Genomic DNA, 55,310 nt, shown 5'->3' on the forward strand with positions numbered 1-55,310 from the left:
CGGTGCGGTGAGAATCGCACGCCGGGTTCGGCGGGCGGCCCGGCGAAACGGACCCGGAGCAATCCGGGCACCGCGCCCCGGGCCGACCCAACTGGAGACATACGCGTCCGAAGCTTCATCCACCGCCACCCCGACCTGCATGGGGCCGTCCTGGCCGCAGCGGCTGTCCCGGCAGAGCCAGCAGCGAACAACGGCGCCATCAGCGTCGCATCTCTTCGCGCCGACCTGCTGAACGCTTGCGCACACAACGCCCCTCTGCAGCAACACATCCGGATCCTGGAGAAGCGGCTATCCGAGAAGCTCGGTGAGACCGTCTTACGCGACAGTGGCCTTCGAGCACCCGATGACATCCGCAGCCTTCAGCAAGCACTGACTGAGCGCGAACAACAACTTCTCGCGTTGCGCCGCCAACTCGAGGAACGCGGCGATGAACTCGCCGCGGCCCGGGCAGCGAACCGCGAACTGATGACTCAGCTCAACACCCAGTCCTGACAGGCATCATTCGAAACGGATGACAGCTCCAAAGTCTCGTTAGGTCGGCTCGATGACGCAGGCAGCTGCACCTGGAAGGCGACGAGCCGTGTGTTACCTGGAATCCAAGCCGCAGATAGAGGTCCTGGGCCTTGGTGGGATTCTCGCGGTCGACGGTGAGCGTAATTGGGCCTGATCGGATCTCTCGGCAGCGCATCAACACTGATGCCAACAGCGCGGAGGACACGCCGCGCCCACGCCAGGAGGGGGTGGATCAGAAGCCTCGAAGAGGCAGCGCGACGACTATGAGCCACTCCGGCCGGCGAGACCAGTCCTGACTTCAGAGAATTGCCAACTGGATCCGGCTATCGTGTCCCGTTGCGGGACGACGTTGCTCCCTACAACAGCAAAGGCGCTGGTGGTGCTCTTCTCCGCATTGGAGCGCGGGTGTTCTTCCGGTCTCCGCGGGGGACGAGCTGGCACGATCGAGGCAACTTCTCGAGACAGGAACCACCGTGGCTGACAACGGGAACTCCATGGCCCGTGCAAGCATGGGTCACGATGACCGGCCGTGAGGAGACGCCAGCCAGTCCGTCGACGTCCGACAGCACGAGCTCTCGCGCCGCCTTGCGTTTCGGGTCCTCGATCGCGTTTGGCACGGCCGGCGTTACGGTCGTCGCCTTCGCCTTGGCGTTGACGGCTCTTCCGAACGACGTCCCCTATCCGTTCGCGAGCGATGTCATCGCCGAGCAATGGCCGGGAGACTACCTCTGGATGTACCCGGCCATGCTGGTGATGCTCCTCTTCGTCGCGTTGCTCGCGTCGGTTCACGAGTACGCCGCTCCGAGGCGGAAGATCTTCAGCTTGCTCGGGGTGTGCCTCGCGATTGTCGCTGCCACGGTGCTTCTGATCGACTACTTCATCCAAGTCACGGTGATGCAACCGAGTCTCGAGAAGGGCCAGCTCGACGGCTGGGCGATCCTCACGCAGTACAACCCGAACGGCGTCTTTATCGCACTCGAGGAGCTCGGATACTTTCTGATGAGCCTCGCCCTCGCTTGTGTCGCTCCGGTATTCATGCAGGGGTGCAAGATCGAGCGCACGATCCGCTGGCTCTTCGTTGGGAGCTTCGCGGCCGTGGTCGCCGCGCTCGTCGCCGTCTCGGCAGCGCGCGGAATCGATCGCGGAGATCTCTTCGAGATCATCGTGATCTCCATCGTCTGGTTGACGCTCATCGTCGCCGGGCCGCTCGTCGCGGTCGTGCTCCGGCGTGCGGCTGCCTGCTCCCAAAGCGCGTGACGCGCGGGCTGGGACCGATGACAGGCCACGCCCGCGTGCTCCGCCGGCCTTTGCAGAGAGGGAGTGGCGGCTCTGGTTGCCGATCCGGCCAGGTGTTGTTGTCGTGGACCATCGTCCACAGAGGGTAGGCACGGTCGAACGGCAGGGCGCGGAGCTGCTCCACGTCGACTTCCCGATCGTCAGGCAGAGAGATCCGCAGCATGCTCAGGCCGGGCATCGACTCCGCCAACTGCACAAGCCGACCTCCTATCTCGCTGAACCGATCGAAGGTCGAGTCGTGGCGAGTCCACCATGCGCCGTATCCCCTACTGTGGTCACTTGCAGGCGGAAGGACTGCTTCGTCTTCTCGTTGGCACCCGACCATGCCGAACCCGTCAGGCCCGACACCGTGACCCAGCGGTACAGGCGGCTGGCGATTCGGAACAAGCTGCGCAGTACCAGGTTCCACGCGCTGAGGCACTACTCGGCAACCGAGCTCCTGACCGGTGGTGTCGACCTCAAGACGGTCTCGGGTCGCCTCGGGCATCAGAGCGGCGCGACAACTCTGCGGTTCTACGTGGCATGGCAAGAGGCCACCGACGGCGCCGCAGCCGACACCATCTCCAACCTCATCCCGCGACCAGAGCTGACACCACGCTGGCCTCACGAAATCATCGCCCACGATCTCCGCAAGGCAATTGCCGATGGCACCTACCCGGTCGGGTCGTCACTGCCGATGAACGAAGACATCCGGGTGAGGTACAAGGTGGCCACCGGCACGGTCAGCCGCGCAGTCCATCAACTGCGGGACGAGGGGCTTCTACGGGTCGTATCCGGCAAGCGACCCAAGGTGATCGCAGCTCCTACACCAGCGACCTGACGGTTGTTGCCCACAGCACCGGTATCCGCCGTCGCGCCGCGGCATGTCTGGACCCGAGCACTCCATCGAGGCACTGTGAGAGCGTGGATGTCGACGCGGTGGCTGTGGAGCTGTACGGGCTCGACCCGGACCAGTTCACAGCTGCCCGCAACGAGAGGGCAAAGGAAGCCAGAGCCGCCGGAGCGACCGGGGCCAGCACGCGGATCAAGACGCTGCGCAAGCCGACGCTGGCGGCGTGGCTGACCAATCAGCTGGTCCGCACCGACCCCGAGGGTGTCAACGACCTCACCCAACTCGGTGACGAGCTCCGCGCCGCCCACCTGGCTGCGGATGGCGCCCGGATGCGGGAGCTGACTCCTCGCCGACACAACCTGGTCCAGGAACTGGTGACGACTGCCCGCGGCCGCGCCAAGGATCGCGGGCGACCCGTGAGCCAAAGCGTCGCAGACCGCCTGACCGAGACCCTGGACGCCGCACTGATCGATCCCGGCGCGGCCCTACTGGTGCGCAGTGGCCAGCTGACCAGCGCGCTGCGCCACCTCGGGTTCGGCGTCGTGGACGAGACCGGCGAACCGGCCAAGTTCGCACCGATGAAGCCCAAAGCCGTCCGACGCACGCCCACGAAACGACCCGCCAGACAGGCCGCTCCCCCGCCGCCGCCGCCTGCTGTCGATCGGACCCTGGAACGCAGGCGCACGGAACTGAGAACCCGCGCCGAAGAGTCTGAGAGCGAGTACCGCGAAGCTGAGCGGGCCGAGGCCGAGTCGCTGCTTGACGCGAACCAGCACCAGCTGGCCGACCTGACCGCCACGATCGAGCGGCTCAATGAGGAGCTCGAACAGGCTCGGCAGCAACTGAGAACAGCACAGCGGCAGACCGCGCGCCTCGAGCGCAGCCTGGACCGCGCGACCCGCACCGCGGCGGCCGCACAGCGACGCAGAGACGCCAACCACGAGCGCCTCGCCAACCTCGATGGCTTAGGAGGCTAGGCCGTCAACGAGGCGAAGAACCAACGGTCCAAGTTGACGGCTACACGGGGACCTTCGAGGGCTGTCGGGGGCCTGCATCGCCATTTTGGAAGTGCAGCCGACCACTCACCCGGGGTTGCCCTCCACGCCTGAAATCCTTGCCCCCAGCACCCGCGAGTGACCGTGAGGGACAACCCGTGAGGGCACGTCGAGGCACGGCTGCGGTGGCCACACGCAGTACCTGGCGTGGTGATTGGGCCAATCGGTGCCGGCTGGTACAGCGAACGGAAGCGCCCGGACTCGGAAAGCGCGTTCAACGTCGCGAGCGCCTTCGAGGATGCGCCCGACTGGAAGGAATGGGCCGCGTCACCTCCCGACGATCTGGAGCCCTGGGTGTGGGTTGAGGACCGCGCACCGGAGGCGCGCCTTGATCTATGTGAGTTAGTTTCAGCAGCCCGCCTCACGAGAGGCAGCCAGGTTCCCGGGAAATCGAGGGCCGCCAGCTGGGGCCTGCCTTCTGAAGAGTGCCGCTGACCACGCTCCTCATGCCTGTCATTCAGCATCTTCGTGCTTTGCGTCCCTCGTCGCGGGGATGGTCTGTGCGGTCAACGCGCGGTTTTCCGCGGATGCACCCACGAGCCGCCAGCGCCGATATACGTCGACTGGACGGTGCTGCTCGACGTACCCGCCGTCCGTCCGCCGGACTATCTGGCCGGTCTCGACGCCGAGCACCGCGATCCGCGCATCCCGTTCCTGCAGCCCATTGCAGATGCGGCGGGTGATCACCAGTGCGGCGGGCGGGCCCAGGATCACGAGGACCTGGAAGACGTGCAGGAGTGAGTTGACCGAAAGGTGGAACAGCACGGCCATGGTGTCGGCGCCGGCTGCGGCCCAGAGGATGCCGTAGAAGGTGATACCGGCGACTCCGATGCCGGTTCGGGTCGGGTTGTTGCGCGGCCGCTCGAGGAGGTGGTGATGCCGCCGGTCGCCGGTCAGCCGCTCCTCGATGAACGGGTAGACGGCGACGAGCGCAAGGAACAGCGTGCAGACCGTGACCGGCAGCAGTATGGCCAAGCTGAACGTCTTGCCCCACCAGACGAATTCCCAGCCTGGCGCCAGCCGAAGCGAGCCGTCGAGGAAGGCGAGATACCACGCCGGGCCGACACCGGCCGAGGCGTTCGCCGGATCCGCAGGGCCGTACAGCCACACCGGGTTGATGGTCGCCGTCGCGGCCATGAAGATCGCAACCCCCGCGACGAAGCAGAGCAGGCCGACACTCTTAACCGCGGCCACAGTTGCCGGGCGCCCCACCACGTTGTCTTCCGTTCGCCCGGGTCCGGCCAACTGCGCGGGCTTGTGCCTGAGCGCCAGGACCGCGCCGACAGCGAAGAGGACGACAAGTACGGCGGGCAGGACGACGATGTGCAACGGGTAGAACCACGAGATCACATCGCCCGGGAACTGCCCCCCGAACAGCAGGGCCGAGAGGGCAGAGCCGACGAGCGGAGTCGCCTGCAGGACACCGTCGAGTACCGCCAGGCTCGTGCCGGACGCCATGTCGTCCGGGAGTGAGGTGCCGGTGAGGCATGCGGCCAGCATGACGATGAGCAGCCCGAAGACAACGAGCCAGTTCAGGCGCCGTGGCCGACGGAACCCGGCGGTGAAGAACAGCCGCAACAAGTGCAGCGTGATCGCCGCCACCATGATCAGCGTGGCCCAGTGATGGACCTGGCGCATCAGCAACCCACCGCGGACCTCGAAAGTGATCGCCATGGTGGAATCCAGTGCCCGTGACATCTCTACGCCGCGCAGCGGTGCGTACGGTCCGTCGTACACAACGTGATCGACCGACGGTTCGTAGTACACCGTCAGGACCACGCCGCTGAGCACGATCACGACGAAGCTGTAGAAGGCGATCTGGCCGAACAGCAGCGACCAATGGTCGGGGAATACTCTTGCTCGCAGGTTGCTCCATGGGCGGTGCATGGCTCGACCCTCCTTGGTCATCCTCCACGCCGGGCCGCAATCCGCGGTCATCCATACGACACCGCAGCCATCGCGAATGTGACGTCCCGTGTCGCACATCACGCTCACGTCAGCGCTGGATCGGACGCCCGGGCAGGCTGGGCGAGGAGAGTTCGCGCTGATGGACTTGATGGTCGTGGCGGCCCACTGCACCTCAGTCTCGACGGTTGCAGTTCCGGTTGCAGATCGGCCGCGTTCAGTCCCGTTCGGACAAGGCGGGGCGACGCGCGAGCGGCGACAACTGACGAGCCGGCCACAACCGAAGCGCCAGTGCTCTCGCAGACGACAGGTCAATGACGACCAGCCGTTCACGACGTACCAGGGTTCTGCGGTGGTAGGCGGCCACGAAGGTGGCGGTGTCGAGCACGAACGGCTTGGCGGCCCTGAGCACCGTCCGGACGGCTGAGCCGTAGGGCAGGTTGAGAGACTTCGACAGCGCCAGCAAGGTGAACCGGTAGTGGTGGGTCTGACCCGGCGGGGGGCACGGGCCGACGTAGGTGGCCTCGTGCAGGTCGTTGAGCCCCTCGCGGGCCTGATCCGGTTTGACGTGCTCGGTTAGCCCTGCCGAGGTCGGCGGAATCTTCCACTCGACCCAATGAATCAACGGGTCTCCCTGCGGGCTCGTCTTGTCTTCGTCCACCATCGACACCAGTAGTTCGGTTGTACCGGTAGGCACGTGCCGGAAGACGAGCGGCGGAGAGTAGTCCGCCGGGCTGTCGCAAGTCATCCGCGCATCGAAGCTGCCGTCACTACGGAAACCGGAGCCGGGCAGTACTGCGAATCTGCCGTCATCTGGAGGCGGCGCCGACTCTCCGCTGGTTCCTGCTGACGGCGAGTCGTTCGAGCAGCCGGCGACCGCGAAGGCCAGTAAAACAAGAGCGACCGGAAGCGTTGATCTAGTCACAGGTCCACGGTAAGTGCGAAGTTGATGGTTCGACCCCTTGCGAGTCCAGTACGGCGAACTACGCCGGACGGCCCGCCGACGTGGTCGCGTCGGCAACTGATCGACGGCCACCGGCCGTTGTCACGCGCGGTCACCGCTGGCGGGGGCGGCGGCGGTGCGCAGGGAGTGGATCAGCCTGGTCACGGAACCGTTCTCGACGGGCAGGGAGCGGACGGTGTCGCCGAGCGACGTGATCCACGGCGTGCTCGCGGCCGTCGCCGGCCAGGGTCTTTCGTCGGGGCTCTGTGGTATTCCGGTCCGCGCGAACTCCGTCCAGCCGTGCTGGACAGCGTCGGGGACCTGGGCGTCGATCTCGTCGTACTGTTCCGAGCGACCACCCCCCTGGCGCGAACGCATCATGGAGAGGATTCTTGGACTCATCGCCCGCTCGTTTCGTCACCACCCGGCGAAGGATCCGAGGCCAGGCCCACAGCTGGCCCGCCGTGCGCGGTCGAGGGGCCGTGGATAACCTCGCGTTCTGGCCGCACCTTCAGGAGACACGATGCCGGACCGGACGGATCTGCTGGTCGTCGGCGCCGGGCCTTATGCCTACTCTGCGGCCGCCTTTGCGCGTGACAACGGCATCGAGACCAGGATCGTCGGCCACCCGATGGATTTCTGGCGGAGACAGATGCCCGGTGACATGTTCCTGCGTTCAGGCTCCGACTGGCATCTCGACGCAAGCGGCGAGCACACGTTCGAGGCATTCTTCGAGGATCGGGGAATGCGACCCGAAGACTTCGACCCGATCCCGATCTCGGTCTTCCTCGACTACACGGAGTGGTTCCGCGAGTGCAAGTGGCTCGACCTCGACGAGCGCATCGTGACAGGCCTGACCACGTCGACCGCAGGCTTCGTGGCAACGATGGACGACGGTGCGAAGATCACCGCGGACAAGGTACTCGCCGCACCCGGCGTCGGCTATTTCCTCAACCTGCCGGAGTGGTACGCCGATGTCCCCCCGGCTCGCCGCTCGCATACGTGTGAACTGGTCTCGTTCGATTCGTTCGCCGGTGCCCGGGTCGTGATCATCGGCGGCCGGCAAAGCGCCTACGAATGGGCGGCGTTGCTGTGTGACCACGACGCCGAGCATGTGGACGTGGTGCATCGCCACAGCACGCCGAGGTTCGCGAAGGTGAGCTGGGGCTTCGTCGACCAGTACGTGGACCAGACGCTGACACACCGGGGATGGTGGCGAGGACTCTCGGTCGAGCGGCAGCGAGCAATCGCTGCCGAGTTCTGGCAGGTCGGGCGTCTCACCTTGGAACCCTGGCTTGTGCCGCGGATCCCTGACGCCGTCGTGACCAGTCATCCTGGGTGTGCGGTGGTCAACACGGCAGTCAGCGAACACGACGTGACGCTGACTCTGTCCGATGGCGCGGCGCTGACAGCCGATCATGTGGTTTTCGCTTCCGGTTACCGGGCTGACCTTGCTCGCGTGCCTTACTTGGGCGGTGTTGTGGATCGGGTCTCAATAACCGAGGGGTTCCCCGCCCTGACCGAGGGCCTCGAGACGTCCCTGGCCGGGCTCTACCTGACAGGGTTCGCGTCGATCCGCGACTTCGGCCCCTTTTACGGGTTCACCAAGGGGTGCCCGTCGGCCGCACGCATCGCCATCGCCGACATGATGCGATGACCGAACCCGGATTGTCGATGGCCTCTCGGCACCTCCTCGTGGAACGCACTCATCTGGCCGCGATCCGCGCGGTCTGCCGATGACAGCGTGTTCGGGTCCTCCGCTACGTCTAGGCTGGCGGTTGTGTTGACCAATCGCTCGGCGCCCCCGGCCACCGTGACACCAGTGCTCGTCTACCCCGACGTCCGCGCCGCGGTTGCCTGGCTGGCAACGGCGTTCGGCTTCGAGGAGCGAGTCCGCATCGGCGAGGCGCACCGGGCTCAACTGCGAGTTGGCGAGGACGGTGCCCTCGTCATCGCGGACGTCCACGGCCAGCAGGTCCCGCCCAGCGCGGGAAGTGTCACACACGTGATCAAGATCCGCGTGCCCGACGCGGACGCCGCCTTCGCTCGAGCCCGCGAGGCTGGGGCGCGAGTGATTGAGGAACCGACGAGCCATGAGTACGGCGAGCGCTCCTGCATGCTGGAGGACCTTGCCGGTCACCGCTGGGAGCTGACCCAGACCGTGCGCGATGTCGCGCCGGAGGCTTGGGGTGGCATCACCGTCGCTCCCTGGTGACACCCGCAAGAACCCTCACCCGCGATGTTCCGGCTTCTCACCTTCCAGCCGACGACACCAAATTCGCCTTGTCGAAGCCGCCGAAGTCGCCCGCCACGGATGCGAGAGTTCCGGCCGCAGAGATGCCCTTCCGGGTTGGGTACCGATCGAGATCGTCGCAAGTCCCAATCTCCCAGCCCGAAAGGGCATCCTCGCGCTACGGCACGCTCACCCGACCCCAGCTATCGGTGGATCCGCGCTTAGGGCTCGAGGTGCGCGCGGCCGGCTAGCGGCCGGTGCGGTAGGTCTCGTCGTAGTAACTGCCGAGCCGGGTGCGGTAGTCGTCATCGACTCCCGTGTTCGGGTCGAACTCGGGAGCGTCCTTGATCTGTTCCTTGGTCCGGTCGACATAGACCTTCTGGTCGTCGTGGTCGACCCTCTCGACGACGCCGGGCGGGAGCAGCACCTTGCGGCCGAAGATCCACGGCCCGGTGTCGACCACCAGGCCCGCAGCACCGGACTCGTTGGTGGCTTCGTCGACTTTGCCGATGTCGCCGTCGACGGCGGCGATCTTGTAGCCGGTGACGTCCTTGCCCTCGGCGAAGCCGGACTTGTCTCGGTAGTTCCAGGGGTCGAATGCGCTCATCGACATGGCGGTGTGCCTTTCGGACGGTGGGCCGTGGCCCAGCAGAGGACTCTCGACACCCGTGCCGGCTCGTAACCGCACTCGGTGTCTCGAGCGTTGGTGCGCACCCCTGTACCCGCCGCCTCGCGCGCCAACCGGACAGCATCAACCCGACGGCATCAACCCGACATCCGTGGTTTCGAGTCCTGCCTGCTCTTGTCCACCGTGAGGTCGCGTGGGTAGGCGGGCAAGGCGATCGAAGGCCCGTTTGGTGTTCGGTGGCCCGGGTACGGGATCGGTTTCCGGGATCCGACGGGCCTCGAACACCGCCCAGTGCACCGTGAGGAGTCGCTATGAGGCGTTTGATATTGGCCGCTGGAGTGGCGGTGGGCTTGTTGTTCGCCAGCGCGGCCGTCGCGGAACCGGCCGCCGCCGCGCAGGCCGCACCACCCGCGCCGAGCAAGATGGCCGCGATGGGGGACTCGATGACCGAGGCGGCCGACGTGTGCTGCTGGTACGGCGATCATCCGGCCAACTCGTGGAGCACCGGCGCTGCGGGCTGGGACGGCATCACCAGTCACTACGAGCGCCTGCGGGTCCTCAACCCCGGGATCACCGGTCGCAACTACAACGACGCGAAGTCGGGCGCGCGGATGAGCGACGCGCCGGGTCAGGCTCAGGCGGCTGTCTCGCAGCAGGCCGGATACGTGACGATCCTGATGGGGGCGAACGACGTGTGCACCTCGTCACCGTCGACGATGACCCTGGTCGACACCTTCCGCGACCAGTTCCGGCAGACCCTGCAGACGCTGGCCACCGGACAGACGCGGATCTTCGTGGCCAGCATCCCCGACGTGCACCACCTCTGGGAGATCTACCACACCGACTTATGGGCCAGCCTCGTCTGGGACGCCGCGAACATCTGCCAGTCGCTGCTGGCGCCGAACCGGACCGACACGGAGCGGCAGACGGTGCGCGCCCGCAATATCGCTTTCAACACGGTGCTTCGTGAGGAGTGCGCGGCGTACCCGCTGTGCCAATACGACGACGACGTGACCTTCAACTACCAGTTCAGCCGCAGCCAGGTCAGCAAGCTCGACTACTTCCACCCGAGCCTGTCCGGCCGGGCCGCTCTGGCGCAGGTGACCTGGACACACAGCTGGTGGAGTTGACCCAACGTCCTCACAGTTCCTCGACGACGAGTCGAGTGACGGCAGCTTCGACATCCACGACGAAGGCGAGCGGCGCTGCCGAGTCTCGACCCCTGTGAAACATCTGTGCTGCTACCGGCTGGGCAGTAGTTGGGTGATCAGTGCGTCAGCGGTCCACTGCTCCCATCGGCTGGGGCTCCAGCCGCGGCGTTTCGTGAGGTACTGGTACATCTCGGGGCTTTGCAGGGCGAGGGCGATGTCGATCGCCATGGCCGTGTCGAGGCCGTCTCGGAGCGGACCTTTGGCTACGAGAGCAGAGATGAGCCGTTCCATCACGTCGGCGCGCTGGGTGTTGTTGGTCTCCCAGAGTTCCGCGAGCTCGGGGTCGGCCGACGCGGCGTTCGCGACGACCTGGAGCACTGGTGCGACACGCTGATAGATCTCGCGGGCGATCCGCGCCTGCTCGCGAAGTTGCCGCTCCCGGTCGGGGTCGTCGATCGCGGCCAGCACTCTGGGGCGCTCCAGCGTCGGAACTGGCTCCTCGTCACCTGCGACCGCGATATCGAGGATCTCGCTGAGCAGGGCGCGTTTGGTGCCGAACGTGAAGTACAGCGTCTGCACGGCCACTCCGGCCTCGTCGGCGACGGCCTGCATCGAGGTCGAGGCATACCCCCGATCGGTGAACAAGGCCAGCGCCGCCGCGCGCATCCGGCGCCGATTGGCACGTGCCTTGTCCGCCCTGCTGGTGGCCTGGTCGGCTCTCGCGCTCATGGCCACAACCTATCAGTTGACTAGAGTCAGCCACTAGTGATCCACTAGAGCGATACTCCAGTGAGATGCTGGGCCACTGCGAACGGAGATCACGTCAGATGAGCGAGACGATCCCGCACTCCGGCGCCCTGCGCCGGCAACTCCGGACCACCGCACGCCTGACCGCGCTGATCGGCGGCCCGTTGTTCTGGCTGGGGACGCTGCTGCATCCCGCTCGTGACGGATGGAGCATCGCCGCCGTCGGCGAACGCTACGGCCTCACGCATGACGTCCAGGCAGCAGGCCTGCTCCTGCAGGTCATCTGCCTGGCCAGCGTGATTGCGCTCGGCACCCAAATCACCCGACGGCGAGACCTGCGCGCCTGGTACGCCGCCCTGACCGGCACCCTGCTGTGGTTCGCCCTGATCATCTTCGACGGCTCACACAACCCGGTCCGAGCCGAGTACGCGCCGAGCCTGGTGCACCAGCCGGCCGACCTCGACACACCCGCCGCGCTCATCGTGTTCCCAGCCCTGCTCGTGTTCCCACTCGGATACGTGTGGCTCGCCCGGACCCTCGGGCGTCATGGCCTGCGCTGGGCCGGAGTGCTGCTCGGCGTGGGTGCCACCGTCTACACGGTCGGCGGCCTGTTCATCTTCACGTCCGGGCCGCGCTTCGGTCTCATCCAACTGTTCGAAGTCACCGGCGCGACGTCATACGCGGTCGGCTTCGTCCTCCTCGGCCGCGCCGCCGCCAACGATCTCCACCAACCCCGCTGAGAGTTCCGGCCAGCCACACGACGGAGCCCACCGTGCCCAGACAACGTCTCCGCAACCGCCTGATCATCCTGCTGCACCGCATCGGCCTGCCCGTTGGACCGACCCAGTTGCTGACAGTCGCCGGCCGCACCACAGGCCGGTTACGAACCACCCCGGTCGCCCCGGTGATCGTCGACGGCGTGCCGTACATCGTGCAGGCCTACCCCGGCTCCGACTGGGTAAAGAACGCCCGCGCGGCGTCACCTGACGCCTTCGCGATCGCCGCCTCACTCTGTCCACTCTTCCGCGTGGCCCCCGGCGCCACGCACCACTGACGGCGAGACCCGACGATGCCTCCTTCCCCCCACGAAGACGCGGCGGCGATCATCCAGACCCTGACGTCACCAGCCGGGCGTGCCGATCCTTTCCCGCTGTACGCCGCTGCCCACCGGCTCGGCCCGGTCCTGGCTGTCACAGACAGTGTCTTCCTCGTGGTCGGCTACACGGCGGTCAACCAGGTGCTTCGGAACCCAGGCTTCGGCCTGCCGGACACGGCACCGAGCCGGACCGCAGCAGCGGACGACCATACCGCCGGTGCCGCACTGCGGTTGATGGAGCGATCAGTTCTGCGGACCAACCCACCGGATCACGGTCGCATGCGCTCGTTGATCTCCCAGGTGTTCACGCCACGCCGAGTCGCCGCGCTGCAGCCGTCGGTCGTGGCCGCCGTGGATACCCTGCTCGACCGGCTCGCCGAGTCCGGAGCAGACGGCCGCACGGTCGACTTCATGGATCGGTTCGCCTTCCAACTGCCGGTCACCGTCATCTGCGAACTTCTCGGGGTCCCCACGGCCGACCGCCACCAGTTCCGCCCGCTGGCATCCGCGCTGACCGCGGCATTGGAACTTGCCGGCGACACGGACGGTCCCGCCGACACGGCCGCACGCGAACTGGGAACGTACTTCACTCCCCTGATCAGCGAACGTCGTACGGCGCCGGGCGACGACCTCGTCAGCGCCTTGGTGGCCGCACGCGACGCGGATGACGGTCGCCTGTCCGACGATGAGCTGCTCGCCAATCTGATCCTGCTGCTGGTGGCCGGCTTCGAGACCACGACGGACCTCCTCGGCAACGGACTGGCGATCCTGCTGGACCAACCGGATCTCGCCCCGGCGCTGCGTTCCGGCCGGGTCACGACACCGGGCTTCATCGAAGAAGTCCTGCGGTACGAGTCTCCGGTGCAGGTCACGACGCGCGTGGCTCGCGCCGACGGCCTCGTTGCCGAAGGCGTCCCCGTCCCTTACGGCAGCGACGTGATCCTGTTGCTCGGAGCAGCCAACCGCGACCCTGCCCGGTACCCGCGCCCCGACCGCTTCGATCCGGCCCGCACCGGCAACAAACCTCTCAGCTTCGGCGCCGGCCCGCACATCTGCATCGGCAACAACCTGGCCCGGCTCGAAGCATCCGTGGCTTTCCCACGCCTCCTCGACCGCTTCCCGGGCATCTCGGCGGATCCCGATCGCAACCCCACCCGCCGCGACAGACTCGTGCTGCGCGGTTACCAGACCCTGTCGATTCGGGTCGAGGCACCTGCCCCGGGCCGTCCCGCAAGGCATGCCACCGGGGAGTCGTAGCAGGTCTCAAGGCAGCCTGGGGGTCCTGACGGTGCCTCAACAACCAGGGCTCTTGTCCATCAGGAGTGCCGCGGCTGCCAGAGTCATCCGTTCGGCGACTCGTCTTCGGTCGCGAGAAGCTTCGCCATCAGAGCGATGAACTGGCGCCGCTGCGCAGTTGTCAGAGGCTTCAGGACTTGCTCCTGAACACCGTCGATGACGTTGTCGAGCTCCAGGAGTTGTTCGACTCCGGCCTGGGTGATGGTGACGATGTTGCGCCGCCGGTGCGCGGGGTCGACGGACCGTTCGACGAGCCGACGTGACTCGAGCTCGGACAGCGCTGCCGTGACGTCACTGCGATCGATCCCGGTGCCACGGCCCAGGTCAGCCTGGCTCGCGGGCCCCCACTCGTCGAGCGCAGCCAAGAGGCGGTAGTGGTAACTGCGAAGGCCACGGCCGCGGGACTCGAACCCAGCGGCGAGGAGACCCGACGAGCGAGCGAAGGTCCGGCTGATGAGCCATGTCGGACGATCCTTGACACGGGCCGGAGTACGGCCAGGCGGGTGATCCATCGGCATGAGTCCACAGTACACGTTGTTGGCCTGACCAACATAGGCTATGTTGGTCGGGCCAACATAGACTCGCGCTAGGAGACCTACTCATGGACGAACCAACCACCGCTGGAACCGAACGGATTCTGGTCATCGGCAGAAGCCCGAGCGTGATCCTTGACGCTGCCGACATCCTGCGAAGTAAGGGCTTCCGCGCAGATGCAACAAACCAGTTCGACGAGGTGCTGACGGAGTACGACGCCACAGACCTCGATGTCGTCGTCTTCGGTGGCATGGTTCCGCCCAACACCAAGCGGTACCTCAGGGAAGAGATCTCCAAGGTCAACGGCCACGTCACCTATGTGCAGGGACTCGCCGGAATCGCGGGCCTCATCGCCGCCCAGGTCGAGGGCGTCACGTCGACTGCCGAAGACCGCAACGGCATCGCATATGACACGACGAAGAGATCGGTCCAGCTCACCCTGCAGGAACCCGCCCAGGTGGTCGTCGAGGCTTGGTGGGCGACCTCGTTCAGGCCGCCCGAGCCGACGAGCACCTCGCTGCGGGTGATCGACTCCCACTTCGATTCAGGGGAGTACTCTGTTCCGCTCCCCGCCGAAGTTCCGACGGTGGCGTCGTTCGTCACCGTGTCCGTCGGGCCGGCCGTCCGCGCCTTCACGGTTGGCGCGATGCCGGCGGAGGTTACGCGCATGGTTCCAACCGGCGATCCGACCCAGCGCCCCGCGCTCCCTTCCGTCCGAGCGGTGGTGACCCACAGCAATGACTGACAAGCCGAACACCCCAGCCGTACGGACCATGCGTGCGCAGGGACTGGCCAATCTCGTGGTGCGCGGCCTGCTGCGCACCCCGGGCCTAAGTCGGATCATCGGTGGCCGACTGGTCACGCTGTACATCGTGGGACGAAAGTCAGGCCGTAGATACACAGTGCCCGTCTCCTACCTGGCCCAAGGTCAGGACCTCCTCATCGGCACCAGTTTCGGTTGGGCCCGAAACCTTCGGACAGGCGAGCCCGTGGCCTTCAGGTTCAAGGGAAAGTCCAGGTTGGCAGACGTCCAGACTTTGACCGCTGAGCCCGACGTCGTCACGGCATACGCACACATGGCGGCCGCGAATCCGGCATTCGCCCGCTTCAGCGGAGTTCACGTGGATCAGGACGGCAACCCCAACCACCGGGACCTGCACTTGGCCTGGGTTGGAGGCGCGCGGGTCATCAAGCTCACACCTCGATGACCCGCGCTCTTGATGTGGGTCGTGGTGGCCTTTGCTCGCCACCGACCCCGATGCGGCAACGCCTTGGTGACAAGGAGCGATGCGTCAGTTCTGCTGCGGTGACCTCGGCCTATCCGAGGCGGACAAACGGCCGCACGTTCTTGCCACTCCGCAGTTCTGGGTGCAGCTTGAAAGAAACTACGGATCTCTGGGAGGGACTCCGATGAGTGAGAACGCGATGGGGCGCCGACAGGCGTTGAGGGGTGCAGGAATCGCCGCGGGTGGCGTAGCGATCGCCGGGCTGGCGACGACTCCCGCGTTGGCCGACGACGACAACGGGTTGCTCGGCAGTTGGATGAGCGTACGGCAGGACGACGGCTCGCCGGACAAGGTTCGGCTGGTCCTCAGCTTCACTGGGGGCGGCGTCTTCGTGTCACACGACATCAGCCCAGCCGGACCGCCGTTTACCGGCACCTGGGCGCGACACGGCAAGTCGTTCCGCGCGACCTTCTGGACCGGGTTCCCGGGCGAGACGGGACCGGAGTCGGTCGGGCCGACGGTGCGAGTGCGGCTCGTGGGCACGCTGAAGCACGGCAAGATCTCCGGGACCTACCGTGCCACCGTGTTTGCCCCGGGGAGCGCCACCGAAGTGTTGGAATCCAACACCGGGAAGTTCAGCGGCCGCCGCATCGACGCCTGACCCTTCAGACGTTGCACCGACCTGGTGGGGCACATCCTCCGTGCTCGGCCGGTCGTTGCCTTTGGCAAGCTCACCGAGCTGCTCGATCTCATCGGAATCCTAGGGATCGCCAGCGTTGCGGCGGATGACCGGTTTCAGACGCCCCAATGTCACCGCAGAGCGTTTGAGAGCGGGGCGCGGGCCTCATCGGAACCGCGCGTCGTTTCCAGGTTGGCTATGGCGGTCTAAGCCGACACCTTTTGTAGGTGAGAGCTGCTATCAGCTTTCCCGTGCGCCCCCCGATGTTCGTGACCGCCGTCACCACTTCGGCGCCGCCGTCGTTCGGGTTGTCAGGTTTTTCGGGCGACGCGTGTCTAACGGGTATGTACGTCATCTTCATGGTCACCACGTGTCTGGCGGCGTTCGTGAACGGCTACGCCGCGTTCTTGAACTTCAGCGGCGCCGAGTCGGTCAAGGTCGTCGCTGACCGGGTACGGATCCCTCGATGGTGGATGGCGCCGCTCGGCACATTGCTGGCCTGCGGCGCCGTTGGACTGCTCGCAGGCTTCGCGGTGCCGGTGCTCGGGGCGGCTGCCGCGAGCGGCCTCGTTCTGTACTTCAGCTGCGCGGTGACGGCGCATCTTCGAGTCGGTGACCGTCAGATCGGCGGAGCCGTACTCTTCCTGCTTCTGGCGGCGGCCGCCCTGTCCGCCAACGTCGCGTACCACGACCACTGGTGACCCATCCGATTGCCAAGCGAGGAGTTGTCGATGGAGCAACGTCAGTGGTTGACCGACCAATTCGAGCAGCACCGGCCGCATCTCCGGGCGGTCGCCTACCGGATGCTCGGGTCGGTCAGCGAAACCGACGACGCTGTTCAGGAGGCATGGCTGCGGGTTCGCGACCAGGACGGCGGGACCGTTGAGAACATGCGGGCCTGGCTGACTGCGGTCGTCGGCCGGGTGTGCCTGAACATGTTGCGATCGCGGAGAACGCGACGCGAGGAGCTTTCGGCGCACGTCCCGGATCCGGTAGTCAGCTGGGGAGAGGGAGACCCGGAACACCAAGGGCTCCTGGCCGACTCCGTCGGCCTGGCTCTGCTCGTGGTGCTCGAGGAGCTCACTCCCGCCGAGCGACTGGCGTTTGTGCTGCACGACGTGTTCGCCGTGCCGTTCGCCGACATCGCAGCCACGCTCGATCGCTCCGAGGCGGCCGCGCAACAGCTCGCCAGCCGCGCCCGTCGACGTCTGCGCAACTCCCCGGAGCCGGACGCTGACCTCGCGCGGCAACGGCGCGTGATTGACGCGTTCTTCGCCGCGTCCCGGGACGGCGATTTCGATGCCCTCCTGGAGGTGCTCGATCCCGACGTCCAACTGCGGATCGATGGTGGCACCCTCCGCGCGGATGCCTCCCTCGTACGACGCGGCGCGGAGGCCGTGGCCGCGCACACCGTCACCTACTCAAAGCTCTATCCGTTCATCAGACCCGCGCTCGTGAACGGCGCCGCCGGAGCCGTGGTGGCGCCGCACGGCCAGGTGTTCTCGGTGATGGCCTTCACTGTCACGAACGGCAAGATCGCCAACATTGATTCTCTCGTAGATCCGGAGCGCCTCGCGCGGCTCGATCTCAACCTCTCGCCGATTGCCGATGAGGACGCTGACGACGATCGATCGCTTGACCCTCGGCGCGCTTGAGCGTTGACAGCAACAGCCGGGTAGTGAGAGTTGTGACGCGTCAGGAATCACGGGTCGAGCTAAAACGCCGCGCCTCATTGCCAGGTTCGAGTCCTGCCGGGTGCGCCACCCACGACCAGGGCACACGCCTTCCGGGGATGTGCCCTGATCGTGGTGTGGAATTTGCGGCGGGCTCAGGAGTTCCGCAGCGCGCGGAACGCGGCTCGTACCTCGGTCGCGAACAGGTCGGGGTCCTCCCAGGCGGCGAAGTGGCCGCCGCTGTCGACCTCGTTGAAGTAGGCGAGTCCGGGGTAGACCGTCTCGACCCAGCTGCGCGGGGCAGCCCAGAGTTCGCCGGGGAATGTCGTGAAGCCGACGGGAACGGAAACTGGCGGAGGAGCCTGGCCGGACGCACCGGCTGCGGCCAGGAACCGTCCGAACTCCCAGTACCACCGGGCGGCCGAGGCGCCGGTGCCCGTCAGCCAGTACAGCATGATGTTGTCGACGATGTTGTCCCGAGTGAGGCCGCCCGTTGGCTGCTTGTCGACGAACGCCTGGGACATTTTGTAGTAGCTGTCCGTGTCGTGGTCGAGCATCCAGGCCGCCAGCCCGACGGGTGAATCCAGCAGGGAGTAGCCGATCGTCTGCGGCCGGGTGGACTGCTCCAGGAAGTAGGCGAAGCCGTCCGTCGTGAACGTCGCGAGCGCGGCGTGCGCCGCGCGTTCCTGCTCGGACTCCGCCGGCAGTTGATCGACGATGCCCAACGCCGTCGCGAGCAAGTTGACGTGGATCCCGACCAGGCCCTCGGGTCCTTGGCGGCCCATCGCGTCCGTGACGGCGGCGCCCACGTCGCCGCCCTGGGCGACGTAGCGCATGTAGCCGAGGCGGTCCATCAGCTGCGCCCACGCCTGTGCGATGCGGCCGGACTCCCAGCCGAGCTCGGTCGGCTCGCCGGAGAAGCCGTAGCCAGGCAAGGACGGCAGCACCAGGTGGAAGGCGTCCTCGGGGTTGCCGCCGTGAGCGGTCGGGTCGGTGAGCGGGCCGATGACCCCGAGCAGCTCGACGACCGAGCCCGGCCAGCCGTGCGACATGATCAGCGGCAGTGCGTTCTCGTGCTTCGACCGCACATGGATGAAGTGGATCTCGACGCCGTCGATCTCGGTCGTGTACTGCGGTAGCGCGTTCAGCTTCGCCTCGAACGCGCGCCAGTCGTGATCGGTCGTCCAGTAACGGGCCAACTCCTGGACCGTCGCCAGTTGCACGCCCTGGGAGCGATCGGTGACCAGCTCTCGGGTGGGCCAGCGCGTGGCCGCGATCCGGCGATGCAGGTCGGCGATCGCTTCTTCCGGCGTGTCGAGCCGGAAGGGACGGATTTCGTTTTCGTTGGACATGGTGCACCTGCCCGGTAGGTTCGACCGGCGCCGGGGCGCCGGCGGATGGATCGGTTGCCACTCAGCGTCGCGCTCGGCCCGGCGCTTCGCGCCCGTGAGACTCCCTTGCCCAATCCCGGGCCAGCGGTTCGGGCGCTGTTCCGGGTGGTCTGACTGGCCTGACCTACGGGGCGGGTTGTCCGACATCCTGCCGCAAGCGCTAGAGCGAGGCCAGGATGCTTCGAGCCTCGTCCAAACGGTCGCGCTCGCGCTGCAGGAGAGCGCGACGATCGGCGGCTGCCTCCGCCCGCTCGGTCAGTGTCCGCGCAGCGAGGACGTCCAACTCCAGCGTCACCCAGTCGGCGCAGGCGTCGAGCACTGCTTGGCCGTCTCGTCGCCACACGTCCGCTTCGGCCTCGAGCTCGGCAAGACGGGATCGGCTGCTCGCCAGGCCGTTCCGGTACTCCTCCAAGAGGATCGAGTAGACCCGGGCATCCACGTCACCGGCGTTGCGAGCGCCGTCGAGTCGATCGAGGTAGGCCTCGTGGTCCAGCGCGTACTGCTTGGCAACTGCGAGCCGCTCTCCAAGTTCGGGCAGGGTCACGCCGGCCGCCACCCTGATGCCGACGATCCTGGCCTCGGTGGGCGAGATCTCACCCAAGCAGGCGCGGATCTCGGCGACCTCGAGATCGAGCAGAACCTCCAGCAACGCGACCTGCTGGGACAGTTGCGCGGTCTGTGCGGGCAGCTGCTTGACCTTGTCCCGGACCTCGACAAAAGGCTGAAGCACCCATTCCCGCAGGTCACTCGACCTCTCAACGGTCCGGGTCTGCACTTCCTTGAACCGTTTCTGCAATGAACCGGAGAAACCAGACGACCTGTCCGAACCATCAGCCTCGGCCGGTCCTGGCTCGCCAGTGAGGTTCGCCCTCAGGATGGCGTCCACGAGCCGGCCCAACTGCGCCACACGGCTCAAGATCTGCTTCCAGGCCTGAGTTCGCCAGCGGATGTCCACGAGGAGTTCCTGGTCCTCCCGCGCTGCCTCCAGGTCCATCTTGCCGTCTGCCGGGACGTGGTACCGCTCGGCGAGCGCAGCAACGGTCTCCAGTTGGGACAGGTACGCCTCGAACTGGGCCGACGAACTGGCGACGAGATCCGTCCAGGTGTTGAGCGGGATCCCGGTTTGCTGCTTGACGTACTGGCTGGTCACGCCCTGCACGGCGCGCATGGCGCCCACGATCGGCAATCCGATCATGCCGAATCCGCCCCACTGCTGCCCCAGTCCTCCGCCGCTCTGCGTGATCATCAGGAGGGCTGCGCCGACGGCCTCCAGGGTCTCGGAGACGGCCCGGCACTCCGCACTGACCGTGTCGACCGTGCGGTCCAGAGCGGCAAAAGTCGTCCTGACGTTCTCGATCGAAGGTGCCGTGAAGGCCTCCACGCGCCCGATGCCCTCGGTGAGCCTGTATTCGCCCATCCTCGATCTCCCCCTCAGCGCCCTTACCACGTGCGGCTGCTCGTCTTCCGGAGGCGTCCGGGGGGCCCGCTGATACACCGAGCGACCACAGGCGGCCCGGTCTCGATCCGTGCACTTTCTCGTCCGCGCAGGGTGACGCACACCGACCGGGCTTGTACGACGCTGAGATCGTGCTCAAACGTACTGCGCTCGGGTGGCCGGCGACCGCGATGGCCGTGGCCGTCGTCGCCAGCGGTTGTACTACGTCCTCGGCTCCACCTGACGGGTCTGCAGCCGAGACCACCCGAACGGCGCAACCAACACAGACGGCCGAGGCCGCAGTCGATCGCGAGGCGATGCAGGACGACGAACAGACCGCCGTCAAAGCGGTGGATGGGTTCTGGCGTCGTCACTTCGCCCAGCAGTTCGGACAGCCGTACCGAAGTCCACGCGTCGCGGGGGCCTACACCGGCACAGACGGACCGTCCTGCGGGGGCGAGCCCTCCGTGCCGTTCAACGCTTTCTACTGCCGGCCGGGCGACTTCCTGGCGTGGGACGAAGACCTGATGGCAGCCGGCTACAGCCAGATCGGCGACGCGTGGGTCTACCTGATCATCGCGCACGAGTGGGGCCATGCGATCCAGGCGAGGCTGGACAACGACCTGGTCTCGGTCGCCGCGGAACTCCAAGCGGACTGCCTGGCAGGAGCCGCTCTGCAAGGGGCGGCCGATGAAGGCGTGATCGCGATCGAGCCCGGCGACGGCGAAGAACTCGCCAAAACGCTGGCCGCGGTCGCGGACGACTACCCCTGGACCAAGGAAAGTGACCACGGCAGCGCCGAAGAGAGGACCTCGTCCTTCAACACCGGCGTACAAGGTGGCGTCTCGGCCTGCATCTGAACACCTCTGCGGCGACCCTTGTCAATGTCGCTTGCGGCGGTCGGATCGCGATTGCGCGCGCCGCCGCTTCCGCTCTCGCCGCGCAGCACTGCCCGACGCGGTGCGGGACGCGTTGGCGGTGCCCGTCGGCTCCGCGGAAGGACCTCCACCGGCTTTGACGCGCGCGTTCCGGATCAGCACCACGACCACGAGAAGGATCGCCAACCCCGCGAACATTACGATGTACCACACGCTGATCCCCTCCGCTCTCCGTCGTCGATTCTCGTAGGAACCGCCAGCAGGCACCTCATCCACCGCAGACAATTCCCCCTGTGCCGGCCGGAAGGTCATCTGGATCAGCTTCAACGCGCCCGACGCGATGGACAGAAGGAGCGAACGAAGCCATCCGAGGCGTTCGTCGCGTCCGCATCATCTACGGCTAGGAACTGCTGCCTGAGTCTGCGCTCCGGGCTGGCGAGATGGCTGGATCAGGCAATTGCGGCGGCATGGGCAGGTGCGCACTCGGGTCGAACACCACTCGCGCTGGGGAAACCTCGTCGTACTTGATAGACATGCGCTGGCCGGCGCGCGGCATTGCACCTCCGAGCGGGTACGCAAGGTGGTTCTGGATCAGGGATGTGCCCACGGTGTAGCGGACCAGCACGAACATGCGGCTGTGCGTACGCAACACAGAGATGACCTCCCCCGTCGTCCGGCGCCAGATCTGGGACTCGACCTCTACATCCGGAGAGGAGTCATCTCCCCGGCCGACCATGGCCAGGACGAAAACGCCGACGGCCAGCCCAACGCTTAGTACCAGCACTATCGCCGACATCGGCCCATGCCCTTCGTGCGGAGAATCGCGATCGCGATTCCTCGGCGACCGCCAGATGGCAGCAGCCGTCGGACAATCTGCCGACTGCGACTGCGTCGAAGGCCTGCACCCATTGGGCAGCTCATGACATACGTCCTTCCGCCTGATCCGGGCGGTTGCGCAAGGGCTGGCATGGTCACTCCTTCAAGCCACGCTGCCAGCGGCCTCGGTCCGCTGGTTTCGAGTGTCCATCGGCACTAGCGTGGAGGGCGCGGACTAATTGCGTGATCTGGGCGGCAACGACGGGATTTCGTGGTCCTCGCAAGTTGGGATGCAAATTTCGGCATGCGGCCGTCGCTCTTCTGCAACCATTCGTGCGTGGACGAGCAACTACGCATCCTGATCGCCGCAGCGCTGGCACGGGTGATCGAGCCGGCACTGGTGCAGCACTTTCCCTCCGCAACGGTGGTCGTCGCGACAACCCGGGGCGAGGTCGAGCATGCGGTCCAGCGCCGACCACGCTTCGACGTCGTTATCTCCGACCTGCTCTGGAACTCGAGCGCCGAGTACACATTCGACGGGCTCGACGTGTTGGGCATCCTTCGAGCTGCTGATCGGGAGTCGCCGGTCATCATCGCTACGCAAGGCCACACCGCCGAGCAGGACCACCTCGACGAAGCGGTCGAGCGCGACATCGTCTGGGGCGTGTTCCGGAAGTCGGGTGGCCCGGCGCTGCTACTCGATGCCGTTGAGCGGGTTGGTCGCGGCGAGCGGCTCCCCACGGTGGCCTTCCCGACAGGTGCCAGCCGCACCAGCCTGCCCCGGATCCACACATACTTCGCCACAACGAGAGGTCGGACCGCCGCGCGAATGGCAGGTGCTATCGCGTCTGGCCGTGCCATCAGCCACAAGACGCTCGCTGAGGTCGCCAGGGTCGAATACGACACGGCGTCGAAGATAGGCCGAGAGTACCTAGGCGACCTGATTTGCCGCCGAGGCGAGCACATCTCGAATCAACTGCCGGCGCACGTGCCGGCACCCGTTGTGTACCGGTGGTGTGGTGAACACGCGCGCTACATCCTCAGCTGGTGTCGTCGCAACGGACAGACAGACGTTGCCACACGAGCGATCCCACTTCCGCACAACGACCAGTTTGGAAATGACGCATCCGGACTCGGACGGGCCGGGCGGGCGGACGATCGGTGATCCTCCAAATCGCCTGAATGTCGCTTCTGCGGATGGCGCCTTTGCAAGCGGGCGGCTCGGGCGTAGCGTCGTTGAGAGTTGTGACAGGCATTGCGTGGGCCTAGGTCCGGCGGGTTTCGCTTGGCGGAGCCCTTGGTCGGGTGACCGCGTCTGGCGTCTCCGCTGACAGAGGCACTCATGAAGCGAACAGAAACCTCGTGCGACCCTTCGGTACGACCTCGACGCCCGCTGGTCGGCCTCGTCGCGCTGCTAGCCGTACTCGTCCTGGCAGTCGGCTGCGGCCCCGGATCGGACAGTGGCGGATCGGCTTCGTCGGCACCTGCGACGCAACCGGCGTCGAGCGGTTCGGCCGCTCCCGCCGGTGGGTCGATGGTGGAGATCAAGGACTTCATGTTCACGCCGATGACCTTGACCGTCGCGGTCGGTAGCACGGTGACCTGGAAGTTCGACGACTCGACGCAGCACACCGTCACGGCCGATGACAACTCGTTCGCGTCAACGCCGATGTCGAACGGCCAGACCTTCACCCACACCTTCAGCGCCGCCGGCACGGTGGCCTACCACTGCTCCATCCACCCGGAAATGACCGGCACCATCACCGTGAAGTAGTCCGCTGGTCGAATACTCCATGGAGGTGGCGTACGCCGGGGAGCCAAGCCCCGGCGTAAGCCACCTCGTCACGTCAGCAGCTCAGCGGACTGTCGATGCCTGCGTGATGATCTGGCGCAGGTCGGCAGGCAGCCGGTCCTGCACTGTGGAGCCGCTCGCCCTCTTCGCCGCGGCACCGGCCGCCGGGGTCGGGTCTGGCTGCGGAACCGGATCGCACTGGACGTCGGAACGCTTACCGGGGAGCCGCGCCGGCAACGCGCCGGTCAGCAGGTACGTCGCGATCCGGTCGTCTGTGCACGACACGCCTGACAGCGAGCCGGCATGCGTCGTACCACCGACGCCCTCGATCAGCACCGACCGCGGGTAGCGCTTGCGTACCTCGATCGCACCCGCCCACGGCGTGGCCGCGTCGTTGGTCTCCTCGATGAGCAGCACGCCCGGAACCCGCGCGCCGTTGACCTTGGTCGGCTTGCCCACGCGCCCGGGCCAGTGGCGGCAGGGTGCGTTGTACCAGGCGTTGTTCCAGGTCAGGAACGGCGAGGTCCGGTGCAGCGCCCAGTTGTCCCTGGCCCACTTGCTCCAGGCCAGCGGCCACTGCACGTCGGTGCACTGGACGGCCAGGTAGTTGGCGTAGTTGTTGTCCGCGCCCGGACCGGTCGGATCGCCGTAGGCGTCGCGGGCCGGGCCCAGGTCGCCGGCCTTAGCGGCTGCGAACACCTGAGCGACGTCCTCCCATCCGAAGACGTAGTAGGCCGCCCCGATGAAGATGTCGTTCCACTCGTCCGGGCCGAGCGTGCCGAAGGGATGCCGACGCAACTGCTGCTGGATGGAGTAGTAGAGGTCCTCGATCGCTGCGCCGTCGGTACCGAGGTGGTAGACGTCGTCGTGCTTGGCGAGCCAGTCGAAGTAGATCTTGATGTTCTTGTCGAACTGGATGTCCTGGTTGAGGTTGGCCTCGTACCAGACGTCGGCCGGGTTGACGACACCGTCCCAGACCATCCGACGGACCCGGTCGGGGTGCAGCGTGCTGTAGACCTGGCCGAGGTAGGTGCCGTAGGAGAAGCCGTAGTAGTTGATCTTGTCGGCACCGAGCGCCTTGCGGATGCTCTCCATGTCGTTGACCCAGTCGGTCGTCTTCACATGGTCGAGCAGGGCGCCGCCGGCGGCACCGCAGTCGCGGGCGTACTGGCGGGTCTTGTTCCACCATGCCCGCAGCAGCGCAGTCGTCTGGGGGACGTAATAGGGCCGAGGGCCGCCGAAGTAGTCGCCGTCGCAGCTCAGCGAGGGTTGGCTGGAGCCGACGCCGCGGCCGTCGAAGCCGATCCAGTCGTACGGGTCGCCGGCATTGTTGGGCACGGACTCTCCGAGCCGCGCCAGGCCCAGCCCGGAAGCGCCCGGGCCACCCGGGTTGACCAGCATGACGCCCTGGGCGTTCGCGTCGGAGGTCTTGTGCAGGATCCGCGAGACCGCGATCTTGATCTTTGCCGCCCGCGGCTTGGCATAGTCCAGCGGCACGGTCAGCAGGCCGCACCGCGCGCCGGCGTTCTGCAGCGAGGCGCTGGCGCACTGGCCCCAGACGATCGGCGGCGGCGTGTACCCGGGTGCGTGGCTTTGCGTCGCGTCCCGCGCTGTGGTGCCGGCGGCTGCGGTACCGACGCCGGGCGAGGAGGCGAAGCCCCCCACCAGCATCCCGACAGCGGCTACCGTCGTGACCAGCTTCTTCATCGAGAGTCCTCCTCCGTGTCCCTGTCACCGATGAGGCGATCAGCCCTGAGGCCCACATTTGCCGATCGGGCCGGGCCGGGGAAGTCCTGGCGCGGAAAGATCTCCCGGTGGCACCGGGAGTTCAGCGGCAGCCGCATCAACACACGGGCTGAGAGGGGTGGTCAGGTCGTAGTGGCGGCATCTTCGGCTTGGCGGTCCCAGCCGTGGAAGTGGGAGTGGTCGCCGGCTGTCCAGGCTTCGCGGAGGCCGGGCGTGCCCAGGTCCCAGTCGGGGCGGATTTCGGCCGAGGCGGCGCGGAGGTCTCGCCAGAGGTCGTCGATGGAGGGACGGCCCCAGAACCAGTAGCCGTTGTAGATGCTGTGGATGACCAGGCCCGGCTTGAGGACGAAGGTGTACGGGATCATCGGGTCGTTGTCGGGATCGGTGTACTCCTGGATGTCGAGATCCTTCTGGATCGTTCGGCCGGGGTCGGACAGGAACGGCCAGAAGGCGCCGACCGACGCGCGGAACTCTTGCAGCGTGTGGTGCTCGTCCGTCGAGATCGTGACGATCTGGGTGTACGCCACCGCGAGCTTCGGCTGGATCGCCGCCAGGTCGAGGTGCTGCTGGTGCTCCTTGGGGCAGTAGTGCCCGCGCGCCAACGTGAGGATCATCGGATCGTCCCCCTGGAGCTCACTGAGCGTCCGGACGGTCTCCGTGTGGTCGGGCAGCGCGTAGTCGGGAAAGACTCCGCCGGGAGTGATATCTGAACGCATGGGATAGCCGCCTCTCACAGGACGTCGCAGGCGCGACGTCTGAACGTGTCATCGCCAACTGTCGTCGCGCTGAGCGGATTTCGCACCCGGGCATTCACTGGCCCCGGCCCTGGTCCGGGCGCGGCAGGTCAGGAGGCGTCGGGGTCAGGACGCGTCGCGCTTGGCCTGGCGGCGGGTGTTGGCGGCTCGGGTGGAGGCGTCTTTCTTCAGGCCGCCGGTGGTCTTGGTGGCGCGCGGTGGGCTGCTGGTCTTGGTGACAGAGCTGCGCGGTGGGCGGGTGGTGGCCTTGGGGGCGGCGGAGGTCGAGCGTGCGGCTTCGAGGCGTTCGGCCTTGAGTTCGGCGGCGGCTCGGTTGGCGGCTGCGGCTACCTCGCGGCTCACGCGGGCCAGGGACAGTTCGAAGAGTTCAGCCTTGTCGCGGTCTCGCTGGTTCTTCGGGTACGAGAAGCCGCGGCCGCCCCGGGGTGCGACTGCGGCGCTGGCACCTCGCCGGTAGTTCTTGACGTACTTCGTCCGCGCGCGCCGGATCCGTTGGTGCAGGTCCAGGAGTTCGTCTTCGTCGAGGCCCTTCAGGGCGTCGCGTTCGGTCTCCGCGACGAGCAGACGCTCAGCGTCTGTCAACGAGTTCAGCAGGCGCTGGTTCATGGATGCCTCCCGTGCAGCCGGATTTTCGAGCGTACTGGCTGTGACGATGCCCGTCGAGGGCAAGCCGGCGCGGGAGCATACTGGGACGACGGCCCGTCCTGGAGGTCATCGTGGTCCAGTCCTCAGTGCGAGCGCGGACCTGGGTGCGGGCTCAGCAACGGCCCAGGAGCGTGCTCTACCTCTCCTCCCCCATCGGGCTCGGGCATGCGCGCCGCGACCTGGCGATCGCGCGGGAGCTGCGCCGGCACCACCCCGACCTGCGGATCGACTGGCTCACCCAGCATCCGGTGACCAAGGTGCTCGAGGAAGCCGGCGAGAAGGTGCATCCGGCATCGACCTGGCTGGCCAACGAGTCGGCGCATGTCGAGGAGGAGTCCGGCGAGCACGATCTGCACGCCTTCCAGGCGATCCGGCGGATGGACGAGATCCTGGTCAACAACTTCATGGTCTTCAACGACGTCGTCGAGGACCGGTACTACGACCTGGTGGTCGCCGACGAGGCCTGGGACGTCGACTATTTCCTGCACGAGAACCCCGAGCTGAAGCGCTTCGGGTTCGCCTGGATGACGGACTTCGTCGGCTGGCTGCCGATGCCCGACGGCGGCGAGCCCGAGGAGCGGTTGGCCGCCGACTACAACGCGGAGATGCTCGAGCAGCGCAAGAGATACCGGCGGCTGCGCGACCGGTCGATCTTCGTCGGCAACCCGGACGACATCGTCGACGACGAGTTCGGTCCCGGCCTGCCGAAGATCCGCGACTGGACCGAGCAGAACTTCGACTTCGCCGGCTACGTCACCGGCTTCGAACCTCCCGATGAAGAAGAGTGCGCGCGCCTCAGGTCAAACCTTGGCTACCAGGAGGACGACCGACTCTGCCTCGTGACCGTTGGTGGTTCCGGAGTTGGAGCATCACTCCTGCGCCGCGTGCTGGACGCCGTACCGCGGGCTCGCCGGCTCGTCCCGGAACTCCAGTTCCTGGTCGTCTGTGGACCTCGGATCGACCCCAGGTCTCTGCCCAGCCGCCGTGGTGTGAAGGTTCGCGGCTACTTGCCCGAGCTCTACCGACACCTGGCCGCGTGCGACCTCGCGGTAGTACAAGGCGGTCTCACGACCTGCATGGAGCTCACGGCGAACCGCAGGCCGTTCCTCTACATCCCCCTTCAGAATCACTTCGAGCAGAACCTCCACGTTCGTCACAGGCTCGACCGGTACGGCGCCGGCCGCTGCCTGACGTATGCCGAAGCCCGTGACCCCGACGCGTTCGCCGAGGCAATCGCCAAGGAGGTATGTCGCGAGGTGGACTACCGCCCGGTCGAGACCGACGGCGCGGCGCGTGCTGCCGCGATGCTGGCGGAGCTGTTCTGATGCGCGCGCTGGCCCCGTCCACCAACGGGTACGTCGAGCGTGACGGCGTCCGCGTGTACTACGAGACGTACGGCGACGGGGATCCCACGGTGTTCCTGCTGATGCCGGACCTCATCGTGCAGTCGCAAGCCTGGAAGGCTCAGGTGCCCTTCCTCGCAAGGCACTACCGCGTCGTCGTGATCGATCCCCGTGGCAACGGCAAGTCCGACTCGCCGGGGAGTCCCGAGTTGTTCTCGACTCGCCAGTTCATCGATGACGCCTGGGCGGTGCTGGACAGGATCGAGGTGGAACAGGCCGTTCTGGTGGGCCTGTGCACCGGCGCCGGCCACGCGGTGATGATGGCCGCGGAGGCCCCGAGCCGAGTGCTCGGAGTGTGCGCGATCAACCCCGGCTTGGCCCTGTCGCCGCCGCATCCCTTCAAGGTCGCCCATGACTTCGACGCGGTACTGGACAGCGACGACGGGTGGAACAAGCTGAACCGTCACTACTGGCGGCGCGACTGGCCCGGGTTCGCCCGCTTCTTCTTCGGCGAGATGTTCCCCGAGCCGCACTCGACCAAGCAGTTGGAGGACTGCGTCACCTGGGCCTGCGGAACAACCGTGGACGCGATGCTGGCCGAGGCGGATGCCCCGGCCAGTACGCAGTACGACGCGGCTGACATCTGCGGGCAGGTGACTTGCCCGGTGCTCGTCATCACGGGATCCGAAGATCACTGCCAATCACCCGAGCGAGGCCGTAAGGTCACCGAACTGACCGGCGGCGACCTCGTCGTCATCGAAGGCGCCGGTCATCTCCCTCAGGCGCGCGACCCGGTCAAGGTCAATCTCCTGCTCCGCGACTTCGTCCGCCGAGTAGGTACTAGGCCCCGCACAACCTGAAACCCCGGAGAAATGAAGAAGCGCACCAGCAATTCGGCTGATGCGCGGAAAGTCGCTCGAAGATCTAGACCGGATGCAGCGGTCAGGTTTATCCTGACCAAATGCATAGAACAGACTTGAACACAGATCTCCCCTCAACCATAACATCAAACAATTCGGATCGCAAGTCCGCCGCTTCGGCCGGGACCTGGAGGCTCGGCGACCTGTCGGTGAACCGGCTCGGCTTCGGCGCCAAGCGCCTCGCCGGAAGCGGAAACGGCAGCGGCAGCGAGGGCACTGGAGCCGGCCGGGTGTCGGTCGCGGACCAGGAGCGGATGGTCGGGTTGTTGCGGCAGGCGGTGGAACTCGGGGTGAATCACCTCGACACGGCCGCGTTCTATCCGTCGTTCAAGCAGGATCGACCCGGCAATCACTTCAGCCCGCTGAATCCGAACGGGCCGAGCAATCAGTTCACCGGCCTGAACATGGCCAATGAGGTGATCCGAGAGGCGCTGGCGCCGTACCCGGACGACCTGGTGATCGCCACGAAGGTAGGGCCGCTCGAGGGTGGCCTCGCCCGGCCCGACCAACTCCGCGGACTCGTCGAGGAGAACCTCCGCCAACTCGAGCTCGACACCCTCGATGTGGTCTACCTGCGCCAGCACGGGCTCGACTCGATCGCCGAGCACTTCTTAGTACTGGCCGAGCTCCGCGAGCAGGGGATGATCCGGCACCTCGGGCTGTCGAACGTCCGGCTGCAGCACCTCGCGCAGGCTCAGGAGATCGCGCCGGTGGTCGCGGTACAGAACCGGTACGGCGTGGGGTTCGGGCGGGTCAACGACGAGATCCTCCGGGTCTGCGGTGAGCAGGGCATCGCGTTCGTGCCGTTCTTCGCCGTCACCGCCACCGGTCGCGAGGCCGGCGGTGTCGCCGCGTCCGACCCGGTGCTCGCCATCGCTCGCGAGCACGGAGCGACGCCTGCCCAGATCCGGATCGCGTGGACCCTCGCCCAGGGCCCGCACGTGCTGGCCATTCCCGGCACCGGCAACCCCGCCCACCTGACCGAGAACCTGGCCGCCGCCGACATCCACCTCTCCCCCGCCCAGCTAGCCACCCTCGACGCCAGCCCCAGCGAGTAGTCCGCAGGGTGATGCGGCCAGCCCGTTAGGCGCGCAGACTGAGCTGAGAACCCGCCTGTACTGCGGGTTGCATGCCAACTAGTTCGGGCAGTCGCCGCTGGGGAGGTAGCGACTGCCCGACAGGGCCCACTGAGGACGGGCCACTCACGGGGAGAGCGCTGACGGATCGGCAGTTTGCCGACCCGTTGGCGGAGCATCACCCAGAGGGAGGGCACAGCGATGACTGTGCGCACGAAGGGATCACCTCGCAGGCCGATGCTCGCCATCCTGGCTGCAGTCGCGGTGGTGGCGGTCGGCGGCTGCGACAGCGAGCCGTACTCAGCCGATCCGACCGCCCGCGGATCGGCGTCCTCATCGGCGTCGAGTACGCCGGGAGTGGCGCGGGATCTCGTCCGAATCCGCTACGAGGAGGTCACCGAGTCCGACGCCGGGGCGGTCGAGATCATTGCTGACGGCAACCGTAGGTACCGGATGACGGTCTACACCGGTCCGGAGGCCGGGTCATTCCAGGTGTGGGACGGAGGGACGATCCTGACCTACAACCCTCACGACGCCCCGAAGTACCAGCGACAGGAGCACCCCAGCCAGGACGAGTTCCCCAGGCCGACCTTCTTCTTCACCGAAGGGACGGAGGCGTTTCGCAAGACCTGCCCGAACGCCCGCCGGCTGGGCTCGAAGACGGTGCACGGCAGGAGCGCGGTGCGGTACGCCTGCGACAAGGTCGTGCCGGAACCAACGGCACCCGAAGAGCCCATGGACGCACGGGAGATCGCCTTGGACGAGCAGACCGGCCTGATGCTGGAGGACGGTCCGTACGTCCCGACCGAGGTGACCTTCGGCCCGCCGATCAAGGCCGACACCTTCTCCACCAGCCTGCCGCCAGGCGCCGCGGAGACGGAGACACCACCACCTGACGGTGAGGAGACGACAGAAGGCGCGCTCGGAGGTTTCCTGCTTCCGGCGGTCGGCGGCGGCCACCTCGACGCCGCGTCGTACCGGGGCAAGCCTGTTGTTGTGGTGACGGGACCTGCCGACGGGATCAGGACGGAGATCGCTCGGCTGTTGCCGATGACGGCCGGTGGCAGGAAGCCCGCGGTGATCGGACTGCTGATCGCGATCCCACCCAGCGACTGGAAGGGTTCGCTGCTGAATCCGGCCGATGTGACGGCCTTCGTGGACTCGGTCAACAAGACCTCAGGGCGGTTCGCGGTACCGGTCGGCATCGATGTCAAAGGGGCCGCCGGATATTCGATGACGGGCGGCATCCCGGAGATGCCGCCCACCGAGCCGGGCTACGAGACCTCGGTGGCGATCGCGATGGTGAACTCGATCGGCGACCTGGCCCGCGTCACGCTCGCCGACCAGGTCGACGACGCTCAGTTGCGCAACTGGCTGGCCGGACTCTCGTGATCAGGCGCCCCAGAAGTCGTCGTCGGCCTTCTGATCACCGGAGAAGAGCCATACCTCGACGATCTGACCGTCGGCCTCTGGGCGGCGCTCAACACCGGCCGCGGTCATCCGAACCCGTCACCCTAACTACCTGACCGGAAGAAGCCCTTCAAGGCATCGACCAGCACGTCCTGGGAGACCTGGTGGAACTGGCCGTCCAGCGCGGCCAGCCGGGCATTGGGGAGGGTGGCGGCAGTGGTTGCCACCGCGGACTGCATCCAGGCGGGGCTGCCGGTGCTGTGGATGGCGAGGGTTTCGGTGGAGATCTTGCTCAGCAGGTCCGTCGGGAGCGAACTGTCGCCCATCTGGAGGGCGTCGTAGACGAGGGTGGCCGCCATGGCTTCGAGGGCGGTCCACATGGGCGTGCCCTTGAAGCCGTCGACCATCTCCTGGGGCTGGCCGACTGCCTCGACCATGAAGAGTTCGGCGGCGCCGCCCGGGTTGCCGGTGGCGATGAACTCCCGGAGGCGCTCGAGGTAGCGATCCGGTGCCGGCGGCGCGCCCTCGACGCGGAACGGCGGCTCCATCACGGCCAGTTTGTCGAAGGGGACGCCTGCCGCGACCGCCCTGAAGAGCAGCATCACGCCCGACGAGTCGGCCGACGCGTAGATGGCGCCGGTCACTTCGCGGAGGGCCGCCAGGTCCTCGATCTCCCGCTCGACCGTGTACGGCGCGGTGTCGGTGCTGTCGCCGCGACCACGCCGGTCGTAGGTGACCACGGTGAAGTCCGGGGACAGCGCGGTCGCCAGCGGTTCGTAGTACGAGCGGTCGGTGAAGGCGCCGGCGATCAGGATCAGCCCGGGACCACTGCCGAAGGTGTCGGACGCGATCGAGGTGCCATCCCTGGAGCTGACCTTGTTCATGATGCTCGCCTTCCCATCAGTGCGGTGATCTTGCCAACGCGTCGAACGAGCACCTCCGACTTCGATCACCTTGCACTGTGACGTGGGTCACACCGAATCGCGACCCGCCCGGGATCTACCCCTACCTCGCCAAGCCACGTAGTGTTGGATTATGTATACAGACGAACGGTATGCCGTCGGCGCTCCTGTCGGCGTCCCGCCGCGGAAGCGAGGCTGATCCGCCATGCTGCTGCGTCAGCTCGAGTACCTCGTCTCGCTCGCCCGGGAGCGGCACTTCGCCCGCGCGGCCGACGCCTGCTACGTCTCCCAGCCGTCGTTGTCCGCCGCGATCCGCAAGCTCGAGCAGGAGCTCGACGTGCCGATCGTCCGGCGCGGCCGGCGGTTCGAGGGCCTCACCCCAGAAGGCGAACGAGTGCTCCTCTGGGCACAGCGGATCCTCGCCGAGCGGGACGCGCTCAGGCACGAGTTGTCGGTGATGCGAGGCGGTCTGACCGGCACCCTGCGACTCGGGGCGATCCCGACCGCGATGCCGGTCGTCTCCCTGCTGACCACGCCCTTCTGCGAGCGCCATACCCAGGCGCGCGTCACCCTGGAGTCGCTCTCGTCCCGCGACATCACCCAGAAGCTGGCCGAGTTCGAACTCGACGTGGCGATGACGTACCTCGACGACGACACCCTCGGCCAGGTCCGCAAGACCCCCTTGTACGAGGAGCGCTACCTGCTGCTGACTCCTGAGGACGGCGACCTCGCGGAGTTGCCGGTGGCAACGTGGGCGCAGGTGTCGGAACAACCCCTCTGCCTGCTGTCACCGCAGATGCGGAACCGCCGGATCATGAACGGCTACTTCACCGACGACGGCGTGACGGCCACGCCCGCGATCGAGAGTGACACCGTCAGCGGGCTGTACAGCCACCTCCGCGGCAACCACTGGTCGACGGTGATCTCGCACGCGTGGCTGCACATGTTCGGCGTACCGGCGGGCATGCGAGTGGTACCGCTGAAGAGCCCCGCGCACGGACCTCGCGTCGGCCTGGTGATCGCCGCGAGAAGCCCCGAGCCGGTCCTCGCCCGAGCGCTGCTGGACGTCGCCCGCCAGGCCGGGGTACACACCGCTCTGGACGAGTTGCTCGACGTCCATCTGATGAGTTCCGGCTGTTCCGCGCAGTTCAACTGATAGCGCGGCCCTATCCCGACATAGCCGGCAAGTCTTTGACCGCCATGAGCGGGGCGAGCACCGTTGACAGGGACGAAACCGCTTCAGACGAGGAGCTGCCCATCATGGCAAAGGTCCTGTGTGTGCTGTACGACGACCCCAGACACGGGTACCCCACCAGCTACGCGCGCGACGACATCGCCACCATCGAGTCCTACCTCGGCAGCCGTTCTGGCGCCTACATCACCGCCTGGCCGGCGCGGGCGCCCACTCGTAGTCCACCAGATAGCCCTGAGGAGCTCGCCCTGTAAGCGGGATCACGGTCGACGTAACCGGGATCACGTGAGACGCGGGCATAACCGGTGAGTACGGCTGGTTGAATGTATGCAGTAGCCAGTATTTCCAGAAAGTCTCCGGCGGCAGAGCCGGAGCGGAGAGGGAGAAATGATCTTCACCCGTAGGTTCGGCGCTCTGGCGGCTCGTCCGCAGTTCCCGGACGCACCGGAGCTGCAGCAGGAGCTGGACATCGACGTCGACCTGAAGCAGCACGACGACAAGGACGGCAACCAGCCCGCCGACGGCGACCGCACGCGCGAGACGACGGCCGCCTGACCCTCGCCCGAACGGGTGCTCCGGACAACTGTGTCGCAGCGACGGGACACCAGGAACTCCGGCTCCACGGCGGCGGACTCCCCGCGGAACGGAATTCCAGGGATCCGGAGCACCGGAAACAGGCGATTCACCCTCGGCACTTGGTAGACTGTCTACCAAGTGCCGACATGTTTTTCGGGAAGGACCTCATGACCACTATCAGCGCGGGCCCGGACTCCACCTCCGACTCCCCCGGCGTCCGGCACGTCAAGCGGCCGACGCCCCTGCGTGAGTCGGTCTACGAGGCACTCACGGAGATGATCATCGACGGCACCCTCGAGCGCGGCCGGCACCTCGTCGAGGTCGAGCTGGCCGGCATGCTGGGCGTGTCCCGGCAGCCCGTCCGGGAGGCCCTCCAGCGGCTCAACAACGAGGGCTGGGTGGACCTGCGGCCCGGTTTCGGCGCGATGGTGCACGTGCCCGCCGAGGACGAGGTCGACCAACTGCTCGCGGCCCGCGCGGCGCTGGAGTCGGAGTCGGCGCGCCTCGCCGCCCGCAACCCCGACAAGGACGCGGTGGCGAAGCTGAAGGACCTCTGCAAGATCGGCGCGAGCCTGCAGGAGTCCGGCGACATCGACGGTGCGGTTCGGACCAACGGCGAGCTGCACGGGCTGATCACCGAGATGTCGGGGAACCGCTTCCTGGTGGACTTCGCCGGCCAGGTGGACCGCCGGGTCCGCTGGTACTACACGCCTGTGGCGCCCGTGCGCGGCGCGGCCTCCTGGCGCGAGCACAGCCGACTGGTGAAGGCGATCAGCGACGGCGACGAGGACAAGGCCGCGCAGATCATGCGGGAGCACACCGAGCACACCCGCAAGGCGTACCACGACCTGCGGAGCGCCGCGGCGCCCGAGGAGGGCCTCGTCATCGAGAAGAAGACCACCCGGCGCCGCCGCAGCGCCGAGTGAACCACCTGTACTGCGGCGTACCGCAGTACAGGTGATCCACGAGGAGCCGGTCACTCGGCGGAGACCTCCTCCGCCACGGGGACCGGCTCCTTCGTTTCCGCCCGCTCGTCGCGATGGGACTTCACCAGGCTGGCGACGGCGGTGACGGTGAGCGTGCCGAGGATGATCGCCAGCGAGACCAGGATCGGGATCTCCGGCGCCCAGGAGACGCCGTGGTGGTGCAACGCCTCGAGGATCAGCTTGACGCCGATGAAGCCCAGTACGACCGACAGCCCGTAGGACAGGTAGACGAGCCGGTCCAGCAGGCCGCCGATCAGGAAGAACAGTTGCCGCAGGCCCATCAGCGCGAAGGCGTTCGCGGTGAACACCAGGTAGGCGTGCTGGGTGAGCCCGAAGATGGCCGGGATCGAGTCGAGCGCGAACAGCAGGTCGGTGGTCCCGATCGCGATCATCACGATCAGCATCGGGGTGGCGAACCGCTTGCCATCGACGCGGGTGGTCAGCCGGGCCTCGTGGTACCCCTCGGTGGTCGGCAGCACCTTGCGGACCTTGACCAGGACGATGTTCTCCTTGAACTCGTCCTCCTCCTTCGAGGTGGCCAGCTTCCAGGCGGTGAAGAGCAGGAACGCGCCGAAGAGGTAGAAGACCCAGTTGAAGTGCGCGATCGCCTCGGCGCCGATCGCGATGAAGATGCCGCGCATCACCAGGGCGAGCGCGACGCCGACCAGCAGCACCTTCTGCTGGTACTGCCGGGGGACGGCGAACCGGCCCATGATGATGATGAAGACGAACAGGTTGTCGACCGACAGCGAGTACTCCGTCAGCCAGCCGGCGAAGAACTCCCCGCCGGCCTCGCCGCCGGCGACCAGGGTCAGCCCGACGCCGAAGGCCAGCGCGATGCCGACGTAGAAGGACACCCACAGGGTCGCCTCGCGCAGGGACGGTTCGTGCGGCTTCCTCGCGACGATGAGGAAGTCCAGCACCAGCAGGGCCAGCAGGGCGGCGATGGTGATGATCCACGCCGACATCGATACGTGCATGAGCTCCTCCACTTGGATATGCGGCCGCCCGCGGCTGTTGATGGACAGACGCGGGCGGCTGAGGGGCAGACAGTGCTAGGCGGTGCGTTCCCGCCTCTTGCTGCGATGACGGTCGGTGGCCGCCTTGCGTTCGGCCAGTGAGTCGGCGAGCTCGACGTACTGCGCGACGACCCAGCGGGCGTACAGGTTGTGGTCCAGGATCCTCGGCCACCAATGCCGGCCGAGTTGTTCGTGCATCCAGATGAACCCGATCGCGAAGCCCATGCTGAGCAGGGCCCGGAACGCGAGGAACTTCCACGGTTCCGCCGGCAGCCCCGGCGTACCGGCCACGGTCCACTCGGTGACCACCGAGTGTGCCAACAGGGCGAGCGGGAACCCGATCGCCCAGTAGACCGCCGCCGGGGCGAACACGCCGGCGGGGATCCTGCCGAGCGCCAGCAGGACGGCGTACCCGGCTCCGAACAGTGCGAGTGGGATCGCCAGGCCGAGGCCGGTGACCAGCGCCCAGCCGATGGGCCGGCCGACAAACGCGGCCAACCCACCGGCGACGAGGCCGGCTGCGATTCCCACACTTGCGGCGGGCACGGAGAACTCCGCCAACTGCCGAACCTTCGCGCTGTCGGTGACAGTCATGGTCAGCCCACAACCACGCCGAAGCGAACCAGGCTGTAGAACAACATGCCCAGGTAGAACACCGCGCCGAAGCCGATGATCACGTTCCGGATCGGACCGGGCCGGATCGGTTTGGGCAGCAACTTGTTGTTCACCAGGAGCAACACGATGCAGTAGGCGCCCATCGCGAAGGTGGACAGGAAGGCGAGGATGTCCAGGATTCCCGCCGGACCGTCGGCCGGCCCGAACAGCAGGATCAGGATGCCGAAGGTGATCACACCCCACAGGAACCCGGCGTACAGACGCGACATCGAGAAGCGCTTGGCGCCCGGGATGAAGTAGTACGTCATGTCCGCCTGGCCCCGGGAGAACGAGTCGAACAGACCCAGAGTGGCGTTCAGGCCGATCAGGGCGATGAAGGCGAAGAACAGGGTGCCGAGGATCGGGCTGCCGGCCGAGGCGAAGGCGTCCGACATGGCCTTCAGCGCGGCCTCCCGGTCACCTCCCTCGATCAGCCCCGCCACGTCCGGATTCTCCCGGGCCGCCGACATGGCCAGCACGGTGAACGAGATCGTGACGAGCATCGTGATGCCCCAGAAGAGCAGCAGCGCGTCGAAGGTGACCCACTTGCGCCAGCCCTTCCACTTCTGCAGCTCCTCGGGGTTCTCGGTGTCGAACATGTAGCCCCGCGACGGCATCGACTCCGCCTCGTCCGCCGACCGCAGGCCGCGGATCTTCGGGATGTGGGCGCCCATGCCGGCCCCGCTGTCGCGCAGCTGCAGCGTGTACCACATCTGCTGCATGCCGGACGGGCCGGCGAAGGCGATCGATCCGACCAGGATCGGGAACCAGGCCTCCGACAACGCCTTGTCCGGCAGGAAGCCGAACGCGAACATGCCGGAGATGGTCTGGGCCAGGTCGTCCCAGCTGCCCACGATCGCCGCGATGATCGACGTACCGACCACCAGGAAGCCGATCAGCAGGCCGAGCAGCTTCTCCAGGAAGTTGTAGATCACCGACAGCATGCTGAACAGCACCCCGACGAAGACCAGCGCCACGCAGGCTGTGGCCTGCCATGGAATGCCGGTTATCTCCTCGAAGGCGGCCGCACCGGCCGAGAGGTGTCCCGGCCAGATGTAGATCAGGATCGCCGCGACGTAGAAGAACCACATCAACGGTTTGAACACCCGGGCGGCGCCGAAGAAGATGCTCTCACCGGTCGCCATCGCGTACCGGGCCATCTCCAGCAGCACGAACGCCTGCAGGGTGACACCGACCATGAACAGCCACCGGATGTCCGGACCGAACACCAGGACGAGCCGGGGCCACATGTAGGACTCACCCATGCCGACGCCCAGCGCGACCAGGAAGACGGTCGGACCGAGGATGTGCAGAGAGGGCGGTGCCTTCGGCAGCGCGCGGATCGGCATCGGCTCGAGTCGGCCTGCCTTCCAGACCCGTTCGGTGCCAACCGCTGACCTGGGCTCTTCGGGTACTTCAGAGGTCTTGCTTGTGACGTCCAAGGCGGACTCCTTAGATCGACGCCAGCTGACGGGACTTATCGCTCCCCCGTGCACTCCTCCCGGACCAAACGCATCACCGTCTCTCTTGGGATCAAGTCGTCTTCTTGCGGCTGACTAGGAACCGAGCGGCCCCGCGTTTCGGGCCCATCGGTACTTCGCGCCGAGCACCTGGACCGGCGTCTCGGTGGTGTACGGGTAGGCGACCACGCCGTGCTCGAACAGGTACTGGCTGGCCTCCTCGACCTCGACATCACCGGACAGCGAGGCGACCACCGGCTTGTCGATGCCCTTCGCGCGGTACTCCTCGACGACCTCGGCGACGAGCTTCGCGAACACCATCGGCGGCGTCACGATCGTGTGCCAGTAGCCCAGGATCAGCGCGTGGATCCGCTCGTCCTCGAGCCCGAGCGCCACCGTGTTCCGGTACGTCGACGGCGGCTCGCCGCCGGTGATGTCCACCGGGTTGCCGGAGGCACCGAACGGCGGGATGAACTTCTTGAACGCGGCGTCCAGGTCGGCCGGCATCGACATCAGCTGCAGGCCGTTGTCGACACAGGCGTCCGACAGCAGGACGCCCGAGCCACCCGCGCCGGTGATGATGACGACGTTCTCACCCTTCGGCGTCGGCAGCAACGGGATGCCCCGGGCGTACTGGAGCATCTCGTTCAGCCCCGGGGCGCGGACCACGCCGCTCTGCCGCAGGATGTCGTCGTAGACCTTGTCGTTGCCGGCCAGCGCGCCCGTGTGCGAGCTCGCGGCCCGGGCGCCCATGTCGGTCCGCCCTGCCTTGAGCACGACGACCGGCTTCTTCTTCGACACCCGCGCCGCCGTCTCGGCGAACGCCCGGCCGTCCTTGAGGTCTTCCAGGTGCATGGCGATCAGGTTGGTGTTGTCGTCGGTCTCGAAGAACGTCAGTAGGTCATCTTCGTCGATATCGGCCTTGTTGCCTACCCCAACGATCGCGGAGACGCCCATCCGGCTGGACCGGCTGAAGCCCAGGATCGCCATCCCGATGCCTCCGCTCTGCGATGAGAGCGCGACACTGCCCTTGACGTCGTACGGCGTGCAGAACGTCGCGCAGAGGTTCTCCGGCAGGTAGTAGTAGCCGTAGATGTTCGGCCCGAGGATCCGCACGTCGTGCTTCTTCGCGATCGCGACGACCTCGTCCTGGAGTTCCTGCTCACCGGTCTCGGCGAACCCCGACGGGATCAGGATCGCCCCGGCGACACCCTTCTGGCCGCACTGCTCGAGCGCGCCGCCGACGAACTTGGCCGGTACGGCGAACACCGCGACGTCCACGTCGCCCGGCACGTCGGTGATGCTCGGGAACGCCTTCAGCCCGAGCACCTCGCCGCCCTTGGGGTTGATCGGGTAGATCTCGCCCTGGTAGCCGCCGTTGACCAGGTTCTTCATCACCGAGTTGCCGATCTTGCCGGCCTCGTTCGAAGCGCCGATCACGGCCACCGCCCGGGGCTTCATGATCCGGGTCATCGCGGTCTGGATCTCTTCCTGGCTGTAGCGGTCCACCGGCTTGCCGGCCTCGGCGTCCACGATGATCCGGAAGTCCACCGCGGTGGCGCCGTCCGGCCCGGCCAGCACCGGGTTCAGGTCGACCTCGGCGAACTGCGGGAAATCCCCGACCAGGTCCGACAGCTTGCTGATGATCGCCGCGATGGCGTCCTTGTCGACCGGCTTGGCCCCGCGGACGCCGTTCAGCATCTCGTGCGCGCTGATCCCGTCGACCATCGAGCGGGCTTCTTCGGGCGTGGTCGGCGCCAGCCGGAATGTGACGTCCTTGAGCACCTCGACGAGCACCCCACCGAGGCCGAAGGCAACGATCTTGCCGAAGGTCTGGTCGGTCACCGCGCCGACGATCACCTCCTGGACGTCACCGTCGGTGACCAGCATCTTCTGCACCTGCACGCCGGTGATGTCCGCGTCGGCCTTGTAGGCCTTCGCGTTCGCGACGATCTGCTGGTACGCCGTGACCGCGGCCTCGGCGCTGTCCACGCCGACCACCACGCCGCCCGCGTCCGTCTTGTGCAGGATGTCAGGCGAGACGATCTTCAGCACGACCGGGAAACCGATCTCGGCCGCGAGTCCGGCTGCTCCCTCGGCGGTCGTGGCCAGCCCTTCGCCCGGCGTCGGGATGCCATAGGCGTCCGCGACCTGCTTGGCCTCGGGGGCACTCAGTGAGGTGCGGCCTTCCGCCAGAGCCTGGTCGAGGATCGACTGGACGGCTGCCTTGTCATATGTCATGCCTGGAGCTCCTCAAAAGCGTGGTGGTTTGCTGCTTGCGTCCGGAGAACCGAGGGTCCTGACCCTCGTCCGTTCGGACGTTCGGGACGGTCAGACGACGCCGGCGGCCTTGAGTTCTTCGAGCTCTGCGGTGTCGATGCCGAGCCCGCCATAGATGGCGGAGTTGTGTTCACCCAGGCCGGGCGAAGTCTCCACCTGGACGGGCGAGTCGGACAGCTTGATCGGGCAGCCGACGGTCTTGAAGGTGCCGCGCTGCGGGTGCTTCACCTCGACGACGGCGCCGAGCTCGGCCAGCGTCTCGTCCTCGATCAGTTCCCTGGTGGACAGGATCGGGCCGCACGGCACGTTCAGCGCGTTCAGCTTCTCCATCACCTCGAACTTGGTGTGCTGCTCGGTCCAGGTCTCGATCAGCGCGAACATCTTGTCGAGCTTGTCGAGCCGGGCGGCCGGCGTACTCCAGTCCGGGTCGTCGGCCAGCTCGGGCTTGCCGATCAGGTTCGCGATCGGGGCCCAGCCGGGCGGCTGGACGATCACGTAGATGTAGTCGTTCGGGCCGCCGGGCGCCGTCCGGACCGCCCAGCCGGGCTGACCGCCGCCGGACGCGTTGCCGGAGCGGGGCACCTCGTCGCCGAAGTTGTCGTTCGGGTACTCCTTGAGGGGCCCGTGGGCGAGCCGCTGCTGGTCGCGCAGCTTCACCCGGCTGAGGTTCAGCACGGCCTCCTGCATGGCGACGGAGACGCGCTGACCCTTGCCGGTGGCAACACGCTGGTAGAGCGCCGCCAGGATGCCCGCGACCAGGTGGATCCCCGTGCCGGAATCACCGATCTGAGCACCGGTGGCGGTCGGCGGGCCGTCCTCGAAGCCGGTCGTGCTCATCGCGCCGCCCATTGCCTGGGCGACCACCTCGTAGGCCTTGAAGTCCTCGTAACGGCCCGGGCCGAAGCCCTTGATCGAGGCGTAGATCAGTTCGGGGTTGATCAGCTGGAGGCGGTCCCAGGTGAAGCCCATCCGGTCGATGGCGCCGGGGGCGAAGTTCTCCACCAGGATGTCGGAGTTCTTCACCAGGTCGGTGAAGATCTCCTTGCCCCGCTCGGACTTCATGTTCAAGGTGATGCTGCGCTTGTTGCAGTTGAGCATGGTGAAGTAGAGGCTGTCGACGTCCGGGAGGTCGCGCAACTGCTGGCGGGTGATGTCACCCGTCGGCGCCTCGAGCTTGACGACGTCGGCGCCGAGCCAGGCGAGGATCTGTGTGCAGGACGGTCCGGACTGCACGTGCGTCATGTCGAGTACGCGAACACCTTCAAGGGCCTTACCCATAGTGGTCCTCCAGTACTGGGCGGCGGTACGCCGGGAGGGGCGTACCGCCGCCGGGGATCGCTACTTGTACATGGTCTGGTTCATCGTTCCGGGCGCGTACGCGTCCGGGTCCACCCACACGTTGATCAGCGACGGCAGGCCCGACTCGCGGGCCCGCTGCATGGCCGGCCCGATGTCCTTGGGGTCGCGGACCTCCTCGCCGTAGCCGCCGAGCATCTTGGCGAACTCGTCGTACTTCACGTCGCCGAGGGTGTTGCCGATCCGGCCGCGGGCATGGCCGTACTTCGCCTCCTGGCCGTAGCGGATCTGGTTCATCGACGAGTTGTTGCCGACGACACCGACGAACGGCAGGTTGAACCGGACCAGCGTCTCGAAGTCCCACCCGGTGAGCGAGAAGGCGCCGTCACCGAACAGCGCGACGACCTCCTTGTCCGGTCGGGCGTACTTGGCCGCCATCACGAACGGGATGCCGACGCCGATGGTGCCGAGCGGGCCCGGGTCCATCCAGTGGCCGGGTGACTTCGGCTGCACGACACCGCCGGAGAAGGTGACGATGTCGCCGCCGTCGCCGATGTAGATCGAGTCCTCGGTGAGGAACTCGTTGATCTCGTGCGCCAGGCGCAGCGGGTGGATCGGGTTGGCGTCCGACAGCTGCCGCGGCAGCCGCTTCTGGTACGCCGCATCCTCCTCGGCACGGAGTTCGCTGAACCAGGCCTTCCGGTCGCCGGCCTTCTGGATCCGGCCCGAGGATGCCTGGGTCACCGCGGCCAGGATGGCGCCCGGGTCGCCGACCAGGCCGAGGTCGATGTCGCGGTTCTTGCCGACCGTGCGGTAGTCCATGTCGATCTGGACCACGGTCGCGCCCTTCGGCAGCCGGCGGCCGTATCCCATCCGGAAGTCGAACGGGGTGCCGACGATCAGGATCAGGTCGGCGTTGTTGAACCCGTACCGCCGGGACAGGTGGAAGTGGTTCGGGTCGCCGGGCGGCAGGGTGCCGCGGGCCGAACCGTTCATATAGGCCGGGATGTTCAGCTTGCGGACGAAGTCGATCGCCGCGTCGCTGCCCCGCGAGGTCCAGACCTGGGTCCCGAGCAGTACTACGGGCTTCTCGGCCCGGGACAGCAGGTCGGCGAGCGCTTCGATGCTCGCCGGGTCGCCGATGCTCTTGGTGGAAGCGCGGTAGCGGCCGGCCTCCGGGATGGTCGCGGACTCCACCGGGACCGAGTTGTCCAGGATGTCGCGCGGGATCTCCAGGAAGGACGGGCCGGGAGCGCCGTTGTAGCACTCACGGAAAGCCATCGACACCATGTCGGCCACCCGGGCGGTGTGCGGCACCGTGGCGGCGAACTTGGTGATCGGGGTCATCATGTCGACGTGCGGCAGATCCTGCAGCGAGCCCATCTTGTGCTGGTTCAGCGCGCCCTGGCCGCCGATCAGCAGCATCGGGCTCTCCGCCCGGAACGCGTTCGCGACACCGGTCACCGCATCGGTGGTACCGGGGCCGGCCGTGACAACCGCGCAGCCGGGCTTGCCGGTCATCCGGGCGTAGCCGTCGGCGGCGTGCGCCGCGACCTGCTCGTGCCGGACGTCGACGACGGCGATGCCCTCGTCGACACAGCCGTCGTAGATGTCGATGATGTGACCGCCACAGAGCGTGAAGATCACGTCGATTCCCTCGGCCTTGAGGGCCTTGGCCACCAGATGCCCGCCCGAGATCGTGGCGGTGCTCGGTTCCGGCTCGGTCACTTCCGCAACCGCGTTTGCGGCGTCTGACAGGGAAGCTGGGGACACTGTTTGCGCCATCTGTGCAGTCATCTCCTCGAGGAAGGCCGGTCTGGGTTCACGGAGCGACACTTCGTAGATTGCATACCGTATGGTGTAGTCGTAGTCATATCGCACCGCCGAACCCGTTGTCCAGAGGTCGGAACCCGGCAGAATTCATTAGGACGACTGTATGCAGTATCCCGTATGCTTGTCACTACCAAGTGGCGATTCACGTCGCGAACCCGGGAGCTGCGATGACGATCCACGACGAGCTCGGCCAGACCCGCCGCGCACTGCAGAACCTCGAGACAGCCCTTGCGGGGTTGCGGAACCAGCTCGGCCCGCACCTCGACGTAGTGCGGTTGATCGATGACGTGTCCCGCTGCTCGACGGACCTTCGCCGGCTGGAGGAGCAGGTCGGCCCACCACGCCTGCACGAGCTCGTGGTGATCCCGGACGACGACCGCGACCACGGTCTGTGGGGCGCGGCCGACGTCGACCACGAGGGGCTCGGCGCACCAGGCCGCCGAGGGGGTGTCTGACAGTCCCCTGCAGTCGCGAGCAGGTGCTCCAGTGCGTCGAGGTGCCGTGCCGAGTGCCGCGCAGCACGCAGGGGGCTGTCAGACACCCCCTTGCCCCCTGAGGCGGTCAGACCGTTGCCAGGCACTGTTTCAGCAGCCGCCTGAGCCGTACGTCGCTGTCGCCGCCCGAGGCCCGGGCGGTCACAGCGACGGCCTCCGCGGCGTGCTCGGTCGCCACGAACCCCCGGTAGAACGACTCGCTGAGGTTCAGGTGGTCGAGCATGGGGAGCCACCAGCGGGCGAATCCCCCTGGTCTCCGGTCCGCAGGACGTGAGGCCAGCAGATACAGGGCGGTCTCCTGAGCGCCGGCCAGCCGGCCGCGTTCATCCTTGGTGATGCAGTCCGGGTCCGGGCTGGTGAGCGCGGCGGAGACACAGAGAGCCACCAGGCGGGCGGAACTCTCGAAGCCCGCCTGGGCGGTCGCCAGGAACGAAGGTGCCAGAGGCAACAACGCCCGCCGCCCTGCCCGGCTGCTGTAGTCGTGGACTGTCCGGGCCACCGCGCCGAGGACCGGGTGCACCGACGATGGGCGGTCGGTCCAAGGCTCCTTGGCCAGCTTCGAGACGAGCTCCATCACGCAGGGCTCGGAACGAGCCACGCGGGCGTAGTACGCGTTGCCCTGGGCACCTTCGGCGTACAGGTCCGTGGGAGTGCCGGAGCCGCTGACCGAGGCACCAGCTTCCGTGCGGCTCACTCGCCCGGTCCGGCGACCGGCGTTCCCAACTGAGGTCGGACTGGCAGAGCTGGGCGGCCAGGTTGCTTGAGGAAACGCACTGTGAGGGCCGTGAGCAGACCGAGCAGGCCGGCGCCGAGGAAGACCGGACGGTAGCCGATCGCCGCCACCAGACTCGCGGTCACGCCGACACCCACCAGGCCACCGACGGCCTTGGCGCTGTAGAGGATCGCCTGGTTCTGCAGCAGGCTGTTCTCGCCGAAGAACTCGAGCACCAGGTTCGCCATGATCGCGTAGAAGGCGCCACCACCGAGCCCGGCGAACATCGCGCAGAGCACGAACGTCCAGCCCACCCCGGACTCGCCCGCCAGCACCAGTCCGACGTGTGTGAAGCCCTCGATCATCAGCACCGCCGCGAGCACCCGGCGACGGCCGAACCGCTCGGACAGGTCACCGGCGAAGGACCGGCCGAGACCGTTGACCGCGGCAAGCAACCCGGCGGCGAACCCGGCGACCGCGAGCCCGAGGCCGGCCTGCATCGCGTAGCTGACGACGAAGGCGATGCCGAACAACGACAGCGCAGTACTCAGTGCCAGCGTCAGCCACATCAGCGGTAGCGCGCCGGTGCGCATCGCCTCGGCCGGACGGTAGTGACGTACCGCGGGGAGGTTGTTCGGGATGCTCCGGTTCAGCTTGCGGTCGACCGCCCAGACCTGCGCGTCAATCTCCGCCGGCCACCAGTGCCGCGGCGGATCCTTGAGGACTCCCCCGGCTGTCAGGACGATCAGGAGGGCTACGCCGGCCATCAGGTCGAACACGAGTCGATGCCCTCCAGCCGAGTCGAAGGTGGTCAGCAGCGCGATGCTCGGCACCGCTCCCACCGCGAAACCGCCGGTGACGAACCCGATCGTCGCGACCCGCCGGTCGGGGAACCACCTGGCCGCGGTCGTGATGCAGGCCGCGTAGACCAGCCCTGCCCCCGTGCCACCGACCACGGCATAGCCGAGTACAACGGCGGCATAGTTGCCCGAGTGCGCCAGCGTCGCGAGCCCGATCGCCGCGAACACCCCACCCAGTACTACGAGTTGGGTCGGCGAGGTCCGGCGTACTCGCTGGGTCCAGGCGGCGGGGATCGCGACCAGCGCCTGGCACGCCACGAACAGGGCGAGGAGCCACATGGTCTGCACTGTTCCCCAGCCCCGGCTGGATTCCAGGCCGCGGGCCGCGGAGCCGAAGGAGTACTGGAGTGGACTGATCGCGACCATGCAGGCCCAGGTGGCCCACAGTTGCCACTGCCTCGAGTGGCCGGTGAGCTCGCGGGCGTCTTCGCCGATGCGGTACCGGCGGCCGTAAACGTCGCGCACGTCCCGTGGAGGCGTGCTGGTGGTTGCTTCCTTCATGAGGTCGCCTCCTGACTACTGCATACCGTATGGAACTTGGTACTCCTCCTCCCACTCCTTGTCCAGAGCCGGACACCGATCGCTGCGGTCTTGTGAAGCTCTCTGATCTTGTAAAGAAATGTGCATACAGCATACAGTCGTCACACTCTCGCGTCCGAGCTGTCCTAGGAGGACTTCCCGTGGATCTGATGGAGTACCAAGCCAAAGAACTCTTCGCCCGGCACGATGTGCCGGTCACTCTCGGCCGGGTGGTGGAGGACGCGGCGGACGCCGCCGGGGCCGCCGAGGCGCTGGGCGGCCGAGTGGTGGTCAAGGCGCAGGTGAAGGCCGGCGGCCGCGGTAAGGCAGGCGGCGTGAAGCTGGCCGCGACTCCCGCTGACGCCACCGACCGGGCCCGCGACATCCTCGGGATGGACATCAAGGGCCACACGGTCCGCAGGGTCCTGGTCGCTCCCGCCGCCGACATCGCCGAGGAGTACTACTTCTCGTTCCTGGTCGACCGGGCCAACCGCAACTACCTGTGCATCGCGAGCACCGAGGGCGGTGTCGAGATCGAGGAGGTCGCGCACACCAACCCGGACGCGATCGCGAAGGTGTCGATCGACCCGGCCACCGGGGTGGACGAGGCCAAGGCCGCCGAGATCGTCGCGGCCGCGGGATTCCCGGCGGAGGCGGCGTCCGTAGTACAGAAGCTGTGGGCGGTGTTCATCGCCGAGGACGCCTCCCTGGTGGAGGTGAACCCCCTGGTGAAACTTGCCGACGGTTCGCTCGAGGCGCTCGACGGCAAGGTCACGCTGGACGAGAACGCGGCGTACCGGCACCCCGACCACGCGGCCTTCGACGGCAAGGCCGCCGCGGACCCGCTGGAGGCCGCCGCGCAGGAGAAGGGCCTCAACTACGTCAAGCTGGACGGCTCGGTGGGCATCATCGGGAACGGCGCCGGGCTGGTGATGTCGACCCTCGACGTGGTCGCGTACGCGGGTGAGGCGCACGGCGGGGTGAAGCCGGCCAACTTCCTCGACATCGGCGGCGGCGCCTCGGCCGAGGTGATGGCCAACGGGCTCAGCATCATCCTCGGCGATCCGCAGGTGCGCAGCGTGTTCGTGAACGTGTTCGGCGGCATCACCGCCTGCGACGCGGTCTCGAACGGCATCGTGCAGGCGCTCGCGCTGCTGGGCGACCAGGCGAACAAGCCGCTCGTCGTCCGGCTGGACGGCAACAACGTGGACGAGGGCCGCCGGATCCTCGCCCGGGCGAACCACCCGCTGGTGACGGTGGTCGACACCATGGACGGCGCCGCTGACCGCGCCGCCGAGCTGGCCGCACAGGCCTGAGGAGGCAGACGGATATGGCAATCTTCCTGACCGAGAAGAGCAGGGTCGTCGTGCAGGGCATGACCGGCGCCGAGGGGCAGAAGCACACCAGCCGGATGCTTGCCGCCGGCACCGACATCGTCGGTGGCGTGACGCCCGGCAAGGGCGGCCAGTCGGTCGACTTCGCCAAGCGGTCGATCCCGGTGTACGACTCCTGCGCCGACGCGGTGAAGTCCACCGGCGCCGACGTGTCGGTCGTGTTCGTCCCGCCGCGGTTCACCAAGGGCGCGGTGATCGAGGCGATCGACGCCGGCATCCCACTGGTGGTGGTGATCACCGAGGGCGTGCCGGTGCACGACACCGCCGCGTTCTTCGCGCACGCGCAGGCGGCCGGGACCCGGATCATCGGCCCCAACTCCCCCGGCCTGATCAGCCCGGGTCGCGCCAACGCCGGGATCATCCCGGCCGACATCGCCGGACCCGGGCGGATCGGCCTGGTGTCCAAGTCGGGCACGCTGACCTACCAGATGATGTACGAGCTGCGGGAGTACGGCTTCACCACTGCGATCGGCATCGGCGGCGACCCGATCATCGGCACCACCCACATCGACGCGTTGCGGGCGTTCCAGGACGACCCGGACACCGACGCGATCGTGATGATCGGCGAGATCGGCGGCGACGCCGAGGAGCGCGCGGCCGCGTTCATCCAGGACAACGTGACGAAGCCCGTGGTCGGTTACGTCGCCGGATTCACCGCGCCTGAAGGCAAGACGATGGGCCACGCGGGCGCGATCGTGTCCGGCTCGTCCGGTACCGCGGCTGCCAAGCAGGAGGCGCTCGAGGCGGTCGGGGTGAAGGTCGGGAAGACGCCCAGCGAGGCCGCCCGGTTGATGCGCGAGGCGCTCGAACAACTCCTGGTTCACTGAGAAGGGGCGCGACCATGCAGAAGATCGGATTCATCGGGCTCGGCATCATGGGCTCGCACATGGCCGCCAACCTGGTCCGGGCCGGCCACGACGTCACCGGGTACGACGTGGTGCCCGCCTCCGTCGACAAGCTCCTCCACGCCGGCGGCAAACCAGCTCCGGATATCGCGTCGGCAGTGTCCGGGGCCGAGGTGATCATCACGATGCTGCCCGACTCCCCACAGGTCTCGGAGGTCGTGCTGGGGCCGAGCGGAGTACTGGAGTCCGCTGCTGCCGGAGTACTGCTGATCGACATGAGTTCGATCGCGCCGGAGACCTCCCTGGCGGTCGCGGCGGCCGGCGAGGAGCGCGGAGTACGGGTGCTGGACGCTCCGGTCAGTGGTGGCGAGCAAGGGGCGATCAAAGCGTCGCTGTCCATCATGGTCGGCGGCTCCGCCGAGGACTTCGAAGCAGCTCGACCGATCTTCGAGGACCTCGGACGGACGATCGTCCGCGTAGGTGGACACGGCGCCGGCCAGACGGTGAAGGCGGCGAACCAGTTGATGGTCGCCGGCATCATCACCCTGGTCAGCGAGGCGATCGTGCTCCTGGAGGCATCTGGCGTCGACGGCGAACGAGGCCTGGAAGTCGTCGCCGGCGGCCTGGCCGGCAACCGCATCCTCGACCTGAAGTCCGCCTCGATGCTCGCCCGCCAGTTCGACCCAGGCTTCCGCATAGACCTCCACCACAAGGACATGGGCATAGCCCTAGCCTCCGCCCGGGCCGCCGGCGTCGCTCTGCCTGTGACGGGTGTCGTCGCTCAACTGGTGGCGGCGGCCCGTGCCCAAGGCAACGGTTCCCTCGACCACTCGGCTCTGCTCAAGGTCGTGGAACAACTGTCCGGCCGCTGATCAGCGCGGCGGCGCGGTGCTGCTCCGGACCACGAGTTCGGTGGCGACGGAGACGGGCTGGTGGTGGTGTTCGCCGGCCTGGATCTCGTTGATGAGCGCATCCACGCTCCGGCGGCCGACCTCGGCGAACGATTGACGGATGGTCGTCAGCGGCGGCCAGAACTGCGCGGCCTCTTCCTGGTCGTCGAAGCCGACCACGCTGACGTCCTCCGGTACTGCGCGCCCTCGCTCGTGGAGGGCGCGCAGGAGCCCGAGCGCCATCTGGTCGTTGGCCACGAACACGGCACTGACATCGGGGTTGTCGGCCAACTGCCGGCCTGCCTCGTACCCGGAGCCCGCCGACCAGTCCCCGACCAGTACCGGCGGCACCGGGCGACCTCGATCGGTCAGCGTCTGCTGCCAGGACCGGAGCCGCCGTGCCGCGGCGAAGGACGACGGCGGGCCGCCGAGGTGCCAGACCGTCTGATGCCCGAGATCCAGCAGGTGCTCGGTGGCCAGGCGCGCGCCCTGGGCCTGGTCCGTGTCGACGATCGGGTAGTCGTAGTGAGCGCTCGAGTCGACCACGACGACCGGCAGCCCGTCGGGTAGCGGCACCTCGGCGTCGTCGAGCGTGTGGGCCTCGATCAGGATGATGACGCCGTCCACCGCCTGTTCGCCCAGCCGGCTGAAGGCACCCGACACGGCCTCCTGCGAGGCGTCCAGCACCGGTAGCAGGTTGACGGCGTAACCGCGGGTGGTGGCCGCCGCCGCGATCGCGTCGAGCGTGCGGGTGTTGCCGAAGCTGGACAGCTCGAAGACGATCACGCCGATACTCCGGAACCGCCCGTTGCGCAGCGCCCGGGCGGCGCTGTTCGGCCGGTAGCCGACCTCCCGCATCGCCGCCAGCACCCGTTCGCGGGTGTCCGCGTCCACGTTGTGCCGTCCGTTCGCGACCCGCGACACCGTCTGCCCGGAGACGCCGGCCAGCCGGGCCACGTCGGCCATCGACGGCCCGCGCCGCCGTACTGGCGTTTGCTCCGCTGTCATTGGCTCTCCCCAGGGGTCTCCGCTGAACTATAGACATGTTGACGTAAACACGTTAGCGTCCTGGCGATCATGTTGACGTTAACATCGGAGGTCGACGGGCAGATGGCCGAGTCCGCTGTACTGCGCCCGCGGCGTGGCTGGTTGCACCGCGACACGAAGGGCTGGATCTTCGTCGGGCCGTTCCTGGCCGTGTTCGCGCTGACCTTCCTGGCGCCGATCGGGTACGCGATCTACCTCAGCCTGTTCCGCGAGCAGGCCTTCTTCGGCGGCAACACCTTCGTCGGGCTGGACAACTACGCCGAGGTGGTGCGCGACTCCAAGTTCTGGGAGGCGTTCCTGCGAGTGCTGCTGTTCCTGGTCGTCCAGGTGCCGGTCATGCTCGTGCTCGCCCTGCTGGCCGCCCTCGCGATCGACAGCGCGCGGCTGCACGCCTCGAGCTTCTTCCGGATCGTGATCTTCCTGCCGTACGCCGTCCCGGGGGTCGTCGCCGTCTTGATGTGGGGCTACATCTACGGCAACAACTTCGGGCTGGCGGCCGACCTGAACGACCTGCTCGGGAGCACCGCGATCCAGCCGCTCAGCAAGTCCTGGATGCTGCCCTCGATCGCGAACATCGTGACCTGGGAGTTCGTGGGCTACAACATGCTCATCTTCTACTCGGCGCTGCGGACCGTGCCCGAGGAACTCTACGAGGCCGCCGCGATCGACGGCGCGGGAACGGTCCGGACCATCCTGGCGGTCAAGTTGCCCGCCCTGCGCGGCGCGATCGTGATCGCCACCATCTTCTCGATCATCGGCAGTTTCCAGCTGTTCAACGAGCCGAACATCCTGCGGACGCTGGCGCCGAACGTGATCACGACGTACTTCACACCGAACATGTACGCCTACAACCTGTCCTTCGCGGGCCAGCAGTTCAACTACTCCGCCACCGTCGCCATCGTGATGGGCGTCATCACGGCAGTGATCGCGTACGTCGTCCAGCTGCGTGGCTCGCGGGAGGCGCTGTGAGTACCACGACGTCGCCGCTGCGGCCCAGGCGGTCACCGCTGCTGACCGGGTTGATGCTCCTCTACCTGGTCTACACGCTCGTGCCGCTGCTCTGGCTGTTCCTGAGCGCGACCAAGACGCAGGACGATCTCCTGTCGAGCCCCGGGCTGTGGTTCGGGAAGTCCTTCGCCTTGTTCGGCAACATCAGCGACACGCTGACCTACAACGACGGCATCTTCCTGCGCTGGCTCGGCAACACCCTGCTGTACGTCGTGGTCGGTGCCGGTGGAGCGACGCTCCTGGCGACCGCCGCGGGGTACGGGCTGGCGAAGTACAGGTTCGCGGGCCGGCGGGCGGTCTTCGCCGTGCTGCTGGGAGCCGTGGCGGTGCCAGGGACCGCGCTGGCCGTGCCGACGTTCCTGATGTTCTCCAACCTCGGGCTGACGAACACGGTCTGGGCCATCATCATCCCGTCGCTGGTCAGCCCGTTCGGCCTGTACCTGATGTGGGTCTACGCGACGGACGCCGTACCGCACGACCTGCTCGAGGCGGCCCGGATCGACGGCGCCGGCGAGATCAGGATCTTCTTCACCGTCGCCCTGCGGTTGCTTGCCCCAGGCATCGTCACGGTGCTGCTGTTCGCGGTGGTGTCCACCTGGAACAACTACTTCCTGCCGCTGATCATGCTCAGCAAGCCGAATCTCTACCCGCTCACCGTCGGGCTCACCCAGTGGAGCAACCAGGCCACCGGTGTCGGCGCCCGGCCGATCTACAACCTGGTGATCACGGGGTCGCTGCTGACCATCGTGCCCCTCGTCGTCGCCTTCCTCCTGCTCCAGCGGTTCTGGCAGTCCGGCCTGAGCGCGGGCAGCGTCAAGCAGTGAGAAGAACAGTGAAAAGCCAGCGTCGAACAGTGAAAGGGAGTCCGATGAGAACTGCAGTCTGGCGAACCATCGTGGCCGCGGTCGTCCTGGTGACCGGCGCGGCCGCCCTTCCCGCCACCGCGTCACCGGCCCACCCGTCGGGCACGAACGACTTCCGCGGGGTGAACTGGGCGGACCCGCGGGACAACTACGCGTCGGACGAGGTCGTGCCGTCAGGGCTGAGCACCGACGACGACTACGCGACCACCTACCGCCGCGCCTCGGGCATCGTGCAGGAGTTCCGCCACGAGCTGCGGGCGAACACGATCCGGATGCCGATCAACCCGTCGAGCGTCGGCACGGACTGGTGGACGTCGTACCGCGGCGCGATCGACGCGGCCACCCGGCAAGGGTTCAAGGTGATCCTCAGCTACTGGGAGGCCGGCGACGCCAAGGACGGCCGGGTCGACGATCAGGGCGCCTTCGACACCATGTGGAACACCGTGGTCGGTGCCTACCGCAACAACCCGCACGTGTACTTCGAGCCGATGAACGAACCGTTCGGCTACTCGCTCGATGAATGGGTGTCCCTGACGTCGTCGTGGTTGGCGCAGCACAAGGACGTCCCGCGCGGTCGGGTGGTCATCTCCGGAACGGGCTACAACGACAACGTCACCGGTGTCGGCGCGGCCCGCGCACTGGAGGGCACCCTGCTGTCGCTGCACTTCTACGGCTTCTGGGACGACGCGACGACCGAGCAGGAGTGGCTGGCGAACCTCCGGCCGCGGATCGGTTCGTACGGCTGGCGCACGATCATCGACGAAGCCGGCGCGCCGATGACCACCGGGCTGAACTATGGCAACCACGAGGGCAACGTCTACACGTCGTACTTCGGAGCTCTCACCCAGGTGGCCCGGGAGCAGGGCATGGGTGTCGTCTACTGGCCTGGCCTGCGCACCGGCGACGCGTACTCCATGACGACGCTGGTCGGCGACGGGGATCTCGAGGTCAACAGCTCGTCCGGTCTGGCCCAGCTGCAGTGGGGTTGGGGCCTGCTCAAGAAGGAGCCGGTGAACGACCTGCCGCCGGCTCCGCCAGGAGAGGTACTGCGAGGAGCGGCGAGCAACCGCTGCGTCGACGTACCGGGGTTCTCCACCACCAACGGCACGGCTCTGGATCTCTGGGACTGCAACGGCGGCGGCAACCAGTCCTGGAACTGGACGGCCGACAAGCAACTCACCGTCTACAGCAACAAGTGCATGACCATCGGCGGCGACGGCGTCAGCGCCGGTAGCCCGGTGATCATCACCGACTGCACCGGCGCACCCAACCAGGCCTGGGAACTCAACGAGGACCAGTCCGTCAGCAGCGTCGGCCATCCCGATCTCTGCCTCGACGCCGCGGGGGCCGGCACGGGCAACGGAACGGCCGTCGACGTCTGGCTCTGCAACGGCCAGGCGAACCAGCAGTGGCTGCGCTCGTGAAGACATTCGTAACAGCGAAAGGAACACCCATGAAGACCACCCATCGGCGCGGCCTCAGGCGACTCGTCGTCGCCACGGCTGCCGTCACGGCCGCGTCGCTTCTGCTCGCCGCGTGCGGAGGCTCCGACGATTCCGGCGGCGGCGACCAGCCGCAGGCCTCGCCGGACGCCGTGAACGCCGCTCTGGAGAAGGGCGGAACGATCACCTACTGGAGCTGGACCCCGTCCGCCGAGGCCCAGGTGAAGGCGTTCGAGAAGGAGTACCCGAACGTCAAGGTGAACTACGTAAACGCCGGCACCGGCAACGACCAGTACACCAAGCTGCAGAACGTCATCAAGGCAGGCTCCGGGGCGCCGGACGTCGCGCAGATCGAGTACCAGGCGCTGCCGCAGTTCGCGTTGCCCGGCTCGCTCGTGGACCTCCGTCAGTACGGCTTCGACACCTTCGCCTCCGCCTACACGCCGTCGACCTGGACCGCCGTACACGCCGGCGACGGTCTCTTCGGCCTGCCGCAGGACTCCGGCCCGATGGCGCTGTTCTACAACAAGGAAGTCTTCGACAAGTACGGCATCGCGATCCCCAAGACGTGGGACGAGTACGTCGCCGCGGCGAAGAAGCTGCACGCCGCCGACCCGAAGAAGTTCATCACCAACGACACCGGCGACGCGGGCTTCGCCACCAGCATGATCTGGCAGGCGGGCGGCAAGCCGTTCAGCACCAACGGCAAGGCAGTCACCATCAACCTCGCCGACGCCGGCACCCAGAAGTGGACCGGGGTCTGGAACCAGCTCGTGACCGGCGGCCTGGTGGCAAGCATCCCGGGTTGGTCGGACGAGTGGTTCAAGGCACTCGGCGACGGCACGATCGCGACGCTCGCCATCGGCGCCTGGATGCCCGGCGTGCTCGAGTCGTCGGTCAAGGGCGGCACCGGGAAGTGGCGGGTCGCACCGCTGCCGACGTACGACGGGCAGCCGGCCACCGCGGAGAACGGCGGCAGCACCCAGTCCGTCCTCAAGCAGAGCGCCAACCCGGCGCTGGCGGC

General features: G+C 67.2%; 56 protein-coding genes and 1 pseudogene (1 of these 57 running past the window's edge). 34 read left to right on the forward strand and 23 right to left on the reverse strand.

What is annotated here, in order from left to right:
- Positions 1–492 (forward strand): hypothetical protein (locus EV648_RS41175; protein WP_199235135.1); only part of this gene is annotated, 492 nt, incomplete at its 5' end.
- On the opposite strand, the pseudogene EV648_RS45505 reads toward EV648_RS41175, so the two are convergent.
- Positions 476–727 (reverse strand): annotated as a pseudogene (locus EV648_RS45505) (GNAT family N-acetyltransferase); the annotation flags it as partial. The gene EV648_RS41175 and the pseudogene EV648_RS45505 sit on opposite strands and share 17 nt — an antisense overlap.
- Before the next feature lie 305 nt (positions 728–1,032).
- On the opposite strand from EV648_RS45505, the gene EV648_RS41185 reads away from it, so the two are divergent.
- The 3 genes from EV648_RS41185 (at position 1,033) to EV648_RS41195 (ending at position 3,618) form a co-directional block, all read left to right on the forward strand.
- Entirely contained in the window at positions 1,033–1,770 is a 738-nt protein-coding gene (locus EV648_RS41185) for a hypothetical protein (RefSeq protein WP_132301724.1), read from the forward strand.
- Positions 1,771–2,080: 310 nt separating this feature from the next.
- On the forward strand, positions 2,081–2,629 hold the full coding sequence (locus EV648_RS44615) for a tyrosine-type recombinase/integrase (protein WP_370452780.1): 549 nt from the start codon (positions 2,081–2,083) through the stop codon (positions 2,627–2,629).
- A gap of 83 nt (positions 2,630–2,712) precedes the next feature.
- Positions 2,713–3,618, forward strand: a complete 906-nt coding sequence (locus EV648_RS41195) for a hypothetical protein (RefSeq protein ID WP_132301728.1) — start codon at positions 2,713–2,715, stop codon at positions 3,616–3,618.
- 531 nt (positions 3,619–4,149) lie between these two features.
- Here EV648_RS41195 and EV648_RS41200 read toward each other — a convergent pair.
- The 3 genes from EV648_RS41200 to EV648_RS41210 form a co-directional block, all read right to left on the reverse strand.
- The gene (locus EV648_RS41200; protein WP_132301730.1) at positions 4,150–5,583 is read right to left on the reverse strand and encodes a cytochrome bc complex cytochrome b subunit; all 1,434 of its coding nucleotides are present in this window, start codon (positions 5,581–5,583) and stop codon (positions 4,150–4,152) included.
- A 235-nt stretch (positions 5,584–5,818) separates the two neighbouring features.
- Positions 5,819–6,526 (reverse strand): YbhB/YbcL family Raf kinase inhibitor-like protein, encoded by a 708-nt coding sequence (locus EV648_RS41205; RefSeq protein ID WP_132301732.1) that lies wholly within the window; start codon positions 6,524–6,526, stop codon positions 5,819–5,821.
- A 120-nt stretch (positions 6,527–6,646) separates the two neighbouring features.
- Complete coding sequence (locus EV648_RS41210) at positions 6,647–6,925, reverse strand: carboxylesterase family protein (protein ID WP_158294225.1); 279 nt, start codon at positions 6,923–6,925, stop codon at positions 6,647–6,649.
- Between the two features lie 142 nt (positions 6,926–7,067).
- Between EV648_RS41210 and EV648_RS41215 the strand changes: the two genes are divergently transcribed.
- Both EV648_RS41215 and EV648_RS41220 read left to right on the forward strand, forming a co-directional pair.
- Positions 7,068–8,201, forward strand: a complete 1,134-nt coding sequence (locus EV648_RS41215) for an FAD-dependent oxidoreductase (RefSeq protein WP_132301736.1) — start codon at positions 7,068–7,070, stop codon at positions 8,199–8,201.
- Between the two features lie 123 nt (positions 8,202–8,324).
- The gene (locus EV648_RS41220; protein ID WP_132301738.1) at positions 8,325–8,759 is read left to right on the forward strand and encodes a VOC family protein; all 435 of its coding nucleotides are present in this window, start codon (positions 8,325–8,327) and stop codon (positions 8,757–8,759) included.
- Between the two features lie 265 nt (positions 8,760–9,024).
- Here the strand turns inward: EV648_RS41220 and EV648_RS41225 are convergent, their stop codons facing one another.
- Entirely contained in the window at positions 9,025–9,384 is a 360-nt protein-coding gene (locus tag EV648_RS41225; protein ID WP_132301740.1) for a PRC-barrel domain-containing protein, read from the reverse strand.
- Positions 9,385–9,716: 332 nt separating this feature from the next.
- Between EV648_RS41225 and EV648_RS41230 the strand changes: the two genes are divergently transcribed.
- Positions 9,717–10,535, forward strand: coding sequence for an SGNH/GDSL hydrolase family protein (locus tag EV648_RS41230; RefSeq protein WP_132301742.1), 819 nt, complete (start codon positions 9,717–9,719; stop codon positions 10,533–10,535).
- 111 nt (positions 10,536–10,646) lie between these two features.
- On the opposite strand, the gene EV648_RS41235 is transcribed toward EV648_RS41230, so the two are convergent.
- A complete protein-coding gene (locus EV648_RS41235; RefSeq protein ID WP_132301744.1) occupies positions 10,647–11,285 on the reverse strand; it encodes a TetR/AcrR family transcriptional regulator in 639 nt (212 codons plus the stop codon).
- Between the two features lie 98 nt (positions 11,286–11,383).
- Here EV648_RS41235 and EV648_RS42955 point away from each other — a divergent pair, with 98 nt between their 5' ends.
- From EV648_RS42955 to EV648_RS41245, 3 genes are read left to right on the forward strand one after another with little or no spacing between them, the layout of a single operon-like run.
- On the forward strand, positions 11,384–12,043 hold the full coding sequence (locus EV648_RS42955; protein ID WP_158294226.1) for a hypothetical protein: 660 nt from the start codon (positions 11,384–11,386) through the stop codon (positions 12,041–12,043).
- Between the two features lie 32 nt (positions 12,044–12,075).
- Positions 12,076–12,357, forward strand: a complete 282-nt coding sequence (locus tag EV648_RS42960; protein WP_158294227.1) for a nitroreductase/quinone reductase family protein — start codon at positions 12,076–12,078, stop codon at positions 12,355–12,357.
- 15 nt (positions 12,358–12,372) lie between these two features.
- Positions 12,373–13,656: a cytochrome P450 gene (locus EV648_RS41245; RefSeq protein WP_132301748.1), complete on the forward strand. Its 1,284-nt coding sequence runs from the start codon at positions 12,373–12,375 to the stop codon at positions 13,654–13,656.
- An 83-nt stretch (positions 13,657–13,739) separates the two neighbouring features.
- Here the strand turns inward: EV648_RS41245 and EV648_RS41250 are convergent, their stop codons facing one another.
- On the reverse strand, positions 13,740–14,213 hold the full coding sequence (locus EV648_RS41250; RefSeq protein ID WP_199235137.1) for a MarR family winged helix-turn-helix transcriptional regulator: 474 nt from the start codon (positions 14,211–14,213) through the stop codon (positions 13,740–13,742).
- 83 nt (positions 14,214–14,296) lie between these two features.
- Here EV648_RS41250 and EV648_RS41255 point away from each other — a divergent pair, with 83 nt between their 5' ends.
- The 5 genes from EV648_RS41255 (at position 14,297) to sigJ (ending at position 17,789) form a co-directional block, all read left to right on the forward strand.
- Positions 14,297–14,974, forward strand: coding sequence for a hypothetical protein (locus EV648_RS41255; protein WP_132301750.1), 678 nt, complete (start codon positions 14,297–14,299; stop codon positions 14,972–14,974).
- A gap of 28 nt (positions 14,975–15,002) precedes the next feature.
- Positions 15,003–15,437 carry a nitroreductase/quinone reductase family protein gene (locus EV648_RS41260; RefSeq protein ID WP_132301752.1) on the forward strand — a complete coding sequence of 145 codons (435 nt, stop codon included), beginning with the start codon at positions 15,003–15,005 and terminating at the stop codon, positions 15,435–15,437.
- A 202-nt stretch (positions 15,438–15,639) separates the two neighbouring features.
- A complete protein-coding gene (locus EV648_RS41265; protein WP_132301754.1) occupies positions 15,640–16,116 on the forward strand; it encodes a hypothetical protein in 477 nt (158 codons plus the stop codon).
- 245 nt (positions 16,117–16,361) lie between these two features.
- Positions 16,362–16,835 (forward strand): DoxX family protein, encoded by a 474-nt coding sequence (locus EV648_RS41270; RefSeq protein WP_199235138.1) that lies wholly within the window; start codon positions 16,362–16,364, stop codon positions 16,833–16,835.
- Between the two features lie 30 nt (positions 16,836–16,865).
- Positions 16,866–17,789 (forward strand): RNA polymerase sigma factor SigJ, encoded by a 924-nt coding sequence (gene sigJ, locus EV648_RS41275; RefSeq protein ID WP_132301756.1) that lies wholly within the window; start codon positions 16,866–16,868, stop codon positions 17,787–17,789.
- Positions 17,790–17,962: 173 nt separating this feature from the next.
- Here sigJ and EV648_RS41280 read toward each other — a convergent pair whose 3' ends face one another.
- Together EV648_RS41280 and EV648_RS41285 are read right to left on the reverse strand one after the other, a co-directional pair.
- The gene (locus EV648_RS41280) at positions 17,963–19,159 is read right to left on the reverse strand and encodes an epoxide hydrolase family protein (RefSeq protein ID WP_132301758.1); all 1,197 of its coding nucleotides are present in this window, start codon (positions 19,157–19,159) and stop codon (positions 17,963–17,965) included.
- A 199-nt stretch (positions 19,160–19,358) separates the two neighbouring features.
- On the reverse strand, positions 19,359–20,615 hold the full coding sequence (locus tag EV648_RS41285; protein WP_132301760.1) for a hypothetical protein: 1,257 nt from the start codon (positions 20,613–20,615) through the stop codon (positions 19,359–19,361).
- Positions 20,616–20,767: 152 nt separating this feature from the next.
- On the opposite strand from EV648_RS41285, the gene EV648_RS41290 reads away from it, so the two are divergent.
- Positions 20,768–21,493: a neutral zinc metallopeptidase gene (locus EV648_RS41290; protein ID WP_199235139.1), complete on the forward strand. Its 726-nt coding sequence runs from the start codon at positions 20,768–20,770 to the stop codon at positions 21,491–21,493.
- A 21-nt stretch (positions 21,494–21,514) separates the two neighbouring features.
- On the opposite strand, the gene EV648_RS41295 is transcribed toward EV648_RS41290, so the two are convergent.
- Complete coding sequence (locus EV648_RS41295; protein ID WP_132301762.1) at positions 21,515–21,838, reverse strand: hypothetical protein; 324 nt, start codon at positions 21,836–21,838, stop codon at positions 21,515–21,517.
- An 826-nt stretch (positions 21,839–22,664) separates the two neighbouring features.
- Between EV648_RS41295 and EV648_RS41300 the strand changes: the two genes are divergently transcribed.
- A complete protein-coding gene (locus tag EV648_RS41300; protein ID WP_199235140.1) occupies positions 22,665–23,492 on the forward strand; it encodes a response regulator in 828 nt (275 codons plus the stop codon).
- Positions 23,493–23,861: 369 nt separating this feature from the next.
- A complete protein-coding gene (locus EV648_RS45510; RefSeq protein WP_199235141.1) occupies positions 23,862–24,101 on the forward strand; it encodes a plastocyanin/azurin family copper-binding protein in 240 nt (79 codons plus the stop codon).
- Positions 24,102–24,182: 81 nt separating this feature from the next.
- Here the strand turns inward: EV648_RS45510 and EV648_RS41310 are convergent, their stop codons facing one another.
- From EV648_RS41310 to EV648_RS41320, 3 genes are all read right to left on the reverse strand, one after another.
- A complete protein-coding gene (locus tag EV648_RS41310; protein WP_132301766.1) occupies positions 24,183–25,826 on the reverse strand; it encodes an alpha/beta fold hydrolase in 1,644 nt (547 codons plus the stop codon).
- A gap of 161 nt (positions 25,827–25,987) precedes the next feature.
- A complete protein-coding gene (locus EV648_RS41315; RefSeq protein WP_132301768.1) occupies positions 25,988–26,581 on the reverse strand; it encodes a redoxin domain-containing protein in 594 nt (197 codons plus the stop codon).
- Positions 26,582–26,725: 144 nt separating this feature from the next.
- The gene (locus tag EV648_RS41320) at positions 26,726–27,226 is read right to left on the reverse strand and encodes a hypothetical protein (protein ID WP_132301770.1); all 501 of its coding nucleotides are present in this window, start codon (positions 27,224–27,226) and stop codon (positions 26,726–26,728) included.
- A gap of 110 nt (positions 27,227–27,336) precedes the next feature.
- Between EV648_RS41320 and EV648_RS41325 the strand changes: the two genes are divergently transcribed.
- The 4 genes from EV648_RS41325 to EV648_RS41340 all read left to right on the forward strand — a co-directional run bounded on the left by EV648_RS41325 (position 27,337) and on the right by EV648_RS41340 (position 31,996).
- Entirely contained in the window at positions 27,337–28,590 is a 1,254-nt protein-coding gene (locus tag EV648_RS41325) for a glycosyltransferase (protein ID WP_132301772.1), read from the forward strand.
- On the forward strand, positions 28,590–29,468 hold the full coding sequence (locus EV648_RS41330) for an alpha/beta fold hydrolase (protein WP_158294228.1): 879 nt from the start codon (positions 28,590–28,592) through the stop codon (positions 29,466–29,468). Before EV648_RS41325 ends, EV648_RS41330 begins: the two co-directional genes overlap by 1 nt.
- 209 nt (positions 29,469–29,677) lie before the next feature.
- Complete coding sequence (locus EV648_RS41335; RefSeq protein ID WP_241996110.1) at positions 29,678–30,586, forward strand: aldo/keto reductase; 909 nt, start codon at positions 29,678–29,680, stop codon at positions 30,584–30,586.
- 219 nt (positions 30,587–30,805) lie between these two features.
- Positions 30,806–31,996 carry a hypothetical protein gene (locus tag EV648_RS41340; RefSeq protein ID WP_132301778.1) on the forward strand — a complete coding sequence of 397 codons (1,191 nt, stop codon included), beginning with the start codon at positions 30,806–30,808 and terminating at the stop codon, positions 31,994–31,996.
- Positions 31,997–32,118: 122 nt separating this feature from the next.
- Here the strand turns inward: EV648_RS41340 and EV648_RS41345 are convergent, their stop codons facing one another.
- Positions 32,119–32,898, reverse strand: coding sequence for an alpha/beta fold hydrolase (locus EV648_RS41345; protein ID WP_132301780.1), 780 nt, complete (start codon positions 32,896–32,898; stop codon positions 32,119–32,121).
- A gap of 223 nt (positions 32,899–33,121) precedes the next feature.
- Between EV648_RS41345 and EV648_RS41350 the strand changes: the two genes are divergently transcribed.
- The 4 genes from EV648_RS41350 to EV648_RS41360 all read left to right on the forward strand — a co-directional run bounded on the left by EV648_RS41350 (position 33,122) and on the right by EV648_RS41360 (position 35,610).
- Complete coding sequence (locus tag EV648_RS41350) at positions 33,122–34,072, forward strand: LysR family transcriptional regulator (protein WP_132301782.1); 951 nt, start codon at positions 33,122–33,124, stop codon at positions 34,070–34,072.
- Between the two features lie 104 nt (positions 34,073–34,176).
- On the forward strand, positions 34,177–34,362 hold the full coding sequence (locus tag EV648_RS41355; RefSeq protein ID WP_132301784.1) for a hypothetical protein: 186 nt from the start codon (positions 34,177–34,179) through the stop codon (positions 34,360–34,362).
- 133 nt (positions 34,363–34,495) lie between these two features.
- Entirely contained in the window at positions 34,496–34,663 is a 168-nt protein-coding gene (locus EV648_RS43640) for a hypothetical protein (RefSeq protein ID WP_199235142.1), read from the forward strand.
- A 188-nt stretch (positions 34,664–34,851) separates the two neighbouring features.
- A complete protein-coding gene (locus EV648_RS41360) occupies positions 34,852–35,610 on the forward strand; it encodes a GntR family transcriptional regulator (RefSeq protein WP_132301786.1) in 759 nt (252 codons plus the stop codon).
- A 50-nt stretch (positions 35,611–35,660) separates the two neighbouring features.
- Here EV648_RS41360 and EV648_RS41365 read toward each other — a convergent pair whose 3' ends face one another.
- The 6 genes from EV648_RS41365 to EV648_RS41390 form a co-directional block, all read right to left on the reverse strand.
- On the reverse strand, positions 35,661–36,650 hold the full coding sequence (locus EV648_RS41365) for a TerC family protein (RefSeq protein ID WP_132301788.1): 990 nt from the start codon (positions 36,648–36,650) through the stop codon (positions 35,661–35,663).
- A 75-nt stretch (positions 36,651–36,725) separates the two neighbouring features.
- Complete coding sequence (locus tag EV648_RS41370) at positions 36,726–37,283, reverse strand: hypothetical protein (protein WP_132301790.1); 558 nt, start codon at positions 37,281–37,283, stop codon at positions 36,726–36,728.
- Positions 37,284–37,285: 2 nt separating this feature from the next.
- Positions 37,286–38,785 (reverse strand): Nramp family divalent metal transporter, encoded by a 1,500-nt coding sequence (locus EV648_RS41375; RefSeq protein WP_132301792.1) that lies wholly within the window; start codon positions 38,783–38,785, stop codon positions 37,286–37,288.
- A gap of 114 nt (positions 38,786–38,899) precedes the next feature.
- Positions 38,900–41,044: an acetate--CoA ligase family protein gene (locus EV648_RS41380; protein ID WP_132301794.1), complete on the reverse strand. Its 2,145-nt coding sequence runs from the start codon at positions 41,042–41,044 to the stop codon at positions 38,900–38,902.
- A gap of 90 nt (positions 41,045–41,134) precedes the next feature.
- Positions 41,135–42,361 carry a formyl-CoA transferase gene (gene frc / locus EV648_RS41385; protein ID WP_132301796.1) on the reverse strand — a complete coding sequence of 409 codons (1,227 nt, stop codon included), beginning with the start codon at positions 42,359–42,361 and terminating at the stop codon, positions 41,135–41,137.
- A gap of 60 nt (positions 42,362–42,421) precedes the next feature.
- Positions 42,422–44,107, reverse strand: coding sequence for a thiamine pyrophosphate-binding protein (locus EV648_RS41390; protein ID WP_132301798.1), 1,686 nt, complete (start codon positions 44,105–44,107; stop codon positions 42,422–42,424).
- A gap of 272 nt (positions 44,108–44,379) precedes the next feature.
- On the opposite strand from EV648_RS41390, the gene EV648_RS41395 reads away from it, so the two are divergent.
- Positions 44,380–44,667 carry a hypothetical protein gene (locus tag EV648_RS41395; protein WP_132301800.1) on the forward strand — a complete coding sequence of 96 codons (288 nt, stop codon included), beginning with the start codon at positions 44,380–44,382 and terminating at the stop codon, positions 44,665–44,667.
- A 106-nt stretch (positions 44,668–44,773) separates the two neighbouring features.
- Here the strand turns inward: EV648_RS41395 and EV648_RS41400 are convergent, their stop codons facing one another.
- Positions 44,774–45,400, reverse strand: coding sequence for a hypothetical protein (locus EV648_RS41400; protein ID WP_132301802.1), 627 nt, complete (start codon positions 45,398–45,400; stop codon positions 44,774–44,776).
- Positions 45,397–46,779, reverse strand: coding sequence for an OFA family MFS transporter (locus EV648_RS41405; protein WP_132301804.1), 1,383 nt, complete (start codon positions 46,777–46,779; stop codon positions 45,397–45,399). Before EV648_RS41405 ends, EV648_RS41400 begins: the two co-directional genes overlap by 4 nt.
- Before the next feature lie 179 nt (positions 46,780–46,958).
- Here EV648_RS41405 and sucC point away from each other — a divergent pair, with 179 nt between their 5' ends.
- From sucC to EV648_RS41420, 3 genes are read left to right on the forward strand one after another with little or no spacing between them, the layout of a single operon-like run.
- A complete protein-coding gene (gene sucC / locus EV648_RS41410) occupies positions 46,959–48,113 on the forward strand; it encodes an ADP-forming succinate--CoA ligase subunit beta (protein WP_132301806.1) in 1,155 nt (384 codons plus the stop codon).
- Between the two features lie 14 nt (positions 48,114–48,127).
- Entirely contained in the window at positions 48,128–49,018 is an 891-nt protein-coding gene (gene sucD, locus EV648_RS41415; RefSeq protein WP_132301808.1) for a succinate--CoA ligase subunit alpha, read from the forward strand.
- Positions 49,019–49,032: 14 nt separating this feature from the next.
- On the forward strand, positions 49,033–49,908 hold the full coding sequence (locus EV648_RS41420) for a 2-hydroxy-3-oxopropionate reductase (protein WP_132301810.1): 876 nt from the start codon (positions 49,033–49,035) through the stop codon (positions 49,906–49,908).
- Here the strand turns inward: EV648_RS41420 and EV648_RS41425 are convergent, their stop codons facing one another.
- The gene (locus EV648_RS41425; RefSeq protein ID WP_132301812.1) at positions 49,909–50,934 is read right to left on the reverse strand and encodes a LacI family DNA-binding transcriptional regulator; all 1,026 of its coding nucleotides are present in this window, start codon (positions 50,932–50,934) and stop codon (positions 49,909–49,911) included.
- 69 nt (positions 50,935–51,003) lie between these two features.
- Here EV648_RS41425 and EV648_RS41430 point away from each other — a divergent pair, with 69 nt between their 5' ends.
- The 4 genes in view from EV648_RS41430 to EV648_RS41445 are tightly spaced (at most 44 nt apart) and all read left to right on the forward strand, a layout consistent with a single transcriptional unit that may run on beyond the window.
- Positions 51,004–51,942 (forward strand): carbohydrate ABC transporter permease, encoded by a 939-nt coding sequence (locus tag EV648_RS41430; protein WP_241996116.1) that lies wholly within the window; start codon positions 51,004–51,006, stop codon positions 51,940–51,942.
- Positions 51,939–52,805 (forward strand): carbohydrate ABC transporter permease, encoded by an 867-nt coding sequence (locus EV648_RS41435; RefSeq protein ID WP_199235145.1) that lies wholly within the window; start codon positions 51,939–51,941, stop codon positions 52,803–52,805. The genes EV648_RS41430 and EV648_RS41435 overlap by 4 nt, the downstream gene beginning before the upstream one ends.
- Before the next feature lie 44 nt (positions 52,806–52,849).
- The gene (locus EV648_RS41440; RefSeq protein ID WP_132301814.1) at positions 52,850–54,268 is read left to right on the forward strand and encodes a ricin-type beta-trefoil lectin domain protein; all 1,419 of its coding nucleotides are present in this window, start codon (positions 52,850–52,852) and stop codon (positions 54,266–54,268) included.
- 29 nt (positions 54,269–54,297) lie between these two features.
- A protein-coding gene (locus tag EV648_RS41445; RefSeq protein WP_132301816.1) for a sugar ABC transporter substrate-binding protein crosses the window boundary here: on the forward strand, positions 54,298–55,310 show its 5' portion. It continues 340 nt past the right edge of the window; the window shows 1,013 of its 1,353 coding nt (coding positions 1–1,013); the start codon lies at positions 54,298–54,300; its stop codon lies off the right edge, out of view.

This window comes from Kribbella sp. VKM Ac-2568, from assembly GCF_004345365.1.
GTDB classification, from domain to species: Bacteria; Actinomycetota; Actinomycetes; order Propionibacteriales; family Kribbellaceae; genus Kribbella; species Kribbella orskensis.

What these genes read in the sequence shown, in the direction of transcription:
- EV648_RS41185 (WP_132301724.1), top strand. Translation starts at nt 1,033, where the DNA reads ATGACCGGCCGTGAGGAGACGCCAGCCAGTCCGTCGACGTCCGACAGC.
- EV648_RS41200 (WP_132301730.1), bottom strand. Translation starts at nt 5,583, where the DNA reads ATGCACCGCCCATGGAGCAACCTGCGAGCAAGAGTATTCCCCGACCAT.
- EV648_RS41210 (WP_158294225.1), bottom strand. Translation starts at nt 6,925, where the DNA reads ATGATGCGTTCGCGCCAGGGGGGTGGTCGCTCGGAACAGTACGACGAG.
- EV648_RS41215 (WP_132301736.1), top strand. Translation starts at nt 7,068, where the DNA reads ATGCCGGACCGGACGGATCTGCTGGTCGTCGGCGCCGGGCCTTATGCC.
- EV648_RS41225 (WP_132301740.1), bottom strand. Translation starts at nt 9,384, where the DNA reads ATGAGCGCATTCGACCCCTGGAACTACCGAGACAAGTCCGGCTTCGCC.
- EV648_RS41230 (WP_132301742.1), top strand. Translation starts at nt 9,717, where the DNA reads ATGAGGCGTTTGATATTGGCCGCTGGAGTGGCGGTGGGCTTGTTGTTC.
- EV648_RS41235 (WP_132301744.1), bottom strand. Translation starts at nt 11,285, where the DNA reads ATGAGCGCGAGAGCCGACCAGGCCACCAGCAGGGCGGACAAGGCACGT.
- EV648_RS42955 (WP_158294226.1), top strand. Translation starts at nt 11,384, where the DNA reads ATGAGCGAGACGATCCCGCACTCCGGCGCCCTGCGCCGGCAACTCCGG.
- EV648_RS41245 (WP_132301748.1), top strand. Translation starts at nt 12,373, where the DNA reads ATGCCTCCTTCCCCCCACGAAGACGCGGCGGCGATCATCCAGACCCTG.
- EV648_RS41250 (WP_199235137.1), bottom strand. Translation starts at nt 14,213, where the DNA reads ATGCCGATGGATCACCCGCCTGGCCGTACTCCGGCCCGTGTCAAGGAT.
- EV648_RS41255 (WP_132301750.1), top strand. Translation starts at nt 14,297, where the DNA reads ATGGACGAACCAACCACCGCTGGAACCGAACGGATTCTGGTCATCGGC.
- EV648_RS41260 (WP_132301752.1), top strand. Translation starts at nt 15,003, where the DNA reads ATGCGTGCGCAGGGACTGGCCAATCTCGTGGTGCGCGGCCTGCTGCGC.
- EV648_RS41265 (WP_132301754.1), top strand. Translation starts at nt 15,640, where the DNA reads ATGAGTGAGAACGCGATGGGGCGCCGACAGGCGTTGAGGGGTGCAGGA.
- sigJ (WP_132301756.1), top strand. Translation starts at nt 16,866, where the DNA reads ATGGAGCAACGTCAGTGGTTGACCGACCAATTCGAGCAGCACCGGCCG.
- EV648_RS41280 (WP_132301758.1), bottom strand. Translation starts at nt 19,159, where the DNA reads ATGTCCAACGAAAACGAAATCCGTCCCTTCCGGCTCGACACGCCGGAA.
- EV648_RS41285 (WP_132301760.1), bottom strand. Translation starts at nt 20,615, where the DNA reads ATGGGCGAATACAGGCTCACCGAGGGCATCGGGCGCGTGGAGGCCTTC.
- EV648_RS45510 (WP_199235141.1), top strand. Translation starts at nt 23,862, where the DNA reads ATGGTGGAGATCAAGGACTTCATGTTCACGCCGATGACCTTGACCGTC.
- EV648_RS41310 (WP_132301766.1), bottom strand. Translation starts at nt 25,826, where the DNA reads ATGAAGAAGCTGGTCACGACGGTAGCCGCTGTCGGGATGCTGGTGGGG.
- EV648_RS41315 (WP_132301768.1), bottom strand. Translation starts at nt 26,581, where the DNA reads ATGCGTTCAGATATCACTCCCGGCGGAGTCTTTCCCGACTACGCGCTG.
- EV648_RS41320 (WP_132301770.1), bottom strand. Translation starts at nt 27,226, where the DNA reads ATGAACCAGCGCCTGCTGAACTCGTTGACAGACGCTGAGCGTCTGCTC.
- EV648_RS41330 (WP_158294228.1), top strand. Translation starts at nt 28,590, where the DNA reads ATGCGCGCGCTGGCCCCGTCCACCAACGGGTACGTCGAGCGTGACGGC.
- EV648_RS41340 (WP_132301778.1), top strand. Translation starts at nt 30,806, where the DNA reads ATGACTGTGCGCACGAAGGGATCACCTCGCAGGCCGATGCTCGCCATC.
- EV648_RS41345 (WP_132301780.1), bottom strand. Translation starts at nt 32,898, where the DNA reads ATGAACAAGGTCAGCTCCAGGGATGGCACCTCGATCGCGTCCGACACC.
- EV648_RS41350 (WP_132301782.1), top strand. Translation starts at nt 33,122, where the DNA reads ATGCTGCTGCGTCAGCTCGAGTACCTCGTCTCGCTCGCCCGGGAGCGG.
- EV648_RS41355 (WP_132301784.1), top strand. Translation starts at nt 34,177, where the DNA reads ATGGCAAAGGTCCTGTGTGTGCTGTACGACGACCCCAGACACGGGTAC.
- EV648_RS43640 (WP_199235142.1), top strand. Translation starts at nt 34,496, where the DNA reads ATGATCTTCACCCGTAGGTTCGGCGCTCTGGCGGCTCGTCCGCAGTTC.
- EV648_RS41360 (WP_132301786.1), top strand. Translation starts at nt 34,852, where the DNA reads ATGACCACTATCAGCGCGGGCCCGGACTCCACCTCCGACTCCCCCGGC.
- EV648_RS41365 (WP_132301788.1), bottom strand. Translation starts at nt 36,650, where the DNA reads ATGCACGTATCGATGTCGGCGTGGATCATCACCATCGCCGCCCTGCTG.
- EV648_RS41370 (WP_132301790.1), bottom strand. Translation starts at nt 37,283, where the DNA reads ATGACTGTCACCGACAGCGCGAAGGTTCGGCAGTTGGCGGAGTTCTCC.
- EV648_RS41380 (WP_132301794.1), bottom strand. Translation starts at nt 41,044, where the DNA reads ATGACATATGACAAGGCAGCCGTCCAGTCGATCCTCGACCAGGCTCTG.
- frc (WP_132301796.1), bottom strand. Translation starts at nt 42,361, where the DNA reads ATGGGTAAGGCCCTTGAAGGTGTTCGCGTACTCGACATGACGCACGTG.
- EV648_RS41395 (WP_132301800.1), top strand. Translation starts at nt 44,380, where the DNA reads ATGACGATCCACGACGAGCTCGGCCAGACCCGCCGCGCACTGCAGAAC.
- EV648_RS41405 (WP_132301804.1), bottom strand. Translation starts at nt 46,779, where the DNA reads ATGAAGGAAGCAACCACCAGCACGCCTCCACGGGACGTGCGCGACGTT.
- sucD (WP_132301808.1), top strand. Translation starts at nt 48,128, where the DNA reads ATGGCAATCTTCCTGACCGAGAAGAGCAGGGTCGTCGTGCAGGGCATG.
- EV648_RS41420 (WP_132301810.1), top strand. Translation starts at nt 49,033, where the DNA reads ATGCAGAAGATCGGATTCATCGGGCTCGGCATCATGGGCTCGCACATG.
- EV648_RS41425 (WP_132301812.1), bottom strand. Translation starts at nt 50,934, where the DNA reads ATGACAGCGGAGCAAACGCCAGTACGGCGGCGCGGGCCGTCGATGGCC.
- EV648_RS41430 (WP_241996116.1), top strand. Translation starts at nt 51,004, where the DNA reads ATGTTGACGTTAACATCGGAGGTCGACGGGCAGATGGCCGAGTCCGCT.
- EV648_RS41440 (WP_132301814.1), top strand. Translation starts at nt 52,850, where the DNA reads ATGAGAACTGCAGTCTGGCGAACCATCGTGGCCGCGGTCGTCCTGGTG.